Genomic DNA, 57671 nt, shown 5'->3' with positions numbered 1-57671 from the left:
GAGTCTCCATCGCCGGCCCGCCGGGCGGCCGCTGATCGCGGGAAGCCGCGTCGGGCAGCCCCTGAAGGGAAACATTAACTAGACCGGTCTATATGACCTTAATCACACCTGTGGGCCTTGACACGTAGAAAATCCCCGGATTTCCGGGCTCTACCCATCTAGCCAGACCTATTTTCCTTTTTCTGCAGCCCGCTGGTCTAGCCATCGACCCATAGCATCTAGAAACACCACTGGCCCAGGAAAGGGATGAGTCATGGGCGATATCACGCGTCAGCCGGTTCTTGAGGAAACACTTATGGATGCCCCAACTACACACGCAAAGCTTCTGGCCTGGGTTGCCGAAGTTTCAGAGCTGACGCAGCCCGACTCTGTCTATTGGGTGGACGGCTCCGAAGAGGAGTACGCCCTCCTGACCGATCAGCTGGTCGAGGCCGGGACGCTGAAGCGGCTGAACCCGGAGCTGTTCCCGAACTCTTTCGTCGGCTTCTCCGACCCGAAGGACGTCGCCCGGGTCGAAGAGCGGACCTTCATCTGCTCCGAGAAGGAGGCAGACGCAGGGTTCACCAACAACTGGATGGACCCCGCGAAGATGAAGTCGATCCTCACGGAGCGCTTCGCCGGCAGCATGCGCGGACGCACGATGTACGTGATCCCCTTTGTCATGGGGCCTCTGGACGCGGAACAGCCGCAGTACGGCGTTGAAATCACCGACTCGGCCTATGTGGTCGCCTCCATGCGCATCATGGCGCGCATCGGCACCGACGTGCTGCGCAAGATGGAGCAAGAGGACGCCTTCTTCGTCCCCGCGCTGCATTCCGTCGGCGCCCCGCTGGAACCAGGGGAAGCCGACGTCGTCTGGCCGTGCAATGAGGAGAAGTGGATCGTGCACTTCCCCGAGGAACGGTCCATCTGGTCCTACGGCTCCGGCTACGGCGGCAACGCGCTGCTCGGCAAGAAGTGCTACGCCCTGCGCATCGCCTCGGTCATTGCCCGCGACGAAGGCTGGCTGGCCGAGCACATGCTGATCCTCAAGCTCACCAGCCCGCAGGGCAAGGCGTACAACATTGCGGCCGCCTTCCCCTCGGCCTGCGGCAAGACCAACCTCGCGCTGCTGGATCCGACCATTGAGGGCTGGAAGGCCGAGACCCTCGGCGACGACATCAACTGGATGCGCATCGGCAAGGAGGGCGAACTGCGCGGTGTGAACCCCGAGTACGGCCTGTTCGGCGTCGCACCGGGCACAGGCTGGAGCACCAACCCCAACGCCATGCGCGCCATCGCCAAGGGCAACTCCATCTTCACCAATGTGGCGCTTACCGACGACGGCGGCGTCTGGTGGGAGGGCATGACCGACGAAGTGCCCGATCACCTCATCGACTGGCAGGGCAACGACTGGACGCCTGACTCCGGCCGGCCGGCGGCGCACCCGAACTCGCGCTTCTGCACGCCGATCTCACAGATCGACATGCTGGCCCAGGAGTACTACAGCCCCGACGGTGTGGAGATCCATGCGATCCTCTTCGGCGGGCGCCGCAAGACCACCATCCCGCTGGTTACCCAGGCCCGCTCGTGGACCAACGGCATCTTCATGGGCTCCACCCTGTCGTCGGAGACCACCGCCGCCGCCGCCGGCGAAGTAGGTGTGGTCCGCCGCGACCCGATGGCCATGCTTCCGTTCATCGGCTACAACGCCGGCGACTACCTCAAGCACTGGGGCACCATCGAGGGCAAGGCCAACCCGGACCGCCTGCCCAAGGTATTCCTGGTCAACTGGTTCCGCCGCAATGCCGACGGCGGCTTCGCGTGGCCGGGCTTCGGGGAGAACTCCCGCGTGCTCAAGTGGGCCATCGAACGCATCGAGGGCACCGCGGACGCCGCGGAAACCCCGATCGGCTACATCCCGACCGGCGACTCCATCGACCTGACCGGGCTGGACATGACCCAGGCTCAGGTGGAAGAAGCCGTCAAGGTGGATCCGGCGGAGTGGAAGGAAGAGCTTAAGGGCATTGAGGAATGGTACGCGCAGTTCGGCGATTCCCTGCCCGATGAGCTGGACGCCGAACTCAAGCAGCTCCAGGCCCGCTTCGCCTGAGTGACTGAACGCGGGACGCCATGACAGGTTCCCGACATGAGGCCCCCGCGCACCTGCGCGGGGGCCTCATCCGCTTAACTGCGGACACACCGCGCGTCCGGTCTAGACCGGCTGCCCCGATTTCGCGCTCCCAACCCCGAAAGCGCTTCGGACCGTGGAATCGAATGCCGCTCGTTGGTATGTTGAGCCCTCCTACGCACGCTCACGAGCAACGACCCAAGGAGGGGCGTCATGGCCGATACGCAGGGCGGGGATGTCATCGATATCCTCACGACCGATCACCGCGAAATGATTGAACTGCTCAGCCAGATCGAGCAGACCGCCGACCCGGGCCAGCGCCGGGACCTGGCCGATACCGTCATCGCGGAGGTGATGCGCCACGCCGTCGCGGAAGAGATGCTCGTCTATCCCGCGATCGAAGAGCACGTGCCGAACGGCAAGGAAGAGGTTGAGCATGACAAGAAGGAGCACGATGAGATCGTCCAGCTGATGAAGCGGATGGAGGACGTTGACTCCTCCGACCCAACCTTCATGGAGCTGGTCAGGGAACTCGAAGGGCAGTTGCGCCACCACGCCAACGACGAGGAGACGGATCAGTTCCCGAAGCTGCGCGCCCACATCCCCCCGGAGCGGCTCGTTGAGCTGGGTGAAAAGGTCCAGAACGCCAAGAAAGTCGCGCCGACCAGGCCCCATCCCAGCGCCCCGCACTCCGAGCTGTTCCACAAGACCCTGGGCCCCGGCGTCGGCATGGTGGACCGGCTGCGCGACAAGCTCTCGGGCCGCCAGACCGGTTGAGTCCGTGGTGGTGGCCCGCCGCGGATCACGCGGGGCGGCGGTTCAGCAATGCCAAAAAGACGGGTTCCATCTGCGACGGGTGCGGCAACGAGGACACGACGAGGGGATCCAGTTCGCGGTAAAAGGCCTCGCGGGCCCGGCGCAGCGCCCCACGCAGCGCGCAGTTGTTGTTCATCGGGCAGTCGCCGCTGGCGGACTCGCAATCCACCAGGTCCTCCCGCGCGTCGAGAGTCCGCAGCAGGCCGCCCACCGTCGCCAGCCGCCCGGCGGCGCTGATCCGGATGCCGCCGGAGCGGCCGCGCACCGCCTCGACCAGTCCGAGCGAGCGCAGCTTCAGCACCGCCTTGCTGACGTGGTTGTACGGGGTGCCGACGCCGTCGGCGACCGCCTGCGTGGTCATCAATTCGCCCTCCGGCGCCGCGGACAGCAGCATCAGTGCACGCAGGCACACGTCGGAGAAGGCATTGATACGCATGCCGCCAATTTTAGCCGTCCGGCGCGGCCGGAATTGCCGCCGTTCCGCGCGGCGCCGGCGGATCAGCCCCGGGGAGGCCCGGCTTCTGCGTCGGGTTCCTCGTCGGGCCATACCAGGCGTTCCTGCGGGTCCACGAACGGGTCCGGGTAGCTCCAGGCGCCGTCGTCGTCGTGATGGTAGGGCTGTATGGCCGAGACCGCGATGCCGGCCGAGTGCTCCACGGCAATCTGGATCGCGTCGGCGTCCTCTTCGGGCAGGAAGATGTCGCTGATCACGGCGATGGCGCGGAAATCGGCGCGGTCATGGCGCAGGGTGGCGTACAGGTCCTCGATCATGCCATCCACGTTGACCTCGGCTGCCTCGGCGTCCAGGTCATCGGGGGAGACCACGACGAGCCGCAGGCCGCCGTCGTGCGTGGTGACCAGGGCCGCGGGCAGGAACGCCCCGTGCTCGGTCAACTGTTCCTGCGCCACCCCGAGCCCGGTTCCGAACAGCGTGTCGATATCGGCCAGGATCTCCGCGGGGATGCCCTCGCGCCACGAGGCGCTCATGCTGTTTCCCGGACGCGGGCCAGGACGTGCCCGCGGAGGGTGTCGAGCAGGCCGGGGCTGGTCGCCTCGGCGTTCAGCCGCAGGAAGGGTTCGGTGTTGGAGGGGCGCAGGTTGAACCACCAGGTTCCGTCGTCGGCGATCACGGTGGTGCCGTCGAGCCGGTCCACGCTCACGCCGGTGCCCGCGTAGGGGGCCGGGCAGCTGGCGGCGGTCGTGTCGGTTCCGGCCGCGGCGGGGTCGGACGCGAGGGCGGGGGCGAAGTCGGCCAGCACGCGGGCGATCGCGGCGTCCTTGTCTTCGACCTGGGAGTTCAGTTCGCCCGTGGCGTGGTAGGGGTCGTATTCGGCGGCAAGCTTGGACAGCGGTGCGTCCTGCTCGCCGAGGGCGGCGAGCACGTGCATGGCGGCGAGCATGCCGGTGTCGGCGTTGTAGAAGTCGCGAAAGTAATAGTGCGCGGAGTGTTCGCCGCCGAACACGGCCTTCTCCTCGGCCATGTGCGCCTTGATGAACGAGTGTCCCACCCGGGTGCGGACCGGGCGTCCGCCGGCGGCGGTGATGGTTTCGGGCACGGCGCGGGAGGTGATCAGGTTGTGGATCACCGCCGGGCTTTCTTCGCCGGCGGCGCGGGCGCGGGCGATTTCGCGCCGGGCGACCAGCGCGGTGATTGCCGAGGGGGAGACCACCGCCCCTGTCTCATCGATCACGAAGCACCGGTCGGCGTCGCCGTCGAAGGCTAGGCCGAGGTCCGCCCCGTGCTCGGTGACGGCGGCCTGCAGGTCCACCAGGTTTTCCGGTTCCAAGGGGTTGGCCGGATGGTTGGGGAACGTGCCGTCCAGCTCGAAATACAGCGGCACGACCTGAAGCGGCAGCGCCGGCAGCAGGGTGTCGCCGAGCACGGCGGGGGTGGTCATCCCGGCCATGCCGTTGCCGGCGTCCACGACTACCTTCAGCGGCCGGATGCCGGCCAGGTCCACCAGGGAGCGCAGGTAGGAGGCGTAACCGGCCAGCACGTTGGTTTCGCTGATGGTCCCGGGTTCGGTGCCGTCGGGGATCCCCGTCTCGAGGTACTTCTGCGCCAGGTCGCGGATGTCGAACATGCCGGTGTCGGAGGAGACCGGCACCGCCCCGGGCTTGGCCATCTTCAGGCCGTTGTACTGCGCAGGGTTGTGGCTGGCGGTGAACACCACCCCGGCGGCGTCCAGGGACCCGCAGGCGTAGTAGAGCTCATCGGTGGAGATCAGCCCCAGCATTTGGATGTTGGCCCCGCGGCCGGCCGCGCCGTGGGCGAACGCGGCGGCGAATTCCGGCGAGGACGGGCGCATGTCGCCGCCCACCAGCACGGTCTGCCCGGCCAGGGACAACACGTCCACGAACGCGGCGCCGGTCGCCTCGACGGTCGCCGCCGTAATGGTTTCGCCCACGATCCCGCGGACGTCGTACGCCTTGAAGGACAGGCCAAGATCTATGCTGCTCACTTCACCAGCTTATAAGGGGCTGCTGTGGAAAAGGGCCAGGTTGTCCTCGGCGGCTGCGATACTGGGCAGCATGGCTGAGCTGATCGACGGGACAACGGACGCGGTGACGACGGGAACGGCGGGGCCCCGGCAGGACGACGGCGGGCTGCGCGGGGAGGCCACCGCGCTGCTGCGTGCCCTGGTGGGCAATGACACGGCCCAGTTCCACGAGGGCCAGTTCGAGGCTGTCGAGGCGTTGGTTTCCGGCGGGCGCCGGGCGCTGGTGGTGCAGCGCACCGGCTGGGGAAAATCGGCGGTCTACTTCGTGGCGAGCCTCCTGCTGCGCCGCCGTGGCGCCGGCCCCACCCTGATCGTCTCGCCCCTGCTCGCGCTCATGCGCGACCAGGTGGCGGCGGCCGAACGCGCGGGGGTGCGGGCCGCGGCGATCAACTCGGCGAACCAGCTGGAATGGGGCCAGGTCCAGGAGCAGTTGGCCGCCAATACCGTGGACGTGCTGCTGGTCTCGCCCGAGCGGCTGAACAATCCGCGGTTCCGCGACGAACAGCTGCCGCAGCTGGTGCAAAGCTCCGGCCTGCTCGTGGTCGACGAGGCGCACTGCATTTCCGACTGGGGCCACGACTTCCGCCCGGACTACCGGCGGATCCGGGACCTGATCGCCCGACTGCCCGAGCGGGTCCCGGTACTGGCCACCACGGCCACCGCCAATTCCCGCGTGGTCCACGACATCGAGGAGCAACTCGGCGTGCATGCCGCCCCCGGGCACGACGGCGGAGTGCTCACCATCCGGGGCCCGCTCGCCCGCGCGTCGCTGCGGCTGGGAGTGCTCCGCCTGGCCAGCCCGCGTGCCCGGCTCGGGTGGCTGCTCACGCACCTGGACGACCTGCCCGGCAGCGGAATCATCTACGCCCTCACGGTTTCCGCCGCCGAGGACACGGCTCGGCTCCTCCGCGAGGCCGGCCACGAGGTGGCCGCCTACACCGGCCGGACCGATCCCGCCGAGCGGGAACAGGCTGAGGCGGCGCTGAAGGAGAACCGGGTCAAGGCGCTGGTGGCCACCAGCGCCCTCGGCATGGGCTTCGACAAACCCGACCTGGGCTTTGTGGTGCACCTGGGTGCGCCGAGTTCCCCGGTGGCCTACTACCAGCAGGTGGGGCGCGCAGGACGCGGAACTCCGAACGCCGACGTGCTGCTCCTGCCCGGTACCGAAGACCGGGACATCTGGGAGTACTTTGCCACGGCGTCGATGCCGAACGAGGGCACGGCAACGGCCGTGCTGCGCGAGCTCTCCGTCCCGGGGACCGTGCTGTCCACCGCGGCACTGGAGACGCTGGTGAACCTGAAACGGTCCCCGCTGGAACTCTTGCTGAAGGTCCTCTCCGTGGACGGCGCGGTGCGCAAGGTCAGCGGCGGCTGGGAGGGAACCGGCCAGCCCTGGACCTACGACGCGGAGCGCTACGGACGCATTTCGCAGGCCCGGGTGGCCGAACAGAACGCCATGCTGGACTACGAGAACACCTCCGGCTGCCGGATGGAATTCCTCGCCAGGGCCCTGGACGATCCCGCCGCCGCGCCCTGCGGGCGCTGCGACAACTGCGCAGGACCCTGGTACTCGGACACCATCGCGGCCGAGGCCACCGAAAGCGCCGGCGCCGCCCTGCAACGTGCCGGCGTCGAACTGGAACCGCGCGCCATGTGGCCCAGCGGCATGAACAAGCTGGGCGTGCCGGTCAAGGGCAAGATCCCGCCGGCGGAGGCCAACGGCAGCGGCCGCGCCCTGGCCCGGCTGACGGACCTGGGCTGGGGCGGAAAGCTGCGCGAAGTCTTCGCGGACGGGGCGCCGGACCGCGAAGTGGACCCGGCCATGCTGAACGCCTGCGTCCAGGTCCTGGCGCAGTGGGGTTGGGCACAACGCCCGGTCGGCATCGTCAGCGTCCCCTCCCGCAGCAGGCCGCTGCTGGTGCAGTCACTGGCCCGCGGCCTGTCCGAGATCGGCCGGCTGCCCTACCTGGGCGAACTCACCGTCCCGCACGGCGGACCCCGCAGCGGCCCCGGCGGCAACAGCGCCTTCCGGTTGGCCGATGTGTGGGACCAGTTCCAGGTCCCCGAGGGCGGTGAAGCCTGGTTGGCGCAAAACCGCGGCCCCGTGCTTCTGGTCGACGACGTCGCCGACAGCCGCTGGACCCTGACCGTGGCCGGACGCGCGCTGCGCCTCGCCGGGGCCGAAGCGGTCCTGCCCTTCGTTTTGGCCCTCAAGGCCTGAGCCCAAGACGGCCTGGCCGGACGGCCGCCCTCCCTGATACCTAGAGGTGCTAGGGTAATACCTTGCAGATCTAGGTATCAGGAGGACCCTTTGCGCATTGACAAGGACCTGGTCGCCGCTTCCGCCACCCCGCTCGTGCTGGGGATATTGTCGGAGGGCGAACTATACGGCTACGCCATCAGCAAGCGCGTCAGCGAACTGTCCGACGGAGGGCTGGAGTGGACGGACGGCATGCTCTACCCGCTGCTGCACCGACTCGAACGGTTCGGGTATGTGTCGTCCTCGTGGGGCATCTCGGAGGCCGGACGGCGGCGCAAACACTATGCCATCACCGCCCAAGGCCGGGAGGTGCTCGCCGAGCGGCAGCAACAGTGGACGGTGGTCGCCGAGACGCTGCGGCGGGTGTGGCAGGCAGTGCCGCCGCCCGCGGCCCCGGTCGAAGGGTGGGCCTGATGGAACCGCATGCCGAGTTGGAAGCACAGATAGACCGGTGGCGCGGGTATGTCCGGCGGCGGCAGGCGATCTCACCCGCGGACCTCGATGAACTCGAGGACCACCTGCGCGGACAAATCGCCGACCGCCAGGCGTCAGGGCTGGACGACGAGGAGGCCTTCCTCGTCGCGATCAAGCGCCTGGGCAATCTGGATGCGATCTCGCATGAGTTCGCCCGCGAGCACTCCGACCGGCTGTGGAAGCAGTTGGTGCTCGTCCCGCAGGACGCCGACTCCGCAGCGCCGCCATGGCGGGAGCTCGCTGTCGTCCTCGCGCTCGCCGTCGGGGCAGGAGTGGCCGTCAAGGCGGGCACCCTGTGGCTCGACGGCGCGGTCCTGGCGCGCAACCTCGGCCTCCTCGTCTTCCCGTTCCTTGCCGCGTACTTCGCCTGGAAACGCCGGTTGACGGTGCCCAAGGCGGCTGCGCTGCTCGTCCCGTTCACCGCGCTGGCCGTGCTGCTCAATGCCTATCCGTTCGCGGCCGCCGGTTCCACCGAGGTGCTCGCCGTGCTGCACGCCCCGGTCGTCCTGTGGCTGCTGGCGGGCGTGGCGTACGTTGGCGGCAGGTGGCGGGAGCACAGCCGGCGCATGGACTTTGTCCGGTTCAGCGGTGAGCTCGCGATCTACTTCACGCTGTTGGCCCTCGGCGGGGCTGTGCTGATCGGGCTCACCTTCGGCGCGCTGCAGGCTGTCGGCGTCGACTTCGAGCCCGCGATGGAGGCCTGGATCCTGCCGTTCGCCGTCCCGGGTGCGCTGGTCGTAGCCGCCTGGCTGGTCGAGGCCAAGCAGAACGTCGTCGAGAACATCGCCCCGGTGCTCACCCGCGTCTTCACGCCCCTGACCATCGTGATGCTGCTGGCCCTGCTGGCAGTACTCACGGCGGCCGGCGGCCTGGTGGACGTCGACCGGGGGCTGCTCATCCTGATGAACGCGATCCTCGTGCTCGTCCTGGCCCTGCTGCTGTACGCGATTTCTGCCCGCGACGCGCTGGCGCCGCCGGGCCTGTTCGACGGCCTGCAATTGGTCCTCGTCGCCGCCGCGGTCGCGGTCGACGCGGTCATGCTGACGGCGATGCTGACCCGGATCGCCGAATTCGGTACCAGCGCCAACAAGGTCGCCGCGCTCGGCCTGAACCTGCTGCTGTTGGTGCATCTGGTGCGGGCGGCGTGGCTCACCGTCGGGTTCCTGCGCGGGCGGCGGCCCTTCGCGGCGCTGGAGCGCTGGCAGACAGGGTACCTGCCGGTCTATGGTGCCTGGGCCGCCGTCGTCGTCGTGGCCTTCCCGCCGGTCTTCGGCTTCGCCTGACCTGCGGAGCCGGAGGTCTGCCGCCACTTCCAATGTAGCGCGCACCGGGGGGCTTGCTGCAAGGCCCCCCTCATGCCCCAAACTGGCCCGGACGTGCGCTGAAGAGGCGCACGACAAGGTTCGGAGAGGCGGGGTCGTGATGGTGGAGGTCATCGTTGCCGGGGGCGGTCCGACGGGGATGATGCTTGCCGGAGAACTGGCGCTGGCGGGCGTGGATACGGCGATCGTGGAGCGCCGCCCGACGCCGGAGCTGGTGGGCTCGCGCGCGGGCGGCTTCCACTCGCGGACCATCGAGATTCTCGATCAGCGCGGGATTGCCGACCGGTTCCTGGCTGAGGGCCAGCCCGTCCAGGCGGCGTTCTTCGGGAACACGGCGCTGGACGTCAGCGACTTTCCCACCCGCCACCCCTACACGCTCGGCCTGTGGCAGAACCATATTGAGCGGATCCTGGCCGGCTGGATCGAGGAACTGGGCGTGCCGGTCCATCGGGGCCTCGAGGTAACCGGCTTGGTCCAGGACGCCGCCGGTGTCGACGTGCATCTGGCCGACGGCGGGCCGATGCGCGCGCGGTACCTGGTCGGCGCCGACGGCGGACGCAGCGCGGTCCGTAAGGCGGCCGGCATCGGGTTCCCCGGCTGGGATGCGACGAAAAGCAGCCTGATCGCCGAGGTGGAGGTGACCGAGGAGACGCCGTCGGGCATGCGCATCGACGAGGTGGGGGTCCACGGGCTGCACCCGATGGAGGACGGGCGAACGGTGCGGGTGGTCGTGACCGAGAAGCAACTGGGGCCGGCGACCGAACCCACGCTGGCGGACCTCGGCACGGCGCTGTCCGAGGTCTACGGCACCGACTTCGGGATCCACCATCCGACCTGGATCTCGCGCTTCACGGACGCCACGCGGCAGGCCGCGGCCTACCGCAACGGACGCGTGCTGCTGGCCGGGGACGCCGCGCACATCCATGCTCCTTCAGGCGGGCAGGGGATCGGGCTCGGCATCCAGGACGCCGTGAACCTCGGCTGGAAGCTCGCCCTGGTGGTCCGGGGCAGTGCCCCGGACAGCCTGCTGGACACCTACCACGCCGAGCGGCACCCCGCCGGAGCCCGCGCGCTCAAGCACACAATGGCGCAGTCGGTGATGCAGCGGGCCGACCCGCGCGTCGGCGCCTTGGCCGACACGGTGGCCGGACTGCTCACAATCGACGAGGCCCGGAAGCGGCTGGCTGCACTCATCTCCGGCCTGGACGTCCGCTACGACCTCGGCGAGGGGCACCCGCTGCTCGGGCGGCGCATGCCCGATCTCGACGTGGTCACCGCCAAGGGCCCGCTGCGGGTGTTCACCCTCCTGCATGAAGCCCGCGCGGTGCTGCTGAACCTCGGCGCGCCGGGCAGCATCGGGTTGGGGCAGTGGGCGGACCGGGTGCAACTGGTGGACGCCAGGTACGACGGCGGGTGGAAGCTTCCCGTGATCGGTTCGGTCAGCGCTCCTGCCGCGGTGTTGATCCGGCCCGACGGGCACGTGGCGTGGACGGGGGAAGGGACCGGGCGGGGACTGGAGGACGCGCTCGCCCGCTGGTTCGGGCCCGGGCGGCCGTGACGCTGCGGCGGGCGGAGGAGGCGGGCCCTCATCAAGCGGCCGGGCCGCCGGAACGCGGGGACCAGACGCAAAAACTCCCCCGGTTTCCCGGGGGAGTTGACGCGGAGACGGGGGGATTTGAACCCCCGGTCGAGTTTAACCCCGACCCTTCATTAGCAGTGAAGTCCATTCGGCCGCTCTGGCACGTCTCCATACGCTATTGCTAGCCACACAAGACTACCCAGAATCCGGGGCCAAGAGCAAAACAGCGAACGGCTCAGCCGGTCAGCGCGCGCCACAGGAACGCGTGCGAGAGCGCCTGCAACCGGGCCGTCTGCTTGTTGTCGCTGGCGCCGGCGTGTCCGCCCTCGAGGGCTTCGTGGAACCAGACGTTTTCGACCCCGAGTTCCTGCATCCGGGCGGCCATCTTGCGGGCCTGCACCGGGCCCACCCGGTCGTCCGAGGTAGCGGTCCAGATGAGTGTGTCAGGATACTCCGTGCCCGGCTGGAGCAGGTGGTAGGGCGAGAAGGTGCGGATGAACTCCCACTGTGCCGGGTCCTCGGGGTCCCCGTACTCCGCGATCCAGGAGTAACCGGCGGAGAGTCGGGTGTAGCGGGCCATGTCCAGCAGCGGCACCCCGCACGACACCGCGCCGAAGAGGTGCGGGTAGCCGGTCAGCATGTTTCCCACCAGCAGGCCGCCGTTCGATCCGCCGGCGCAGCCCAGCCGCTCCCGGCGGGTGACCCCGCGGTCCATCAGGTCCTCCGCCACCGCGGCGAAGTCCTCGTAGGCGCGGTGCCGGTTGGCCTGGAGCGCCGCCCGGTGCCAGCCCGGGCCGTACTCGCCGCCGCCGCGGATGTTGGCCACCACGTACACGCCGCCGCGGCCCTCCTCGCTGCGCTGTTCCAGCCAGGCCCGCCCCACCGTGCCGCTGTAGCCGGGCGTACGCGCGACTTCGAACCCGCCGTAACCCGAGAGCAGCACCGGGTTGCCGCCGTCGTACGCAAGATCCTTGGGGCCCACCTGGAAATAGGGGACCTGCGTGCCGTCCTTGGAGGTGGCGAAGTGCTGCTGGACCTCGTAGGCGGAGGCGTCAAAGTACGACGGCGATGCCTTGACTTCCAGTGCCGGCCCGCCGATGGTGCCGCGCGAGAGGGTCGACGGCGTGAGGTAACCGGTGGCCACCAGCGAGTAGTCGTCGGATTCGTCGTCGTCCACCCCGGATGCATCCACGGCGTGCAGCGGCGGGCAGTCACGGAGTTCGGAGGCGGCCCACTGCGCGGCCGGATCCAGCACCAGGATCCGGGACGAGACGTCCTGCAGCAGGTTGAGCAGCAGGTAGTTCCGGGTCCAGCTCCAGGACTGCAGCGAGGTTGCCGCGTCGGGGGCGAAGAGGACCTGCAGGGAACGGTCGCCGGCCAGGAACGCCTCCAGGTCGGCGGCGAGCAGGGACCCGGCCGGGTGGACCGTGCCGTCCAGTTCCCAGTCGTCCCGCGGCCGCAGTAGCAACCACTGGCGGTGGAGATCCACGTTCACGTCGGTGGGAACGTCGATGGGCAGCCACTCGCCGTCGCGCCGCAGGTAGGTGCGGTAGTTGAAGAAATCGATGACGTCCACCGCCACGTCCCGTTCGAAGCCGGGGGTGGAGTCGTGGCCCACCTGGGCCAGCATGTGGTTTTGGGGGACGTCGAAGTACTCGGTGGCAGCCTCCGGAGCCTGGCCGCGGCGCAGGATGCGGCTGGTCCGCGGGTAGGAGGAAGTGGTCAGCGAGCCGGGGCCGAAGTCGGTGCCCAGCAGGATGTGGTCCTCGTCCAGCCAGGAGACATAGCTCTTGGCCACCGGGATGTCGAAGCCGCCGGGCACGAAGGCGCGGTCCTCGACGTCGAACTCGCGCAGCCGCACCGCGTCGCCGCCGTCGGGGGAGAGCCGCAGCATGGCACGCCGGTAGCTGGTGCCGTCGGCCGGGCGCAGGAAGGACGAACCGGCATAGACCCAGTCGACGCCCTCGGCGGCGGCCAGCGCGTCGACGTCCAGCAGCACCTCCCAGTCCGGGGAATCGGTCAGGTAGCTCTCCCAGCTGGTGCGGCGCAGCAGGCCGCGGGGGTTGGCTTTGTCCCGCCAGAAGTTGTAGTAGTGCGGGCCGCGCTTGATGACGGCCGGGATCCGGTCCTCCGCGTCCAGGACTTCCAGAATGCCGGCCTCCAGCGCCGTGAACGAGTCGTCCACGAGCTTGGCCTCGGTGCGCCGGTTTTGTGCCTTCGCCCACTCCAGGGGCTTGTCGCCGTAGATGTCCTCGAGCCAGATGAAGTCGTCCTGGGGCAGATGCGCGGTGTCCTTGGCCATGGACCCATCCTAGGCATGCCGCCACGGGGAGCCGGTTCCCAACCCGTAGGCTAGACGGATGGACAATCCGGGCAGTTACCGTGTGGCGATCGTGGGCGCCGGCCCGCGGGGCACCTCCGTGCTGGAGCGGCTGCTGTCCAACCACCGGGCCCACGGCGGGGCGCGCCTGCGGATCCACCTGATCGATCCCTATCCTCCCGGCGCCGGGCATGTCTGGCAGCCGGGCCAGTCCCGGTTGTTCCTGATGAACACCCCCTGCCTGTTCCCCACGGTGGTGCCGGCCCCGGGGACCCCACAGGTGGGCCCCGATCCGGTGGCGGGCATGACCTTCGAGGCCTGGCGCTCCGCGGTCGCGGCCGGCAGCTTTCCCGAGGTGCCGCAGGACGACCGCGAGGAGGCCGCTGCGCTGGGGCCGGCCGATTTCCCCAGCCGGGCACTCTACGGGCGCTACCTGACCTGGACCTTCGCGCAGCTGGCAGCCCGGACCGGGGCGGATGTGTCCCTCACCGTGCATTCGGCGGAGGCCACCGGTCTCTCGGAGCACGACGGCGAATGGCAGCTTGAGCTGGCCGACGGCGCCACCGTGGCGGCGGACGCCGTGGTGCTTGCCCTGGGGCACGTTCCCGCGGCGCTGAATCCGGAGCAGCAGCAGCTGCAGGATGCAGCGGCCCGGCACGGCCTGAACTACCTGCCGCCGAATGTGCCGGCAGACGTGGACTGGGATCGGCTCCCGCCCGGCCGCACGGTTCTGGTGCGCGGCATGGGGCTGAACTTTTTCGACCTGATGGTGCAGGTCACCGAGGGCCGCGGCGGGCGGTTCCTCCCGGCGACGGACACCGAGCCGTTGCGCTACGTCCCTTCGGGGAAGGAACCGCGCCTGGTGGCCGGCTCCCGGCGGGGCACGCCGTACCGGGCGAAGGCCAGGATCGACAGTTACATCCCGGCCGGCGTGGAGCTGCGGCATTTCACCACGCACGCGGCCAGCCTGTATGCCGAAGCCGGCGTGCAGCCCGGCTTCGACCACGATCTGTGGCCGATGCTGCACCGCGACGTCTACTGGGCCTATTACTCCACGCTCGGGCGGGTGGAACCGGAGTGCCTGAGCGTGCCGCCGGAGGAGCTGCTGGCCGGGCTGGAGCGGCTGCTGGCGGAGAAGACGGAGCCGGGCAGCCGCACCCTGCTGGTGCGGGCGGGGGCCTACCTGTCGGAACGGGTCGCCGGGCACCGGTTGCTGGACGTGGAGGCACTGGCCAAGCCGTTCAACGGGCGCAAGTTTGCCTCCGCGGCGGACTACCAGCAGGCGGTTCTGGACTATCTGGATGCCGATGCCATGGGTTCCGCCCGCGGCACCGACGATCCGCTCAAGATGGCCATCGGGGCACTCAACGCCGGGCGCTCGCTGTTGAAGAAGATTGTGGCTGACGGCGGCATCACGGAGGAATCGTGGCTTGCCGAACTGCGCGGCTGGTTCGAACCGCTGGTCGAAGGGCTGGCGAGCGGACCGCCGGCCCAGCGCATCGAGCAGTTGGCCGCCTTGGCGCGGGCCGGCATTGTCCGGTTCGCCGGGCCGGAACCGGTCTACGAGGTGGACCCGGACAGCGGCCGGTTCCGGGTGACGTCGCCGTGGGTCGACGGCGCCGAATACACCGGCGCGTACCTGGTGGAGGCGATGATGCCGGCCAACCGGGTGGCCCACAACCGGTCTCCGCTGCTGCGGCGGATGCTCGAGGACGGCCTGGTCCGGCCGAGGCTGATGATCGGGCCCAACGGACAGCCGGTGACCTCCTCGGGCCTGGACGTGACGCTGCCGCCTTACCGTCCGCTGGACCGAAACGGCCATCCGGCCCGGAGCCTGTACGTGATCGGACTGCAGCTGTCCTCGGTCCAGTGGGGCACGTCGATCGCCGCCGAGGCCGGGGCGCCGGGCGACACCGGCGGCCGTACGCTGCAGGATGCCGACCGGATAGCGCGCGCCATCCTGGCGGCGGCCGACAACAGGAGCCTGGCCGGCCCTGCAGAGGCGGGCACCGACGTGGTCGCCAGCGGGGTGCCGGGGTACTGACCCCGGCCATGGGCGCGGGTAGGCCCTCCCCGGCGGGGGAGGGCCCACGCGCGTGTTTGTCTAACGGGCGCTGCCGCCTGCCCTGTCCTTGCCCATGTCCAGGCCCACGATGATCGGATCGTGGTCGCTGGCCCGGTAGGGGTCCGGCGCATAGAAGTCGGTGGCGTTGTAGTTGTACCGGCTGTACTCCAGCGCGATCGACTCCACCGAGTTGATGTTCCAGATGTCGGCGCCAATGACCTTCGCGTCCGCGGCGGGCGAGGCGAAGATGTAGTCCAGCGAACCGACCATGCCGCCGAAGCTGTAGCTGTGCTCGCCGGTCTTGGCGCCCTGGTCGACGTACCCGGCGTCGGTCAGGACCCTGATCGGGTCCTCCTTCGCGTAGGAGTTGAAATCGCCGGTCAGCAGCACCTTGTTGGTCCGGAACTGCTCCTGCAGCCGATCCGCGAAGTCCACCAGGGAATGCGCCTGCGCGGTGCGGGCGGCGTTCCAGGCGCCCTGGCCGTGGTCGGCGTTCTCGCCCGACTTCGGGCCGGAGCCCTTGGACTTGAAGTGGTTGGCAATCACGATGAAGGTATCCGAGGCGCCGTTCTTGGCCTTGAACGCCTGCGCCAGCGGCTTGCGGGCGTTGGCGAAGGCTGCGGTGTCGTTGTGGATCACCGACTCTCGCACCGTCTTTACCCCGTCCTTCTTGTAGATGAAGGCCGTGCGGATGAAGTCCTCATCCGCCAGCGCCGGCAGCTCCTCCGGCGACCGGACGTAGTCCCACCCGCCGTGCTGAGGCCCCTTGCCCGAATGCTTGCCGTGGTGGCGGGTGTCGCCCAGGTCCGCATTCAGAGCCTCGGTCAGCGCGGCCAGGGCGGCGTCGCGGTCCTTGCCGAACTGCGCGGAGTTCTCGATCTCCTCCAGCGCCACGATGTCCGCGTCCAGCGCATTAATGGCTGCCACGATCTTGTCCTGCTGGCGTTCCAGGTTCGCCGCGTCCCAGGCGCCGCGGGCGTCGCAGTTCCGGGCCGTGACCGGGTTGCCATCACGGTCCGTGAAGGCACCGCATCCCGCCACCTGATCGCCGGTGGTCGTGAAGTAGTTCAGCACGTTGAAGGAGGCCAGCTTCACACCGCCAACCTGTTCCGGAGCATCAGTGCGGGTGTTCTGGAACGACGCCGGCTGGACGCTTTCCGCGTTCTCCACCGTCAGGTGTCCCAGCGGCTGGAAACGCCAGAGATCGAACCGGTAATCCAGCACTACGTTGGTGGTGAATGTGGCCGGGGACCCCACCCGGACCGGATCCTGGGCGGAGAGGTAAGGCAGCGGGATGTCCTTGTTGGCGTCGGCGCCCAGGTAGTTGACGCTTGAGCCGTCGTCCAGCGTGACGGCCAGGGCGGCGTTCTTCTCGGTTTCGGCCCAGAACGCGTCCGAACCGTAGGTCCCGACGGCGGTCGGCTGCACCAGCGGGGAGTTTCCGGCGGCCAGGCCGATTTCACCGTACTGGTTCAGGGAGTAGTTGTCGGTGACGGTGAAGCCGCCCTGGGGAGCCAGTAGCATGCCCTCGAACTTCTCGCGCTCGTCGTCGGTGGCGGGCCAACCGATGGCGGCCGCCTTCGGGGCCGCGGCCGCCTCGGTGAGCAGCTTCAGTCCGTCGGCGGCCACCGTGAGCTCGGTCAGGCCGTGGAACTCGCTGACCTTGCCCGTGACCTCCACGAAGTCGCCGGCCTTCACCTGGCCGACCGTGGCGGGGGAGTAGACGAAGACGGCATCGGACGCCGTCCGGGCTGCCGCGTCGGTGTCGCCGCCGGTGCCTTCCGTCTGGAGGTAGTAGCCGTCAAAGCCGCCCGTGGAGTAGGCGGCGGTGACCACGCCCCGGGTGGTCACGGTCTGGCCGGCCAGCGGGGACTGCGTGCCGGTGCCTTGGATGTCGGCGATGGCCACGGACCGCGGCTGCGGTGCGGGATCGCCGCCGCCGTCGCCCCCGCCGGCGCCCTGCGGGGTGATGTCTTCGCTGAGGCTGAAGTCCGCGGAGTTGTTGTCGGTGTCCGTTCCCTCCGCGCGGTTCAGCGACCGCACGTCCTGGTTGTTGTCCGGCGCTTGGGCCGCTTCGGTTTCAAAGGTGTTCGAGGTGCCGTAGCCCAACAGGTCCACCACGTTGGCGCGGTCGACGACCGAGCCGGTGCCCAGGTCCGCCACCGCACCGGCCTGGTTCGACAGCACCAGGGTGCCTCTCGTGCCGGACGGGGCCATGCCGGTCACCAGGTCAGGCTCCGGCAGCTCTTCGCCGTTGCTGCCGTTGGAGTTGGCCTGCACCAGATAGTGTCCGCCGGCCTTGATGCTGCCGGACAGTTCTGCCACGGCACTGGGGTTTCCGGTGCCGGTGGCCGAGCGGTATTGCAGCGACCAGCCGTCGAGGCTGATGTCGGCATCCGTGGGATTGTACAACTCCACAAACTTGTTCCGGTAGGCTGCGCCGGCGCTGCCGCCGGACAAATAGGCTTCGTTGATCACTACATGGTCGGCGCCGATGTCTCTGGCGATAAGGGTGGTGGGCAGCCGGAAGGTGGTTCCGGACGCGTCCGCGGTCAATGTGAAGTAGCCGCCGTCCAGCGCGGACGGTGCGGTGAACTCAAGGGAGGCAGCGCCGTCGGCCACCGGGAAGGTGCCCAGCGTGGTCCTGGTGCCGGCGGCGTCGACGTAGGCCAGCGACACCTCGGTGGTGACCGGGGCGCCCAGCGACGTCAGGTCCAGCTTGGCCACCTGCACGCTGACCTTTTGGCCGGGACTGACGGATTCCGGCGCGCCGGTGAGCTGCACGCTGCGCCGGGCGAAGTCCGGGGAGAGCGGGCTGTTGCCCCGGAGGTAGGTGATCCACGCGTCGCGGTCCACCAGTCCCGAGTCGCGGGTGTCGGTTCCGTCGTTGAAGATGTGGAAATTGTCGCCGCCCTGGGCAAGGAAGCTGAAGGTGCCCACGCGGTAGCCGCGTTCCGGGTCCAGCGGTTCGCCGTTGACCCAGACGCCGGTGATGCGTTCCCCCTCGGGCAGGGCCGGGTCGTAGGTGTAGTTGACGTTCTTGCTCAGGCCAAGCTGCAGGTAGGCGCGGCTCGGCACGTCGCCGGCGGCGGTGCGCTGCCACTGCTGCTCCAGCATGGCCTGGACCTGCGCGCCGGTCAGGGTGGTGGTCCAGAGGTTGTTCAGGAAGGGCAGCACCGCGTTGGCCTCGGCGTAGGTGACGGTGCCGTCGGGCGCGTAGTAGAGCTCGTTGCGCAGGCCGCCGGGGTTAACCACGCCGATTTCCGCGCCGCCGCGTTCGGCGGAAGACAGCGATGCCAGCAGCGAGTCGGCGACGAGGTTGCCCAGCGTCGATTCGGAGGCGCGGTCGTCGCGGTCCGGCTCCGTGCCGGCATCCGGCCCGTCGGGCAGGAACGCGGTGGTGATGTCGGCGGTGACGGAGCCGACGGGCTGGGCGCCGATCTCCGCGGCGTGCTCGAGTGCGGCCTGGACGATCGAGGATACCTCGGCCGCCCGCGGGTACGCGGCCACCAGGTCACCGTCGGCGGTCTTGGTGCGCGGCACCACGGCCCCGGTGTGCGCCACGACCTCGTCCGTCGCGGCGTCATAGCTCAGCTGCACCTGGCCGATGTTTTCGCCGTAGGAGCCTGCCTGCACCACGGGTCGGGTCTTGCCCTCCGCGCCCGGGACCGGGGCGTCGAAGCTGTAGGCCTGGTGGGTGTGGCCGTTGAAGATGACGTCAACGTCCGGGCTGGTCTCGTTGACGATCCGGTTGAACACGGCGCTGGCGCCTGCCGCGCCGCCCAGATCGGTGTTGGTGTTCGCTCCCTCGTGGAAGGACGCGATGATGACGTCGGCTTCGTCGCCTTCGCCGTCGGTCAGCTGGGCCGCCACCCGGTTGACGGCGTCCACCGGGTCGCCGAACTCCAGGTCCGCGATCCCGCCCGGGGACACCAGCGAGGAGGTTTCCTCCGTGACCACTCCAACCACGCCGACGCTCACGCCGCTGACCGTGACCAGCTCGTACTCGGGCAGGGCCGGCTCCGTGGTGTCGGCCCGGTACACGTTGGCGCCCAGTTGCGGGTAGTCGGACGCGGCCGCCACGCGGTCGGTCAGGTCCGCGAAGCCGCCGTCGAACTCGTGGTTGCCCACCGCCGTCGTCGCCAATTCCAGGGCGTTGAGCACATCGATGGTCGGTTGGTCCTGCTGCGTGGAGGACGCGAAGACGGACGCGCCGATGTTGTCGCCGGCGGAGGTGAACAGTGTCCCCTCGGGGTTTTGCGCGCGGAGCTGCTCCACGGTGCCGGCGAACTTGACGGTGTTCGCGTCGATCCGGCCGTGGAAATCGTTGATGCTCAGCAGGTTCAGCTCGACCGGGTCGGCCGCGTGCGCAGGCAACGCGGCGAAAGGCGCCGCCACCAACCCTGCCGTCAGGACCGCCGCCAGCGCGGTCTTCGGTGATGAAGTAGCCATGTGGCCCTATCTCTCAGGTGGAAGTAATGCTCCTCGAACCGCAGGGAAGGGCTGCGGCACAGCTGGTTGCACGGTGCACAGGGCGCACCGCCCCCAGTCCAGCGGGCACGGATGAACGGGAGGTTACCCGAGGGCTAGAAGCAGTGGAAGACTTATGCGAAAGAACGTTTAAATTCGCAGAGGAACGGCTCCCGCTCTTGACAGGAAGGCCGGGGCGACGTCCGGGTAGCTAGCTTTGGGACGCTAGCCGGAGCTACCTAGCCGCAGTTACCACCGGGAAGGTACCTCCAGGGCGACGGCCGGGACGTTACCGCCGGGCATCCTTCAGCGTGCCGGTGACGGGCTTCGAGCCTTCCTCGCCGAGCAGGCACAGCAGCTCCCGGTCCTCCTCGCCGGTCCAGCTGGCCTCGGTCGGGTTGAGGTAGGTCAGCTCCAGTGCCGAATCGTCGTAGGGGATGCCGGCGAAGGCCTCGAACTCGGCCACGCAGAACTCCTCGGCCTTGGCCGCCACTTCCTTGTCGCCGGGAAAATCGCCCTCGGGCAGGTTGCTGGCGGCAAACGCCTCCAGCTCGTGGGCCTGGTCGCACGGGACGAACTCCACCTCGGTCAGGCGGTCGGTGTCCGGATTGTTCAGGCAGTCGCCCACCTTGATGGCGTAGGCGCCGGCAGCGGCGGCCTCCGTCACCGCACCGGATTCATCCCGCGGCGGTTCCTCCGTTTCACCCCCGCAGCCACTAAGCAGCGCCAGAAGGACGACGGCGGTGGCCGCCTTGAGGGGGCGGCGGACGGGTGCTGGCTGACTGGGCACGGGTGGACTCCTCAAGCTTTGGTGCGAACGACTCCTAGCCGAGGGTATACCGGGGGACCGCCGGGCCAGAATACTTGACGCCGGATGGCCGGCGTCCGGACCATGCGCCCGACGGGCCCGGGACCGCGGCCGGGTGTGGGAGCCAAATGCAGCAGGTGCCCGGGCGAAACGGCCGGACACCTGCTGGAAGCGGAAGGTATGGGATTTGAACCCATGAGACGGGGTTACCGCCTACTGGTTTTCAAGACCAGCTCCTTCGGCCGCTCGGACAACCTTCCTCACCTTGTAGTCTGACACGGAGGGGTCTACCCGGGCAAAGCGCGCAGGCACGGGGTTTTGATGCCCCGGACAAGGCGAAAGGCTGGTATGAAGGCGGTTTTCTACGACGGAGCAGGCGGACCCGAGGTCCTGAACATGCGGGAGACCGAAGCACCGCAACCAACCGAGGGCGAGGTGGTGATCGACGTCGCCGCCGCGGGAGTGAACCGCGCCGACGTCCAGCAGCGCCTGGGCGTCTACCCGCCGCCGCCCGGTGCGTCCGAGATCCCCGGCTTGGAGGTGTCGGGCCGGGTATCGGCGGTCGGCACGGGGGTCGGCGGGCTTCGGGTGGGCGACGAAGTATGTGCCCTCCTGGCTGGCGGCGGCTACGCCGAGCAGGTGGCGGTTTCGGCGGGTCAGGTGCTGCCGGTCCCGCGGGGAATCGATGTGGTGACGGCCGCGGCCCTGCCGGAGGTGGCGGCCACCGTCTTTTCCAATCTCTTCATGGCCGCGGGCGTGCAGGCCGGGGAAACGGTGCTCATCCACGGCGGCGCCGGCGGCATCGGCACGATGGCCGTCCAGCTGGTTGCCGCTTTCGGCGCGATCCCTGCCGTGACGGCTGGCAGCCGGGAAAAGCTCGACGTCGCGCGCGGGCTGGGTGCCGAGGTGCTGATCAACTACCGCGAGGAAGACTTCGTGGAACGGATCAAGGACGCCACCGGAGGCCGGGGCGCCGACGTCATCTTGGACGTGGTGGGTGCCAAATACCTGCAGCGCAACGTGGACGCGCTCGCCACCTCCGGGCGGCTGGTGGTGATCGGGCTGCTGGGCGGGGCCAAGGCCGAACTGAACCTCGGCCAGTTGATGGCCAAGCGCGGGGCGGTCATCGGCACGACCCTTCGGGCCAGGCCTGCTGAGGAGAAAGCCGCCATCGTGCGGGCGGTCGCCGAGCATGTCTGGCCGCTGGTCGTCTCCGGCGACGTCAAACCACAGGTGCACCGCACGTTCGCCCTGTCGGAGGCGGCGGCGGCCCACGAGTACTTCGATTCCGGCGAACACACCGGCAAGATCCTGCTCACTACCCCCTGAAATCGGCCTTCCCGTTCCCTCCAAGCGACGTCGCTGCTACGGTGCTTCGTAAAAGCGGACGGCGTTCCACGAGGGGAGCATCATGAGCGAGAAATTCAGCGGACCCCGGCCCGGGCAACCCGGGAGGAATGGTCCCGCATCCGACGTCCTGGTGCAGGATCCCACCCTGCCGCCGGTAGCGCTGGATCCGGCCGCGGAGGCCGAGGGCCCACAGGTGGACCCCGACCAAGATCGTGATCTGGGTGGCCATCGCCCTGCTCGGGGCCGTGAGTTGGAGTATCCTCGCGTTTTCGCGGGGCGAAACGATTAACGCGATCTGGTTCGTCTTCGCGGCCGTCTGCACGTACTTCATCGCCTACCGGTTCTACTCCAAGTTCATCGAGAACAAGCTCACCCGCCCCAACGACCTGAGGGCGACGCCGGCAGAGTACAACGCGGACGGCAAGGACTACGTCGCGACGGACCGCCGCGTGCTCTACGGCCACCACTTCGCCGCAATCGCGGGCGCCGGTCCGCTGGTCGGGCCCATCCTGGCGGCGCAGATGGGTTACCTGCCGGGCACCCTGTGGATCATCGTGGGCGTGATCCTGGCCGGGGCGGTGCAGGACTACCTCGTGCTGTTCTTCTCCATGCGCCGGGGCGGCCGTTCGCTGGGCCAGATGGCCCGAGAGGAACTCGGCGTGATCGGCGGCACCGCGGCCCTGATCGCCACGCTGACCATCATGATCATCATCGTGGCGATCCTGGCCCTGGTCGTGGTGAACGCCCTGGGCGAGTCGCCCTGGGGTGTCTTCTCGGTGGCGATGACCATCCCCATCGCCATCTTCATGGGCATCTACCTGCGTTTCCTCCGGCCGGGCAAGGTCAGCGAGGTCTCCCTCATCGGCTTCGTGCTGCTGATCGCCGCCATCATTGGCGGCGGGATGATCGCGGACACCGAGTGGGGCGCGGCGGTCTTCACGCTGGACCGGACCACCATCGCCTGGGGCATCATCATCTACGGCTTCATCGCGGCGGTACTGCCGGTGTGGCTGCTGCTGGCCCCGCGCGACTACCTCTCCACCTTCATGAAAATCGGCACCATCCTGATGCTGGCGCTGGCCATCGTGCTCGTGCGCCCGGAAATCAACGTGCCGGCGTTCAGCGAGTTCGCGGGCCGCGACGACGCCCCCGTGGTGGCCGGTTCGCTGTTTCCCTTCCTGTTCGTCACCATTGCCTGCGGCGCACTCTCGGGATTCCATGCGCTGATCTCCTCCGGGACCACGCCCAAGATGGTGCAGAAGGAGAGGCAGACCCGCTTCATCGGCTACGGCGGAATGCTGATGGAGTCCTTCGTGGCCATCATGGCGCTGGTCGCGGCCATCTCGATCGACCGCGGTATCTACTTCGCGATGAACGCCTCCGCGGCGGCCACCGGCGGCACGGTGGAAGGCGCGGTAGCCTTCGTCAACGGCCTGGGCCTGGCCGGCGTCAACCTGACGCCGGACATGCTCACCGACCTGGCCAGCAACGTCGGCGAGGAATCGGTGGTTTCGCGCACCGGCGGCGCGCCCACCCTCGCCGTCGGCCTCGCACACATCATGCAGGGACTGATCGGGGGCATCGGGATGATGGGCTTCTGGTACCACTTCGCCATCATGTTCGAGGCGCTGTTCATCCTCACCGCGGTCGACGCCGGAACCCGCGTGGCCCGCTTCATGCTGCAGGACACCGTCGGCAACGTCCTGCCGAAGTTCAAGAACATGTCCTGGCGTCCCGGCGTCTGGATCTGCACGGCCATCATGGTGGCGGGTTGGGGCTACATCCTGATCCTGGGTGTCACCGATCCGCTGGGCGGCATCAACACGTTCTTCCCGCTCTTCGGCATCGCCAACCAGCTGCTGGCGGCCATCGCGCTCGCGGTCTGCCTGGCCATCGCGGCCAAGCGCGGGGCGTTCAAGTATCTGTGGATTATCGGGCTGCCGCTGGCCTTCGCCGCCGTGATCACCATCTGGGCCTCGATCCTGAAGATTTTCAGCTCGGATGTGAAGGTGGGCTACTGGGCCAACCACATCGCCCACCGCGAAGCCTTGGCAGCCGGCGAGACGAGCCTCGGAAACGCATCCTCCGTGCAGGAGATGGAGGCGGTGGTCCGCAACACCGCGGTGCAGGGCACGCTGTCCATCGTGTTCGTGGTGCTGACCATCATCGTCATCGCCACCGCCCTCATCGCCACCTATAAGTCCTGGCGGCTGGGCGGGGAACCCTCGCACGAGGACCCCGCGGTGGTCTCCGCCATCTACGCGCCGGCCGGCTTCCTGGCCAGCCGGCCGGAGAAGGAACTGGAAAGGCAATGGAACGAACTGCCGGCCGACACCGGGCGGGCCAAGGCGGGCCACTGATGTCCGGCGTCATCTGGCCCCGCGCCCGGAGCGGCTGGCAGAGGTTCGCCTGGTTCTTCCAAGGGGTGATGGGCGAGCACGCATACCAGGACTATCTTCGGCACCACCGGCGGGCACATCCCGGCACGGAGCCGATGAGCGAGCGTGAGTTCTGGCGGGACAAGACGGACCGGCAGGAGAACAACCCGCAGGGACGCTGCTGCTGACCGGGGCCGGCTATGCTCTGCGCCCGCTGTCCGTCTCTGGCAAGATGAAAACATGAGCGAAGAGCAGACGCCGCAGCCGGCAGAACCGGTCATCCTCCCCGCGCTGCCCAGCGGCCACAGCCCGGCCGGCGGAGAGCCCCCGAGCCCGGGGCCCGGTCCCGCCGCGCGGCGGCCCGGCCGCGGCAATTCGGCGCTGGCCGACCTGGTCGATGAACCGGCGAAGGTCATGCGGATCGGCACGATGGTCCGCCAACTGCTCGAGGAAGTGCGCAGCGCCCCGCTGGACGACGCGGCCCGGGTACGCCTGGCCGAAATCCATGAGCGGTCCGTCAAGGAGCTGGAGGACGGGTTGGCACCGGAGCTGATCGAGGAACTGCACCGGATCAACCTGCCGTTCACCGACGACTCCACGCCGTCGGACGCCGAGCTGCGCATCGCCCAGGCGCAGCTGGTCGGCTGGCTGGAGGGCCTCTTCCACGGCATCCAGACCGCCATCGCGGCGCAGCAGGCCCTCAACCAACAGATGGCGGCCCGCATGCAAATGCGCCAGCTGCCGCCCGGCACCATGATCGCGCCCGGCGTCGTGATTGGCGACGACGGTGAACCGCGACGGGCCACCGGAGCCGAGGGGGAGAACGCCGGCTCGGTGCAGGGCGGCGAACGGCACGCCGGACCCGGACAGTACCTGTAGGGCCGGTGGCGCTCTTCGGTGCCGCCCGGCAGGCCCGCCGGGAGGATAAGGAACTCGGCAAGGGCATTTGGCGCCGCGCGCACGACCGCTTCCGGCGCGCCTTGGAGCGCTACCACCAGGTCCTCGAGGGTGTGGAGGACGACGGCCTCTACGGCGAGCTGCTGCCGGTAGCCGACCAGCTCGCCGGCCTCCTGCCACGGGTGCGCAGTTGCTGCACGACCGCCCAGTCGCTGCATCCCACCGACGGACTGGATATTCCCGGCGGCGTGCTGGCAGATGTCCACCGCAGCCTTTCCAGGGCAGGCAACTCCCTGGCGGCGGCCGCACAGGCCGCGGCGATGGTCAGGCTCGGCGGCAGCCAAGGCTACGAAGCCGGCGTCGAGAACGTGCGCCGGCGCGCCGCCGTTGTGCTCGCGGACCTGGCCGATGCCGAGCGCCTGCTGGCCGGCCTGAAGCGCTGACCCACAGCCTGCCTACGCGCGGCGGAATCCGGGAAACAAAAAAGCCCTCCGCCGGCTGCCTGCCGTGCGGAGAGCTTCGATGGAGCCCCCTGCCAGAATCGAACTGGCGACCTTTTCATTACGAGTGAAACGCTCTACCGACTGAGCTAAGGAGGCGGGGATTGTGACCGTTTCCGGGCCGAATCCACGAAGAACAACTATATGGGAGCCGTGCCGGGCCGGTCAAAACGACCGGCCCGCGTTGGCTCAGGAGCAGACGGTGCCCTCGGCCGGCATGGTGCCGTCGGCGAAGTAGCTGTCCACCGCATCGCGGATGCAGGTGTTGCCCCGCCCGTACGCCGTGTGGCCTTCGCCCTCGTAGGTCAGCAGCGTGGCCGACGCCAGGTCTTCGGCCATGGATTCGGCCCACTCGTAGGGGGTGGCCGGGTCGCCGGTGGTGCCGATCACCAGCATCGGCGCGGCCCCCTCGGCGTGGATCGGGGCGCGTTCACCGGTGGGCTCGTACGGCCAGTTCTTGCAGTTCACCCCGCCGTAGGCCAGGTAGCGGCCGAGGGTGGGGGAGGCCTGCTCCAGTTCCTTGGCGTCCTCGCGCATGGCGGCCAAATCGGTCTCCATCGGATAGTCCAGGCAGTTGACCGCCATGAAGGCGAACGTGCCGTTGCTGGTGTAGCGGCCGTCGGGGGCGCGTCCGGCGCTGCTGTCTGCGAACGACAGCACGGTGCTGGGATCGCCCTGGAATGCATGCGTTAGCGCCTGCGTGAGACGCGGCCAGCTGGCGTCGTCGTACAGCGGCACCAGCAGGCCGGAGACAAAGGTGCCGACCGGGACCAGCCGGCCGTCCGACGCGGTGAGCGGGCTCTCCTCGACGGAGCGAATCAGGTCGCGCAGCTGGGCCACGGCGTCGTCCACGCCGCCGCTCATCGGGCAGCCGGCATTCTCCAGGCAAAACTCCGCGTAGGCGTGGATGGTGTCCTCGAAGGCGGCCGCCTGGCCCAGCGTGATCTGCTCGTTGCTCAGCGAGGGATCCAGCGCACCGTCCAGCACCATTCGCCCGGTCCGCTCCGGGAACAGCCCCGCGTAGGTGGCACCCAGGAACGTGCCGTAGGAGAAGCCCAGGTAGTTCAGCTTTTCGTCGCCGACGACGGCCCGGATGATGTCCATGTCCTTGGCGGCGCTGACCGTGTCCACGTGGCCCAGGACCTCGCCGGTCTTCTCCGCGCACTGGGCGGCGAGCTCGGCCGCATCGTCGATCGCCCGCTGGAGGTCCTCGACCGAGTCGCGGTCGTACTCCGTCTGCCGGGACTCGTCGCGTTCGGCGTCGGTCTGGCAGGTCACCGGCGCCGAGCGTTGCACGCCCCGCGGATCGAAGCCGACCAGGTCGTACTCGCTCCGCAGCTGCTCGGAAAACATCGTCTGGAGGCCGTCGCGCAGCAGGTCGTAGCCGGAGCCGCCGGGCCCGCCCGGATTGACCAGGATTGACCCCTGCGCCGAACCGCCGGCGTCGCTGCGGATGGCGGCGATCTGGATGCTTTCGCCGCCGGGGTCCGCGTAGTCCAGCGGCACGTCGACGTCCGCGCACTCCAATCCGCTCTCGCACGGCTGCCAGTCGACGTCCTGCGTGTAGTACGGCATCAGTTCTTCGGCCACCCCGTTGGTGACCTGCGCCGGGTCCGCGGTTTCGCGCTCCTGTTCCGGGGCGATCACGGAACAGCCGGTGCCCAGCAGGAGGACGACGGCGGCCAGCACCGCTGCTGGGGAACGGCGCGTTGAAGCGGGGTGCCTGGGGCGGGTGCGGGGCATGCGGGCGGCTCCTGGATAGTGCTGCGTGCGGGTCCGGGGACTCAGAGCAGGCTGACGGCCATGGCTTCCATGGCCAGGACGGGGGCAACGTTGGTGCCCAGGCGCTGCCTGGCCTGGGCAATGGCGTCCATCCTGCCCAACGTCTGTTCGGGGGTGGATCGTTCCGCGTAGGCGGTCAGATCCTGGCGCAGGTATTCGTTGACCAGTTCGGTGCCGGTACCCAGCTGGAGGGTGAGCACGTCGCGGAAGAACGTGCTCAGGTCGATCATCACCCGGTCCAGCGAGTCGCTGACACTGCGCTTGGCGCGGCGTTTCTGGTCTTCCTCCAGCCGCTTGAGCTGGCTGCGGATTGCCGGCGGCATGGCGCCCTTCTCGGGTGCCCCGAGCGCGACCAGCAGTGACTCGCGCTCGGCCTCGTTGCGCTGTTCGGAGGCGGCCGCGGCGTCGGCATTGGAGATCTCCACGAGTTCGCCTGCGGCGGTGACGGCGTCGGCCACACCGCGCAGCCGCAGCGGCAGCCGCACAATCGTGTCGCGGCGGTGGCGGGCATCGGCGTCGGTGGCCAGGCGGCGGGCGACGCCGATGTGGCTCTGCGAAACCCGGGCGGCGAAGCCGGCCAGCTCGGGATCCGCGCCGTCCCGGCGGACCAGGAGGGCGGCGACGTCGTCGGGCGGCGGAATGCGCAGGCTGACCGGGCGGCAGCGCGAGCGGATGGTCACCAGGACGTCCGCAGGGCTGGGCGTGCACAGGATCCAGATGGTCCGCGGGGGCGGTTCCTCGATGGCCTTGAGCAGCACATTGGTGGTGCGCTCGGTCATCCGGTCCGCGTCCTCGATGATGATCACGCGCCAGCGCCCCGAGGACGGCTTGTCCTGCGCCTTGCCGACCAGTTCGCGCATCTCCTGAATGGAGAACGTCACGTTCTCGGTGGCCACCAGGGTGGCATCGGCATTGGAACCGGCCAGCACCGTGCGGCAGGCATGGCAGGCCCCGCAGCCGCGTTCGGCCGGATCCGCGTGGTCGCACAACAGCGCCGCGGCGAAGGACTTGGCGGCGTTGCTGCGGCCGGAGCCGGGCGGGCCGGTAAAGAGCCAGGCGTGCGCGGGGCGTTCGGCGGCGGCCGCCCGGCTGAGCTGTTCGATTACCGCGGCCTGGCCGGGCAAGTCGGACCAGACGCTCATGCCAGCAGCTCCCGCACCCGGGCCATGATCGCCACGGTCAGGTCGTCGCGGTCGGCGGCGGCGTCCAGCACCAGGTACTTCTCCGGGGCTGCGTCGGCCAGTTCCACAAAGGCGTCCCGGATCCGGGAGTGGAAGTCGTCGGCCTCTGACTCCAGCCGGTCCTCGGCGGCATCCCCGGCCGTGCGCCGCTCGCGGCCCTGCTGCGGGGCAACGTCCAGCAGCACGGTCAGGTCGGGCAGCAGCCCGTCCGTGGCCCACAGGTTGAGCTCCCGCACCGCCGCCAGTCCGAGCCCGCGGCCGGCACCCTGGTACGCCACCGAGGAGTCGATGAACCGATCGCAGACCACCACATCGCCGCGCTCCAGCGCCGGCCGAATGACCTGTTCCACGTGGGCGGCCCGGGAGGCGGAGAAGATCAGGGCCTCGGTGCGGGCGTCGATCTCGCCGTGGCCGTGTTCGAGCACCAGCGCGCGCAGCTTTTCCCCCACGGGGGTGCCGCCTGGTTCCCGGGTACGGAGCACCGTCCGGCCCATCGCCTGCAGACGCTGTTCGACGGCGGCGGCCTGGGTTGATTTTCCGGCCCCGTCCCCGCCTTCGAATGCGATAAAGAGGCCGCGTGCGGTGGCGGGCTGGCGGTCGGAACTCACCTGATTAGCCTAGCGGGAATCGCCGGGGCCCGCGGGACGGTCACAGTTAGCGTGTGGATGGCGGTGGTACTAATGTGCTCTCATGACCGACGCCTTCTCCCACGGCCGCCAGGATGCCGGGCAACTCGCCCCGGACACCGTTGTGGTTTCCTCCGGACGGCCGCCCCGCGACCACGACGCACCGGTCAACCCGCCGCTGGTGTTGTCCTCCACGTTCTTCGGCCGGGGCGAAGTGGTGCAGGGGGACCGCGCCTACGGCCGCTACTCCAACCCGACCTGGGATCCGTTCGAAGAAACCCTGGCCGGGTTGGAAGGCGCGTCCCTGCCCGGACTGGTCTTCGCGTCCGGGCTCGCGGCCGTTTCGGCCGCGCTGTCGCTGCTCCCTCCCGGCGGCGTGCTGGTGATGCCGCGGCACAGCTACCAGGGCAGCCTGGCCATTGCCGAGCAGCTGGCCGGGCGCGGGGAACTGCAGTTGCGCACGGTGGACATCGCGGACACCGCCGCCGTCACGGCTCAGTTGGCCGGCGCCGACATGCTCTGGCTGGAAAGCCCGACCAACCCGATGCTCGAGATCGCCGAAGTGGAGGTGCTCGCCCGGGCTGCCCACGCGGCCGGCGCCCTGGTGGTCGCGGACAACACCTTCTCCACACCCTTGGGCCAGCGTCCGCTGGCGGCGGGGGTCGACGTCGTCGTGCATTCGGTGACGAAGTACCTGGCCGGCCATTCGGACGTGGTGCTCGGCGCCCTCGTGACGTCCGACGAGGACCTACGCTCGAAGCTGCTGGTGCACCGGTCGCTGCGCGGCGCCATCGCCGGACCGTTCGAGACCTGGCTGGCACTGCGCGGCGTGCGGACCCTGGCGCTGCGGGTGGAACGCTCCCAGGCCACTGCCGGCGAGCTGGCCCGGAAACTGCAGCAACACCGGGCCGTGGAGGCCGTGCGCTACCCGGGCCTGCCCGAAGACCCGGGGCACGCCCGCGCAGCGGCGCAGATGGACGGCTTCGGCTCCATCATCGCCATTCAGGTCAAGGGCGGGGCGGCGGCCGCGGACAAGGTCATTGACGCGCTCAGGCTGTGGCTGCCGGCGACCTCGCTGGGCGGCGTGGAATCGCTGATCGAGCGGCGCCGCCGCCATGTCAACGAACCCGGGAGCGTTCCGGAGAACCTGCTGCGGCTGTCGGTGGGAATCGAGAACCCCGCCGACCTCTGGGCGGACCTGGACCAGGCACTCGCCGCGGCGGACGTGTGAGGCTGCCGAAACGCACCCCCACCGGTTAGGCTTAAGCCGTGCTACTCGCCTACGACATCCAATACTGGCTCTACACGGTCCTGGGGCTGGTCGCCCTGGTGATCGAGATATGGGCGCTGGCGGATTGCGTGGGCCGCAAGGCCGACTACTTCCAGGCCGCATTCAAGAAGACCAAGGGCTTCTGGGTTGGCGTGCTGGCAGCCTCCACGGCGGTCGGGGCCCTGGCCGCGTTGGGCGCCGGCGGCCTGGGCACGTGGATGATCTTCCAACTGGCCGCCGTTGCCGCTGCCGGCGTGTACCTGGCGGACGTCAAGCCCGCCCTGATCGAGGTCAAGGGCGGCGGGTCCGCCTACCCCTGGTAGGTTCTGCCTCACTCACCCCGCGGGCGCGACGGCGTGCCACGCCACGGTGACTTCCCCCAGCCGCCACCTCGACGGCCCGTCGAGAAGCGGCCACCCGGCGTCGTGCATCCTCTGGCACATGGCCAGCCAGCGCTGCCGGGTTCCGAACGCGGCCAGCGGAGCCGCGTCTGCCCACGCGCGGTCCAGCGCCTGCAGGTAGCGGTGCACCCGCTCGCCGGGAACATTGTGGTGGATCAGCGCCTTGGGCAGCCGCTCGGCCACCTCGGAGGGCCGGCAGAAGGCGCCGAACCGCAGCGAGATGCTCAGCGAGAGCGGCCCTTCCGGCGCCACCGCGATCCAGGTGGCGCGGCGGCCGATCTCATCGCAGGTGCCGTCGATGAACAGCCCGCCCGGCGCCAGCCGTCCCCGCACCGTGTCCCACGCCGCGCCGTACTCGGATTCCGGGTACTGCCGCAGCACGTTAAACGCGCGGACCACCGCTGGCCGCCGGCCTGCCACCGGGATTTCGAAGCCGCCCTGCCGGAAGGTCAGGCCAGGCCGCTCCAAGGCCTTGGCCACGGCGACGCGTGCCGGCTCAATCTCGATCCCGATCACCTCAATGTCGAGGCGCACCCGGGACAGGCGGTGGTGGAGTTCGACGGCGGTGGTTGGCGCCGCCCCATAGCCCAGGTCGATGACGAGCGGGTCCGCCGACCGGCGGAGGCAGCCGGCGGCCGGACCGGCCAGCCAGCGGTCCGCGCGGCGCAGCCGGTTGGGACTGGTGGTGCCGCGGGTGGCCGTGCCGATGGGTCGGCGGACGGGACGGCTGGCGGCGGCGGTCGTCTGAGGCACGAGAAAAAAGAATAGGGGCACGGCGGGCCCGCACAGGCCGCTACGGGCCGGATGTGCGCAAGGTCACTGGCGGGAATCGCGGGACTGCCCCCGGGTTTGACTCCGTAATGTCATGCCGCTGCCGCCGGTGCCGTGCGGTGCTCCGCTAGGATGGCAGCCATGACTTCCACCTCGAAACACACGCTGGTCCTGTTGCGCCACGGGCAGAGCGACTGGAACGAAAAGAACCTGTTCACCGGCTGGGTCGACGTCCCGCTGACCGACCTGGGACGCAAGGAAGCGCACCGCGGCGGCGAGCTGCTGGTCGAGCACAATCTGCTTCCCGACGTCCTGTACACCTCGCGGCTGAAGCGGGCCATTGTCACGGCCAACCTCGCGCTGGAGGCCGCCGACCGCAGCTGGATCGACGTCAAGCGCAGCTGGCGGCTGAACGAGCGCCACTACGGCGCCCTGCAGGGCAAGGACAAGGCGCAGATCCGCAATGAGTTCGGCGAGGAACAGTTCATGGTCTGGCGCCGGTCCTACGACACGCCGCCGCCCGCCCTGGACGACGCCAGCGAATGGTCGCAGGTCAACGACCCCCGCTACGCGGATCTGGGGGACGCCGTGCCGCGGACCGAATGCCTGAAGGATGTGCTGGAGCGCTTCCTGCCGTACTGGGAATCGGACATTTCCGTGGACCTCAAGGCGGGCAAGACCGTGCTCGTGGCCGCGCACGGCAACTCGCTGCGCGCCCTGGTCAAGCACCTGGACGGCATCAGCGACGAAGACATCGCGGGGCTGAACATCCCCACCGGCATCCCGCTGGTGTACGAGCTGGACGAGAACCTGAAGCCCGTCACCGCCGGCGGCACCTACCTGGATGCCGCGGCCGCGGCGGAAGCCATCCAGGCCGTGGCGAACCAGGGCAAGAAGTAGCCACACGCCAAGAAGTTGCCACACGCTTAAGCAGGAAGGCCGGCTCCCCGCGGGGAGCCGGCCTTCCTGCTTAAGGTCCTGCGTTACACGGACTGGCCGTTGGGACGCCACTCGCCGGTGACCAGGTAGGTCACCTTGCGGGACACGGAGACGCCGTGGTCGGCGAAACGCTCGAAGTAACGGCTCGCCAGCGAGACGTCCACGGTGGTCGGCCCGGAGGAGTTCCAGGCCGGATCGGCAATCGCCTTGAAGACGCCGGCATGCAGCTCATTGATGCGGGAGTTGTACGTGTCGATCTGGGCGGCGAGGTCCAGGTCGCGGGTCTCGAGCAGCTCGGTCAGCTTCTCGGAGATCGCAATGTCCTTCTCGGCGAACTCCCGGAACGTGTCGCGCAGCGAGGCGGGGATCACGAGGTCGGGATAACGCAGCCGGACCAGTTGCGCGATGTGCCGGGCGAGGTCGCCCATCCGCTCCAGCGAGGCGCTCATCCGCAGGGCGCCGACAATCATCCGCAGGTCCGAGGCGACCGGACCCTGCAGCGCCAGGATGTCGATGGAACGCTCGTCCAGGTCCGTCTGGAGGAAATCGATCCGGGCGTCGGCGGCAATGACTTCCTGGGCCAAATCGATGTCGGCGGTGTCGAGCGCCGTGGTTGCCTTCTGCATCGCCTCGGTGACCAACCGGGAAATCTCTACCAGCTGCTCTCCGACTTGATGGAGTTCGGCCTGGAAAACCTTGCGCACTGGCGTCCTTTCGCTTGTGTACGTGGAGCATAGGGGTCCTAGCATCCCACTGGCTTCATACCCTCTCAGCCCGCGGTGAACTATTACGCCACCTCAAGTGAACGTTAGTTGAACGGGGAGGCGATTGCTACCGGAACGGCCCTGGGACGTGCCCGGCTGCGCCTAAGCTAGAGGCGTGGATCCACTGATATTCGGCTTGCTGGCAGGGCTCGTGGGCTTGGTGCTGGGCAGCTTCGGTGTGCTCGCCTTCGGCCTGAGCGATCGCCAACGGCGGCGCCTGCAGGAAGTGGACGAACCGACGCTGCCGGACGGTGCCGCCGAGGTGCTGTCCGTCGTCGGCCGCGCCTATGTAGTGGTGGACGCGATCGACGGCGTGGTCCGGGCCAGCCCCGCCGCTTATGCCTTCGGTTTGGTCCGCGGGCACACCGTGGTGCATTCCGAGTTGCTCGACCTGACCGCCCGAGTGCGCCGCGACGGCGTGATCGAGGAGCGGCAACTGGAGCTACCGCGCGGTCCGCTCGGCCAGGGCACGATTGTGGTCCAGGTGCGCGTGGCACCCATCGGCGAGGAGTACATCCTGCTGCTGGCCGATGACCGGACGGAGATAACCCGCACCGAAGCGATGCGCAACGACTTCGTGGCCAACGTGTCCCACGAATTGAAGACCCCGGTCGGAGCCATCTCGCTGCTGGCCGAGGCCATCGACGACGCCGCCGACGACGAGGAAGCGGTGCGCCGCTTCGCCGGCCGCATGCACAAGGAGTCGCGCCGGCTGGGCGCCCTGGTGCAGGACATCATCGAGTTGAGCCGGCTGCAGGGCGCGGACGTGGTGCAGGACGGTACCGAGGTGGACCTGAATGCCGTGGTGGCCGAGGCCGTGGACCGCAACAAGCTGATGGCCGAAAGCCGGCACATCGAACTGTCGGTGGGCGGGAAGATTGACGGGCCGGTCTTCGGCGATGCCGAACTGCTGACCACCGCGTTCCGGAACCTGATCGACAACGCGATCCGCTACGCGCCCGAACGGAGCAAGGTGGGTGTGGGGCTGCGCATGCGCGAAGGGCTGGCCACTGTCTCGGTGACCGACCAGGGCCCGGGCATCACCCCCGATCAGCAAGACCGCATCTTCGAACGGTTCTACCGGATCGACGATGCCCGCTCGAGGCAAACCGGGGGAACCGGCCTGGGCCTGAGCATTGTCAAACACGTCATCTCCCAGCACGGCGGGGAAGTGTCGGTGTGGTCGCAGCCCGGACAGGGCTCAACCTTCACCGTGCGGCTGCCGGAAATGGAGCAGGAAGACGGCGGCACCACAGAATCCGTGGAGCCGCGCACGCAGGGCGCCGGTGTGGCGCATGAACAAGGAGTCGGTGCTTGACCCGCATTCTGGTCGTCGAAGATGAAGAATCGCTGAGCGATCCGTTGAGCTATCTGTTGGGCAAAGAGGGCTTCGAAGTCGAGGTGGTGGATAACGGATTGGACGCCATTGTTGCGTTCGACCGCTCCGGAGCGGACCTGGTCCTGCTGGACCTGATGCTGCCGGGACAGTCCGGAACCGAGGTGTGCCGGCAGCTGCGGCAACGCTCCGCCGTTCCGGTCATCATGCTCACCGCCAAGGACTCGGAAATCGACAAGGTGGTGGGGCTGGAACTCGGTGCCGACGACTATGTCACCAAGCCCTACTCCTCGCGCGAGCTGGTGGCCCGGGTCCGCGCGGTACTGCGCCGCCAGGCCGAACCGGAAGAACTGGTGCCCAATGCAGTCTCTGCCGGACCGGTGCGGATGGACGTGGAACGGCACGTGGTCAGCGTGGACGGCGAGCCGGTGTCGCTGCCGCTGAAGGAGTTCGAACTGCTGGAGATGCTGCTGCGCAACTCCGGCCGGGTCCTGACGCGCGGGCAGCTGATCGACCGCGTATGGGGCTCCGACTACGTGGGCGACACCAAAACCCTGGACGTGCACGTCAAGCGGCTGCGCAGCAAGATCGAACCCGATCCTTCCGCGCCCCGCTACCTGGTCACCGTGCGCGGGCTGGGCTACAAGTTCGAACCGTAAACCGAGGGCCTCAGCACGGCAAAAGGCCGGGCAGCTTCCCGAAAGGGAAGCGGCCCGGCCTTTTGTGAAGCGATGGCAGGGTTAGGCGCCGGCCTCTTCGGCGGGCTCGCCGGTCGGCTCTTCCGTGGCGCCGTCTGTCGGTGAGGCGGTCTCGGCAGGCGCCGCGGTTTCCGTGGGCTCGGCCGACGGAACGAAGTCCCGGTACTCCGGCAGCGTGCCGTCGAGCACCGGCACCAGCACGTCGGCGGACTCGTTGTTCACGCGGACGGTGATGTCCACCAGGGCGCCGGGAGCGGCACCCGGGCTGCCGACGATGGTCTCGTTCTCATCCTCTTCGAAGATGACCTTCCCGTCTGCCGGGATGGTGACGGTGGCGGTGCTGCCCGGGCCGGTCAGGGCCATCTGCACGGGAGAATCGGAGGTGTTGAAGGCGGTACCGAGGACACGGGCGGGGGCGTCGGCAGACTCTGCGACGACCAGCAGGTTGCGCAGTCCGATCGAGCCGACGTTGGCCACGATGCCGTCGCTGGCGGAGTAGGACTTGGTGGTGGCCTGTTCGTTGATTGCGCCGCATCCGGTCGATGCGAGCAGGGTGAGCGCGGCGGCGCCTGCTACAAGGGTGCGCTGCACACGGTTCTTCGGCGCAATCTTCACGGCAGAAACTCCTCAGTCAAAGTCAGGGTGCGGTGCTGCAGATCTAGGCAGCTTGCCTCGCCTAGCCTATCGGCAAACCGGTGAAAAGTAGGATTCGACGCCGGTAGGTACCCGCGGGCGAAGCACCAAATCCGCTATCCGTCAAGGGGGCAAAGCGCGGCATTCTAACGCTCGGACGGGCGTAGAGGCCTGCAAACTCGCGGAAGTGGCCAAACCATCCGTGATAAACTGGTGGTCGGGAAAGGGGATACTACAGATGGTATTTGAGGTCGGCGAGACAGTTGTTTACCCTCACCACGGTGCCGCAAAGATCGAAGAGATCAAAATGCGCACCATCAAAGGTGAAGAGAAGATGTATCTCAAGCTCCGGGTTGCCCAGGGCGATCTGACGATTGAAGTACCGGCGGAAAACGTGGATTTGGTCGGCGTCCGCGATGTGGTGGGCAAGGAAGGCCTCGAGCATGTGTTCGATGTGCTCCGTGCCGAGTTCACCGAGGAACCGACCAACTGGTCCCGCCGCTACAAGGCGAACCTGGAAAAGCTGGCCTCCGGCGATGTCATTAAGGTGGCGGAAGTTGTCCGCGACCTGTGGCGCCGGGACCACGACCGCGGCCTTTCCGCGGGCGAGAAGCGGATGCTGGCCAAGGCGCGCCAGATCCTGGTTTCCGAACTCGCCCTCGCGGAGAAGACCGACGAAGACAAGGCAGCCGAGGTCCTCGACGAGGTTCTCGCCTCCTGACCACGCTCCAAGCGGCCGGCGTCCAGCACTGGAAGCCGGCCGCTTTTTCGTGGCCGAACCGCCCGGCCGCGCCCCATTAGGCTAAAGGGGTGAGCACAGCAAGCACGTCCCTGGGCGTGATCATCGTGGCGGCCGGCTCGGGCACCCGCCTCGGCTACGGCCTGCCCAAGGCCCAGGTCCCGTTGGCCGGCGAACCGATCCTCTCCCACGCGCTGCGGGGAGTGCTGGCGGCCGGCATCGCGTCACGGATCTGTGTGGCCGTCCCGCCCGGCGACACCGCCCTGCGGCAGCTCTGCGGTGGCTTCGCCGCGCAGTATCCCCACACCCCGATCTCCGCGGTCGACGGCGGTGCCACCCGGGCCGCCTCGGTCGCCGCCGCGCTCCGCGGGCTGGGCGACGGCATGTCCGGGGTCCTGGTGCACGACGCGGCCCGGGCGCTGACCCCGCCCGAGGTCTTCGAACGGGTCGCCGCCGCGCTGGCGGCCGGCGCGCGCGCCGTCGTTCCGGCGGTGCCGGTGGTGGACACCATCAAGGAGGCCGCGCCGAGCACCGGCGCCGGGGCAGAAATCTCGTCCGAGAAGGTGGCGGCCACCGTGGACCGCACCCGGCTGCGCGCCGTCCAGACACCGCAAGGGTTCGACGCGGCAACCCTGGCGGTGGCGCACCGGAGCCTGGCGGGCATGGCCCCCGAGGAGGCCGCCGCCATCACCGACGAAGCCCTGTTACTGGAGCGTCACGGCATCGACGTGATGCTGGTGCCCGGCTCCGCACGGGCCTTGAAAATCACCACGCCGTTGGATCTGACCGTGGCGGAGGCCCTGCTGGCCGCCGGCCGGCCCCGACCCGTCATGAAAGGCTGACCGTGCCCGACTTCCCGTTTCCCCTCCCGCGCACCGGAATCGGTGTGGACGTCCACGCTTTCGCCCCGGACTCCGACCCGCAGCCGTTGTGGCTGGGCGGCCTGCTGTGGGAGGGGGAGCGAGGCCTGGCCGGCCACTCCGACGGAGACGCCGCCGCCCACGCCGCCGCGGATTCGCTGTTTTCCGCGGCCGGGATCGGAGACCTCGGCACGCACTTCGGCACTGACCGTGCCGAGTACGCCGGCGCCTCGGGGGTCCGGTTGCTGTCAGAAGCGGCGCGGATCGTCCGCGAGGCGGGGTTCGAGATTGGCAATATCGCGGTCCAGTTGGTCTGCAATCGCCCCAAGTTCGGGCCGCGCCGGTCCGAATCCGAGGCGGTGCTCAGTGAGGCCGCCGGTGCGCCGGTCAGCGTTTCGGCGACCACCAGCGACGGGCTGGGATTCACCGGCCGCGGCGAGGGGATCGCGGCGGTGGCCACCGCCGTCGTCGTGAAGCTGCCGTAGCAGGGTGCGTTCGCACCGGCGTGGCGGCCGCGGCTAGGCTAGAGCGGTGAGCCTGAGATTCTATGACACCGCCACCGCGCAAGTCCGCGACTTCGTCCCGCTGGCCCCCGGCAAGGCCGGGCTCTACTACTGCGGGGCCACGGTGCAGGGCGATCCGCACGTCGGCCATATCCGTTCGGCCATCGCCTTCGACCAGCTCACCCGTTGGCTGCGCTACAGCGGGTATGACGTCACGGTAGTGCGCAACGTGACGGACATCGACGACAAGATCCTGGTCAAGTCCGCCGAATCCTTCCGCCCCGGCGCGGCCGAAGACCCGATGGTGCCGGTGCCGAACGAGCCGTGGTGGGCGCTGGCCTACCGCTACGAGCAGGAATTCGCCAAGGCCTACGACATCCTGGGCGTGGAACGGCCCACCTACGAACCGCGCGCCACCGGCCACATTCCGGAGATGCACCGCCTGATCCAGCAGTTGATCGACCGCGGCCACGCCTACCCGGCGCTGGACGATTCCGGCGACGTGTACTTCGATGTGCGCTCGTGGCCGGAATACGGCTCGCTGACGCATCAGCGGATCGAGGACATGCAGGCGGCGCCCGACGCCGGCCCGCGCGGCAAGAAGGATCCGCGCGACTTCGCGCTCTGGAAGGGACACAAGGACGGCGAGCCGGAGACGGCCAGCTGGTCCAGCCCGTGGGGAGCCGGCCGCCCTGGCTGGCACCTGGAGTGCTCGGCCATGGTCACCAAGTACCTGGGCACCGAGTTCGACATCCACGGCGGCGGGCTGGACCTGCGGTTCCCGCACCACGAGAACGAGATGGCCCAGTCCCGGGCGGCCGGGCATGGGTTCGCCAACTTCTGGATGCACAACGGCATGGTCACCTTCGAGGGCGAGAAGATGTCCAAGTCCATCGGTAACATCATCACCCCCGCGGAGATGCTCCAGGACGCCAGGCCGTTGGTGGTCCGCTACTACCTGGGCCAGGCCCAGTACCGGTCCGCGCTGGACTACAACCCCGGCTCGCTGGCGGAAGCGGGCGCCGCGGTGGAGCGGATCGAGGGATTCATGCAGCGGGCGCTGAAGTTCCTCTACGGCGAGCAGTTCGGCTTGGTCGTGACCGAACGCGTCCCGGAGGCTTTCGCCGCGGCCATGGACGACGACCTCAACGTGCCGCAGGCGCTGGCAGTGGTCCATGAAACGGTGCGGTCCGGAAACACCGCGTTGGACGCCCGCGACAAGGAGGCGGCCACACGCGCGCTGCACCAGGTCATGGCGATGACCGACGTGCTGTACATCAACCCGCTGGATCCGCACTGGAGCAGCGGCGGCGCGGACCCCGCGGCCCTTCAGGCCCTGGACGTGCTGGTCAGCGCGCAACTGGAGGAGCGTCGGCTGGCCCGCGAGGCGAAGGACTGGGCCCGCGCCGATGCCATCCGCGACACCCTGGCGGCCGCCGGGATCGTGGTGGAGGATTCGGCCGAGGGCGCCAGCTGGAATCTCGGCTGACGGCAGCCCGCACCGTTGGACGGTACCCTTTAAAGCAGACGATTCCCGTCGGGCCTGCCGCTCACAGCCGGTGCGCCGCGCGTGGGAACGTATCTTCCCCAACACAAAGGTAGTTTTTCGATGGCCAACAAACCTCGCCCCGGAGCGGTGCGCAAGTCCAAAAAGGGACCCACCGCCGGAACCGGCGGACACGGGCGCAAGGCGCTCGAAGGCAAGGGGCCGACCCCGAAGGCCGAAGACCGCCCGTACCACAAGGCGTACCGCACCAAGCAGCTCTCCGAACGGTCGGCCGCCAAGCGTCCGGCCGGCCAGCGCGGCCCGGCGCCCCGCCGCGGCAAGTCCGCCGGCGAGATGGTGACCGGACGCAACTCCGTGGTGGAAGCCCTGCGCGCCGGCGTCCCCGCCAAGGCGCTGCACGTAGGGGTCCGGATCGAGATGGACGACCGCGTCAGGGAATCCCTGAAGATCGCCGCCGAACGCGGCATTCCGGTGCTCGAATCGCACAAGCCGGAACTGGACCGGATGACCGATGACGCCGTCCACCAGGGCCTGGTGTTGCAGATCCCGCCCTATGACTACCAGGACGCCCTGGAACTGGCCGAGGAAACCATGGCCAAGTTCAAGAAGGGCTACATCAACAACGCCCCGCTGTTCGTGGCCCTGGACGGCATCACCGACCCGCGCAACCTCGGCGCCATCATCCGTTCGGCCTCGGCCTTCAGCGGCCACGGCGTGATCGTGCCCGAGCGCCGCTCGGTCGGGATGACGGCCTCCGCATGGAAGACCAGCGCCGGCGCGGCGGTGCGCGTGCCGGTGGCCAAGGCGGGCAACCTGACCAATACGCTCAAGGCTTTCCAGCAGCTGGGCATCTTCGTGCTCGGCCTGGACGGCGGCGGCGACGTCTCGCTGCCGGACCTGTCGCTGGCCACCGAACCGGTGTGCCTCGTGGTGGGATCCGAGGGCAAGGGCCTGTCCCGGCTGGTCCGCGAACACTGCGACCAGATCGTCTCCATCCCGATCGACTCGGCGATGGAGTCGCTCAACGCTTCCATGGCCGTGGGCATCAGCCTGTACGAGATTTCGCGGCAGCGCGCGCGCTAGGAGCAGGTGGACCGTTGTGGCCCGTCACGCCAAGAGCCTTTCCCCTGAGCGTCCGACGCGCCAGGCCCGGCTTTCGCGTGCCTTCCCGCTCGGCGTGAGCGACGCCGCCCCGGGCCTGCCGCCGATTCCCGGCGCGGTCAACGTGGCGGTCTTCGCCCCCGACTTCGGTTCGGTGGACGTGCACTTTCAGGACGCGGCGGGCGCCTGGCGGCGCGTCGAGCTGACGGCGCTCACCGACGGCGTCCACCACGGCACGGTCGAGGGACTCGAGGCCGGCAGCCGGTACGCCTTCTGGCCCCACGGCGAGGAACTGCCGGCGTCCGGGCAGCTGCTGCTGGACCCCTACGGCCGCGCCATCGACGACGACGGCGGTGTGCTGCGCTCGGTGTACGTCACCGGCGGCTTCGACTGGGGGAACGACGCCCGGCCGCACGTGCCGTGGCGGGACACCGTGGTGTACGAGTGCCACGTGAAGGGCCAGACCATGCTGCACCCGGACATCCCGGAGGAACTGCGCGGCACCTACGCCGGGCTGGCGCACCCGGTGATGGTCGAGTACCTGCTGGAGCTGGGGATCACCACGGTGGAGCTGCTGCCGGTGCACTACCACCTGGACGAACCACACCTGCAAAACCTGGGCCTGGCCAACTACTGGGGCTACAACACGCTCGGCTTCTTCGCCCTCTGGCCGGGCTACGCCACCGCCGCGGCGCAGGCCGCCGGACCGCGGGCCGTGCAGGACGAGTTCCGCACCATGGTCAAGCAGTTGCACGCCGCCGGACTCGAGGTGGTCCTGGACGTGGTTTACAACCACACGGCCGAGGGCGGCAAGGACCAGGACACGTATTCCTTCCGGGGGCTGGCGGACCACGTGTACTACCGGCACGACGGCAACGGGAATTACCTGGACACCACCGGCTGCGGCAACACCATGGACTTCAACGAGCCGCGCGTGATCCAGCTGGCCCTCGACTCGCTCCGCTACTGGGTGGAAGAGTTCCACATCGACGGGTTCCGCTTCGACCTGGCGGTGTCCCTGGCCCGCGACGGAAACAACCATTTCAATCCCCGCCATCCGTTCCTGGTGGCCGTGGGCGCCGACTCGGTGCTGTCCGGGGCAAAGCTCATCTCGGAACCGTGGGACGTCGGCGACGGCGGCTGGCAGACGGGGCACTTCCCGCCGGGCTGGGCCGACTGGAACGACCGCTTCCGCGACACCGTCCGCGATTTCTGGCTGGCGGACCAGGCCGCGTTGGCGGGCGGCGGGCAGGCCGGGACTGTGGCGCGGCTGGCAGATTGCCTGGCCGGCTCCACCGAGCTGTTCGCCGGTTCCGGCCGCACCGCGCTGGCCTCGCTGAATTTCGTGACCGCCCACGACGGCTTCACCCTTGCCGACCTGACGGCGTACAACCGCAAGCACAACGAAAACAACGGCGAAGAAAACCGCGACGGCCACGACCATAACCGCAGCTACAACCACGGCGTCGAGGGGCACACGGGGGACGGCCGGGTCCTCGACGCCCGGGACCGGAGCGCGCGTAACCTGATGGCTACCCTGTTGCTGTCGCTCGGGGTGCCCATGATCTGCGCCGGCGACGAGATCGGCCGCAGCCAGCAGGGAAATAACAACGCATACTGCCAGGACAACGAGCTGGCCTGGACCAATTGGCAGCTGGACGAGCGCGAACACCGGATGTTCGATGCCACCCGCCGGCTTATCCAGATCCGCCGGTCCTTTCTGGCGCACCAGCCGTATAACTACCCGGCACGGGCGGACAGTTCCTACCTGCTCTGGTTCAACGCCGACGGCGAACCGATGACTCCGGACGACTGGAACAACCCGGACTGCCGCCTGGTCCAGCTGCTGATGGGATCGCCGCAGGGTGTGATCGATGGTCTGCTGGTGATCAACGGGGCGTGCCAGCCGCAGAAAATCGTGATGCCGGCCCCGCACGCGCTGCAGGACTTCGGCAAGCACCGCGGCGGGAACCACGTGTTCGAACTGCTCTACACCACCTCGCATTCCGAGGAGCAGCGGCGCGGCGCCAAGGTCCGCAGCGGCGAGAAGGACATAGTGGCCGCCAACAGCCTCTCCGTCTACCGCTCCTGACTTAACGCAGCCGACGCCGGGAAGGCCCTCAAAGCCTTCCCGGCGCCGGCATGCCGGCCGTTAGCCGGCGTGCACCCAGGGGTCAGATCTGCCGGGGCTCCTCCTGGACGTTGCCGCGGGCCTCTTGGGCCCGTGCCTTCACGTCCTCGGCGGCGGACGCTCCTTCGGACTTCACCCTGCCCGCCGAGTCCTGGGCCGAGGACTTCAGGTCTTCGGCTGCCTCGCGGGCCGGCTCCTTCATGTCCTGGGCCACCTGGCGGGCGGAGTCCTTGACTTCCTGCACCACCGGTTCGGCCTGTTCCTTGACCTTGTCGGCTGCCTGCTGCTCCACCCGGCTGGCCGGGAACAGCGAGGACAGCAGCCAGCCGGCGCCGAACGCGATCAGGCCGGCCGCCACCGGGTTGCCCTCGGTCTTGCGGGCAAGCTGGTGCGGGGCGTCGCTGGCCATCTCGCCGGCGTCGTGCATCATGGAGCGGGTGCCGCCGGTGGCGTCGTCAGCCGCGCCCATGATCTTCTCCTTGACGCGGCCCACGGAATCCTTCACTTTGTCCGTCTGCCGGTGGACGATGTTCGACGGCGACGCTTTTTCCGCCACGGCGTCCACATCCGTGCCCAGCCGGGCGCGGGTACGTTCGATGTCGGCTCGGATTTCTTCGGGTGACTGGCTCATAGCGCTTCCTCACTTGGCTTCAATGTTTCCGGAATCTGCTTCACTGACTCGGTGGTCCGGGGCATGCCTTCGACCGTCTTCAGCTGCTTGCGGCCAACCGAATACAGAATGGCCGCGATGATGGCCCAGATGACTGCCACAATCAGGCCGGACCAGGCCCACCCGACCCCGCCGGCGATGAGCGCCCACAGGGCCAGGGACAGGAACAGGAGGACGAAGTGGCCGGCCACGCCGGCTCCGCCCAGCAGGCCCGCGCCCTTGCCGGCTTTGGTGCCGGTCTCCTTGAGTTCGGCCTTGGCCAGCTCCACCTCCTGGCGCATCAGGACGGAGATGTCCTTGCTGACCTGGCTGAGCAGATCGCCCAAGGATTCGTTCTCGGCCTTGATTTCCGCTCGCGTTGGCTCGGCGCCATCCTGGCCGGGCACGCGTTGATTGCTCGGGCCCGGCATTTGCTGGTGACTCATCGAGTCCCTCCGTCCTCATAGGGGTTCCGCTCCGGGATCGCGGTGCCGCGGCCACCGACGGGCGGTTCGCCCACAGGGTAGGTGGTTTCGGGCTGTGCCGGGGCGCCGCCGAGGGCGGAACCCGTCTGCGCTCCCGGCGCCGCGAAGCCGGCGGCGCTTTGGGCCTCATAGCTGCCCGTTCCTGCCGTGTCGTAGACGGAACCGGTGGTTGCACGGTGCGTGCCCACGCTCCTGCCGGTCATGGAGCCGCTGCCTGCTCCGCTGTCGGCGGTCAGGCCCTTGGTCAGGCGCCCGGCCAAGACGCCGGCCCCCGCCGCGATCGCCAGGAAGGCTCCGGGCCGCCGGCGGGCAAAACGCTTGACCTCGTCCAGCAGGGATCCCGGGTCGCGGTTCTCGAGCCATCCTGCGACTGAGTCGGCCCGGCCCGCCACCTGGCTGACCAACTGGGTCGCCGGTCCGGACTGTTCCGAGTTGCGGGCCATGGAGTTTAGCTCCTCCCCGATGGACCGCAGCCCCGAAGCCACGCGTTGCTGCTGCGTGTTGGCCTGGCCGCGGACACCGTCGCCCAGTTCGGACATCAGGTTGCGGGCCTTGTCTTTGGCTTCGTACGCCACCTGCTTTGCCTCGTCCTTGGCCGTCTGCGCAACGTGCTGGCCGGCTTCGGCCCCTTCGCGCCCTACTTCCCGTGCCTCGGTCTTGGCGGTTTCGCTCCTGGACTGGCCGGTTGAGGGCGGGTTCGACGGCGGCGGTACGGCCGTGCCACCTGTGGGGTAAACGGGAGCGCCCTCGTCGTAACTGCCGGAATGTGGATTCGTGGTCATGGCAATTCCTTTTCCTAGTCGGGTTCTTCCTGTCAGTCCTGATCTTGGTCAGCTATGCTCACGGGATTCCTCGTGGGAATGCGCGTGCTCGCGGCGCAGATCGCGCCCCCGTGCAATGTCCTCCTCTTCCTTCTCGGCATTCTTCTCGATCTTGCGGTTATCGCGGACCGGAAGCTGGATGTTTTCTTCGGCGGCCATGCCGGCCTGCAGTTCGCGGCCGCGTTCGGTCTCGGCATCGAACTCTGCGCCGAACAGCAGGGCGAGGTTGGCAAGCCAGAACCACAGCAGCAGGACGATCACCCCGCCGATGGCTCCGTAGGTCGCGTTGTAGTTGCCGAAGTTGGCTACGTAGAAGGCGAAGCCCAAGGTCGCCAGGGCCAGCACGATCAGCGCGACCAGGGCGCCCAGGCTCATCCAGCGGAACTTCGGCTGCTTCACGTTAGGCGTCGCGTAGTACAACACGGCCACGATCACCACGGCGAAGATGACGACGACCGGCCACTTGGCGATGTTCCAGGCGGTCACTGCCGCCTCGCCGAGTCCGATCACCGAGCCGATCGCCTCCGCCACCGGGCCGGACACGACCAGCATCAGCAGCGTCAGGACGGCCAACAGCAGCACCACGAGGGTCACCAACAGCATCATCGGGCGGAGCACCCAAAACGGGCGGCCTTCTTCGACCTCGTAGATCCTGTTCATGGCCCGGCCGAAGGCGGTGACATAACCGGATGCCGACCAGATCGCGCCGACGAGGCCGACGACGAACGCCAGCCCGGCTCCCTGGGAAGTGGCGAGCTGCTGGATCGGCTGGCGGATGACATCAACGGCCTGGCCGGGTGCTACCTGCCCCAGCATGTTCATCATGGCGTTGGTGGTTTGTTCCGCCTGCCCTACCAAGCCCAGGATGGAAACCAGCGCCAGCAGGCCGGGGAACAGGGACAGCACCGCGTAGTACGTGAGCGCCGCCGCAAGATCGGTGCAGTTGTCGTCGGAGAACTCCCGAATGGTCTTGCGGAGGATGTACTTCCACGAAGACTTTTTTACTTGCTGCGGTTGCTGCGGCTTGTCCCCGTGGTCCGGCGGTGGTGCCTCCCGCTCGGTACTCGTGCCCATGTTCGCCTCCTTCGTAGTCCATTCGGACGGAACACCCTCATGCTATTAGTCAGCATGCTGATAATAAAGGGGTGAGTCACACAGAAGGACGTACGAAGCAGCACATTTCCGCTCTAATCCGGCATGAAACGGGGGGTCCCGGCCGATTTAAAGAAACTGTCGGATAGCTACGTTTCAGCCGTTCTGTTGCCGCTCGCGCCCGCCGCCCGGGCGGGCGACGGGCGCGAGCGGCAACGGGCGCTGCCCGTGGATCAGCCGGTGGCGTTGGACACCAGTCCGAGTTCGGCATGGTTTGCCAACGCCGGGTGTTTGGGCAGCACCCGCACGCTGTACCCGAACGACCCGGATCGGTCGATGGTGACCGGGCCGGTGAAGAGATAGCGGCCATCGCCCAGCTGTTCGGCGAGGGCAAGTTCGTCACTGGAGGTCTGGGCGAGGTCGTCGTTTTCGGTGACCTGGCCATGCACCACCTGGACGGTGACGCTGTCCGGCGCCAGCGAGCCGAGCCGGACATAGGCATTGACCGTCAGCGATTCGCCGATCTGCGGCTCATCCGTGATGCCGAGCGAGTCCACGTGCTCCACCGACACGTCGGCCCAGGCCGCATGCACACGGCTGGTCCACGCCGCCAGTTCCTTCGCCGCCGCAAAATCGTCGGCCCGGGCCGTCCGGCCGGATGCCCAGGCGGGACGGTACAGCTGCTCCACATAGTCATGCAGCATCCGTTCGGCGGAAACCGCCGGACCCAGATTGGCCAGCGTGTGCTTGATCATGGCGATCCACTGGTGCGGTACGGCATCGTCGGCTATCGGCTGGGACGGGCCGGCCGCCCCCGCGCCCTCGGAGACCTCGGCGGCATAGAAGCGGGGCGCCACGTGGTGCTCGATCAGGTCGTAGAGCGCGGCTGCTTCGATATCGTCCCGATCGTCCGCGCTGAACATGTCCGCGGTCCCTGCATCAGTGGACGGGTTCGCCGTCGGGATCGCCCAGCCGTTGTCGCCGTCGTACATCTCGTCCCACCAGCCGTCCAACACGGAGAGGTTCAGCCCGCCGTTGATGGCCGCCTTCATGCCGGACGTCCCGCAGGCTTCCAGCGGGCGCAGGGGGTTGTTCAGCCACACGTCGCAGCCCGGGAACAGCGTGCGGGCCATGGCGATGTCGTAGTTGGGCAGGAACACGATCCGGTGCCGGACCTCCGGGTCGTCGGTGAAGCGGACCAGATCCTGGATCATCCGCTTGCCCTGTTCGTCCGCAGGGTGGGACTTGCCGGCGATGACCAGCTGGATGGGCCGTTTCGGGTGCAGGAGCAGCGCCTTGAGCCGGGCCGGGTCGCGCAGCATCAGGGTCAGCCGCTTGTAGGTCGGCACCCGGCGGGCGAAACCGATGGTCATCACGTCCGGGTCCAGCACGGCGTCGGTCCACGCCAGCTCCGCGTCCGCGGCCCCGCGCTTCTTCCAGGCGGCCCGCAGCCGGCGGCGGACATCCTCGATCAGGGCCGTCCGCAGGCTTCGGCGCAGCGCCCAGATGTCCTCGTCGGACACGTCGTAGACCCGGTCCCACTGGCGGGCGATCACCGGCTCGTCGCCGAACGCCGACCGCGCGTACTCGGCGATCCGCGGGTCCACCCAGGTCGGCACGTGCACGCCGTTGGTCACCGAGGTGATCGGCACTTCCTCCTGGTCGAAGCCCGGCCAGAGCCCGGAGAACATGCCGCGGGAGACCACACCGTGCAGCTTGGCCACACCGTTGGCCCGCTGCGCCAGCCGCAGGCCCATCACGGCCATGTTGAACTTGGACGGATCTCCGCCGTCGTAATTCTCGTCGCCGAGTTCCAGGATCTTCGCGGTGGGCACGTCCGGGGCGAGGCCGGCGCTGAAGAAATGCTGGATCTGCGCCTTGTCGAACCGGTCGATGCCCGCGGGCACCGGCGTGTGCGTGGTGAACACGGTGTTGGCGCGGCCGGCGGCCAAGGCCTCGTCCCACGTCAGCCCGGCGGCCGCCAGCTCCTGGATGCGTTCGATGCCCAGGAAGCCCGCGTGCCCTTCGTTCGTGTGGAAGACCTCCGGCGCCGGGGCGCCCGTGAGCCGCTGGTGGATGCGCAGCGCCTTCACGCCGCCCATGCCCAGCAGCAGTTCCTGCTGCAGGCGGTGGTCGCCGCCCCCGCCGTAGAGCCGGTCGGTGATGCCGCGGGCGGCCTCGTCGTTGCCCGGGATGTTGGAGTCCAGCAGCAGCAGCGGCACCCGGCCCACGTCGGCGCGCCAGATGTAGGCGCCGAGCCTGCGGCCGTTCGGCAGCGGCAGCGTGACCTGGGCCGGCTGCCCGTCCGGCTCGCGCAGCAGCGTCAGCGGCAGGCCGTCCGGGTCCAGGACGGGGTACGTCTCCTGCTGCCAGGCGTCGCGGCTCAGCGACTGCTTAAAGTAGCCGGCGGCGTAGAGCAGGCCCACGCCCACCAGCGGCACGCCCAGGTCGGACGCGGCCTTCAGGTGGTCGCCGGCCAGGATGCCCAGGCCGCCGGAGTACTGCGGGAGCACATGGGAGATGCCGTACTCGGGGGAGAAATAGGCGATCGACGCCGGTGCGTCCGCTCCCAGCGTCTGGTACCAGCGGTCCTCGGTCAGGTACTGCTCCAGGTCGGCGTCCAGTTCCCGCACCCGCGCGACGACGTCCCGGTCGTCGGCCAGCGCCCGCAGCCGTTCGCGGGTGAACGAGCCGAGCAGGGCGACGGGATCCTGGCGCACCTCGGACCAGGCCTGAGGATCCAGTTGTTCAAAGAGTTGCTGGGTGGGCCGGTGCCAGGACCAGCGGAGGTTGCCGGCCAAGCGGGCCAACGGAGCAATGCTCTCGGGGAGGACAGTTCGGACAGTAAATCTGCGGATTGCCTTCACCCGGCCTAGGCTAGCGCAGATCCCCTGCGCCGTTGATGGCCGGCGGGTGAATGCGCGTCGAACTGGCCGTCAACCCGGTCGCAGGGCGTGGGGATCCTTCGCAATCGGGAAGGAATCTCGCTAACGTCTGTCTTGTGACGACTTCGATGCAGGAGCAGAGTACGACCCAGCCAGCCCCCCGCCTGAAGTTCGGCCGGATCCCGGTGGTCGACGTCTGGCCCGTGGTCGGCGGCGGCGAGTTTCCGGCCAAGGCGATACCGGGCGAGGACCTGGAGGTAGCCGCCACCGTCTTCCGCGAGGGGCACGACAAGATCGGCGCGACCGCGGTGCTGTTCGACCCGGACGGCCGGCCCGTCCAGCGGGCAAGGCTGACGCCCGGCGCGCCCGGCACCGACCGCTGGCACGGGACCCTCCGGCCCACCGGCACCGGCCTCTGGACCTTCCACGTGGAAGGCTGGGGAGACAATTACGCCACCTGGCGGCACAACGCCGAGGTGAAAATCGCCGCCGGCGTGGATGTGGACCTCATGCTGGCCGAGGGCCGGCTGCTGCTGGAGCAGGCCGCGGGCCAGGGCGGGCGGCCGGAAGGCAACGCGCAGGTGCTGCGCGACGCCGCCGCCGCGCTCGCCGACGGATCGCTCACCGTGCATGAACGTTTGGCCGCAGGAACCTCGGACGCCGTGCTGGACGCCGTGAACAGCCATCCGATCCGCAGCCTGGTCAGCCCCTCGAAGCGGTACCCCATCCTGGTTGAGCGTGAACGGGCCGGCCGCGGCGCCTGGTACGAATTCTTCCCGCGCTCCGAGGGCGCGCATTACGACCCGGCGAACGGGCGCTGGACCTCCGGCGACTTCACGACGGCGGCCGAGCGGCTTCCGGCCGTCGCGGCCATGGGCTTCGACGTGGTGTACCTGCCGCCCATCCATCCGATCGGGGAGGTCAACCGCAAGGGACCGAACAACACGCTGACCGCCGGGCCCGGCGACCCCGGATCGCCGTGGGCCATCGGATCCAAGGACGGCGGGCATGACGCGATCCACCCGGACCTGGGCGGATTTGAGCAGTTCGATGCCTTCGTGGCCGCCGCCGAGGCGCTCGGCATGGAGGTGGCCCTGGATCTGGCGCTGCAGGCCGCCCCGGACCACCCGTGGGCCACCGAGCATCCGGAATGGTTCACCACGCGGGCCGACGGCACGATTGCCTACGCCGAGAACCCGCCGAAGAAGTACCAGGACATCTATCCGCTGAACTTCGATAACGACCCGCGCGGCCTGTCCGAAGAGGTCCTGCGGATCGTGAAGCTGTGGATTTCGCACGGCGTGAAGATCTTCCGGGTGGACAACCCGCACACCAAGCCCCTGTGGTTCTGGGAATGGCTGATCGGCACGGTGAACCGCGAGCACCCCGAGGTGGTGTTCCTGGCCGAGGCCTTCACCCGGCCGGCCATGATGCACGCGCTGGGCCGCGCGGGCTTCCAGCAGTCCTACAGCTATTTCACCTGGCGCAACACCAAGGAAGAGATCGAGGAGTACTTCACCGAGATCAGCCACGAGACGGCGCCGTTCTTCCGGCCGAACTTCTTCGTCAACACCCCGGACATCCTCACCGAGTACCTGCAGTACGGCGGCCCCGCCGGGTTCAAGGTCCGGGCCGTGCTGGCGGCCACGGCCAGCCCGCTCTGGGGCGTCTACGCCGGCTACGAACTCTACGAGCACGTGGCCCGGCCGGGCGCCGAGGAATACATCGACAACGAAAAGTACGAATACAAGGCCCGCGACTTCGCCGCCGCGGAGGCCGAAGGGCGCTCGCTCGCCCCGTACCTGACCCGGCTCAATTCCATCCGGCGGGCCCACCCGGCGCTGGGCGACCTGGGCAACCTCACCGTGCACCGCAGCACCGACCCGGCCACGGTGGTGTACTCCAAGCACAAGGCGCACCTGCCCGAAAGCCACGGCGGCGGGCGGGACACGATCATCGTCGTCGTCAACGTGGACCCGCACAGCGCGCGCGAATCGACGGTCTCGCTGGACCTGGCGGCGCTGGGGCTGCGGGAGGAGGACCTTAACGACGACGGCACGTTCTGGGTCGATGACCTGCTCAGCGGGCAGAGCTGGCGCTGGGGCGAACACAACTACGTGCGGCTGGACGCACACGTGGAACCCGCCCACATCCTGCACGTCCGAAGGAACCGCTGATGGCCGGCCCCTTCCAGCTGCACGCTCCGGGGCTGACGCATGACCCCCACTGGTACCGCAAGGCAGTGTTCTACGAGGTGCTGTTGCGGGGCTTCGCCGACTCCAACGGGGACGGATCGGGCGACTTCTCCGGGCTGATCGACAAGCTCGACTACCTGCAGTGGCTGGGCGTCGACTGCCTGTGGATCCCGCCGTTCTTCAAGTCCCCGCTGCGGGACGGCGGGTACGACGTCGCGGACTACTTCGACGTGCTGGACGAGTTCGGCACCATCGGCGACTTCAAACGCCTGGTCGCCGAGGCCCACGCCCGCGGCGTCCGGGTGATCATCGACCTGCCGATAAACCACACGTCGGACAAGCACGACTGGTTCGAGCAGTCCCGGCGGGACCCGGAGGGGCCGTACGGAGACTTCTATGTCTGGTCCGACACGGACGAGAAATACCAGGACGCGCGGATCATCTTCGTGGACAGCGAGGATTCGAACTGGGCGTTCGACCCGATCCGCCGGCAGTTCTACTGGCACCGCTTCTTCAGCCACCAGCCGGACCTGAACTTCGAGAACCCCAAGGTGATCGAGGCTTTGTTCGACGTCGTGCGCTTCTGGCTGGACCAGGGGATTGACGGTTTCCGCGCGGACGCCATCCCGTACCTGTTCGAGGAAGACGGGACCAACTGCGAGAACCTGCCCGCAACGCACGCCTTCCTGCAGGACCTGCGCGCACTGGTGGACACGGAATACCCCGGCCGCGTGATCATCGCCGAAGCCAACCAGCTGCCACACGAGGTGGTGGAATACTTCGGCCAGCCGGACGGCGACGGCGGGTTGCGCCCCGAATGCCACATGGCCTTCCACTTCCCGATCATGCCGCGGCTGTATTACGCGCTCCGGGACCAGAAGGCCGCCCCGATCATCGCCACCATGGAGCAGACTCCGGCGATCCCGGCCGGGGCCCAGTGGGGAACGTTCCTGCGCAACCACGACGAACTGACGCTGGAAATGGTCACCCGCGAAGAACGTGAGGCGATGTTCGGCTGGTACGCGCCGGATTCCCGGATGCGGTCCAACATCGGAATCCGCCGCCGGCTGGCCCCGCTGCTGGACAACTCGCGCGCCGAGATCGAACTGATTCACGCGTTGCTGCTGTCGCTGCCGGGCAGCCCGTTCCTGTATTACGGGGACGAGATCGGCATGGGCGACAACATCTGGCTCGAAGACCGCGATGCCTCCCGCACCCCGATGCAGTGGAACCCCGACCGCAACGCCGGCTTCTCCACCGCGGACCCCGGCAAACTGTACCTGCCGGTGGTGCAGTCGCTGGTCTATCACTACAACTACGTCAACGTCGAGGCGCAGCTGGCGCACAACAGTTCGCTGCTGCACTGGGTGCGCCAGATGCTGGCCGTGCGCAAGGCCCATCCCGCCTTCGGCCTGGGCACCTACCGGAACGTGCCGGTGGACTCCGAATCTGTGCTGGCCTTTCTGCGCGAATTGCCGGAGGACAATCCGGAAGGCCTGGAGAAAGAGGTGCTGCTGTGCGTGTTCAACCTGTCGCAGCACCCCGTGGCGGCACCGCTGCGGCTGCCCGAATTTGCCGGCCGGGGGCTGCGCGACACGTTCGGAGGCGTCCCCTTCCCGGCCTTTGACGACGCCGGCCAGCTCACGCTGACGCTGGGCAGCCACGACTTTTTCTGGTTGCGGCTGCGTTCGGCCGCGTCCAACCCCGCATCTCCACAGACCGAGACACTCCCAGTCATCAGACCCGCGACTGAAGGAACAGAGGTGGCATCACATGCCTGATTTCACGCCGAGCCTGCCCGAACTGCTGCACCAGTGGCTCCCCGCCCAGCGTTGGTTCCCCGCCAAGGGCCAAGAGTCGGTCCTGCGCCGGTTGGGCGGCATCCGCTTGCAGGACCCGGCCGGGGCGGTGGGACTGGAAGTGCACATCGTGGCCGTGCACACCGCCGACGCCGTCCACGTGGTCAACGTGCCGCTGAGCTACCGCCGGGAGCCCCTGGCCGGCGGGGAGGCGGCCCTGCTCGGGCGCGTGCAGCAGGGCGCCGAGGACACTTGGGCGGCAACCCGCGAAGAGGGCGAGACCGTTGGGCCGGACAAGCCGGCGGGCGGTACCGCGGGGGCGGCCGGCGGCGCCGCGGGCGGTACTGCGGGCGGTCCCGAAGAGCGCTGGATTTACGACGGCGCCCACGACCCGGTGTTCGTGGCCGCCTGGCTGGAACTGATGCGGCGGCAGTCGGTGACGGGCGACGGGCATACCCGCGGCCACGCCGGGGCCGGATTCGATTCCTGGCCGGAGTTCACCACCGGGCTGCAGGCCTCCGTGCTGCTGGGTGAGCAGTCGAACACCTCGGTGGTGGTCCAGTCCGACCAGGGTCCGCTGATCGTGAAGTTCTTCCGCGTGCTGGAAGCCGGCACCAATCCGGACGTCGAGGTCGGTGTGCTGCTCACGGAGGCCGGGTGCCGCGAAGTCCCGGTCACGTACGGCTGGGTGACCGGCGGCTGGCTGACTCCCGGACAGGACAACGACGGCGGCGACCGCCTCTGGGACACCGGACACCTGAGCGTGCTGCGGGAATTCATTCCGGACAGCCAGGATGCGTGGCGCACCGCGTCGGGCTCCGCCCTGGACGGCACGGACTTCAGCTCCCAGGCCCGCGAGCTCGGCGCCGTCACCGGACGGATCCACCGCAGCCTGCGCGACGCGGCCGGCGCCTCCCCGGCGGACGCCAAGGCCGTCGAGGCGTTCAAGGCCGCGCTGGCGGAACGGATCCGCTGGGGCTGGGCCCAGGCCGGGGCGTCCGTGGGGCCCCTGGACGACGCGGTGCAGGAACTGCTGGACCGGCTGGACCAGGTGACCGAGCTTCCTCAGCTGCAGCGGATCCACGGCGACTACCACTTGGGCCAGGTGCTGTTCTCGGCACAGCGGGGCTGGGTAGTGCTTGATTTCGAGGGCGAACCGCTGCGGCCCATGGGCGACCGCGGCACCGACGACGTGCCGCTGCGCGATGTGGTGGGCATGCTCCGCTCGTTTGATTACGCCGCCGGCGTTGCCCGGCTCGCGGAGCCCGACGATGCGGTCGGCGCCGCCGCCGACAACTGGGCGGCGCAGGCCAGCTCCGCCTTCCTGGACGGTTACCGGGAGGGGACGGGCGAACCGGTGGACACGTCCTCCACGCTCTTCCGCGCGTTGCTTTTGGACAAGGCCCTCTATGAAGTGGTGTACGAACAGCGCAACCGCCCGCGCTGGGTACAGGTGCCGGTCCGCGGCGTACGCGAGGCCCTGGCACCACTGGCGGGCACCGGCACCGGGCCCGGAAGCGGCCGGACGTCTGCCGCAGTCGGCGCAGCGGCGCCGGTAGCTCCCGCCTTCGCGGGTGCGTCCGCGGCCGGAACTTCCGTCCCCGCAACTTCCCGCGCGGCCAACACTTCCGGCGCGGCCAACACTTCCGGGGCGGCCAACACTTCCGGCGCGGCCGGCACCCCCGGACCGGCATCGCCGTCGGGCAGCCGCTCCGGCACCCCGGTGCGTGTCGAGCCGGAGGTGCTCTCCGCCGTCGCGCACGGGTCCTACCACCAGCCGCACGCAGTGCTCGGTGCCCACCTGGACGACCATGGACACGTCACCGTCCGCACCCGGCGTCCGCTGGCCGACTCCGTCACGGTGATCACGCCGTCACTGCGCGTGCCGATGGAACACGAGCACGAGGGCATCTGGGTGGCGGTCTTCCCGGCCGATGATCCGGGACGCGTCCCGGATTACCGCCTCGAGGTGGCGTACGGCGGCGGTGCTCCCGCCATCAGCGACGATCCGTACCACTACCTGCCCAGCCTGGGCGAAATCGACCTGCACCTGATCGGCGAGGGCCGGCACGAGACCCTGTGGACCGCGCTCGGTTCCCACGTGCGCCGCTACAACTCCGCGCTGGGCGACACATCCGGGGCCAGCTTCGCCGTCTGGGCGCCGAATGCCCGGGCTGTCCGGGTGAAGGGCGACTTCAACCACTGGGACGGCGCCCGGCACGCGATGCGTTCCATGGGCGGATCCGGCGTGTGGGAACTGTTCATCCCCGGCGTCGAGGCCGGTGCCGTCTACAAGTACGAGCTGCTGGGCCAAGACGGCCAGTGGCGGGAGAAGGCCGACCCGATGGCCCGCTGGACCGAGGTCCCGCCGTTGACCGGGTCCCGCGTGGTCGAATCGCACTACCGCTTCGGCGACCAGGAATGGATGGAGCGGCGTGCCGCCCGCGACCCGCACAACGGGCCGATGAGCGTGTACGAGGTGCACCTGGGGTCGTGGCGGCTGGGGCTGGACTACCGGCAGCTGGCCGACCAGCTCGCCGAATACGTCAGCTGGCAGGGCTTCACGCACGTGGAGTTCATGCCGGTGGCCGAGCACCCGTTCGGCGGATCGTGGGGCTATCAGGTCACCTCTTATTACGCGCCGACCTCGCGCTTCGGGCACCCCGACGACTTCAAGTACCTCGTGGACAGGCTGCACCAGGCCGGCATCGGAGTCCTTTTGGACTGGGTTCCGGCGCACTTCCCCAAGGACGAGTGGGCGCTGGCCCGGTTCGACGGCCAGCCGTTGTATGAACACGGCGACCCCCGGCTGGGCGAACACCCGGACTGGGGCACGCTGATCTTTGACTTCGGCCGCCGCGAGGTGCGGAACTTCCTGGTCGCCAACGCGCTGTACTGGCTGGAGGAGTTCCACATCGACGGACTCCGGGTGGACGCGGTGGCCTCCATGCTGTACCTCGACTACTCGCGCAATGACGGGGAGTGGGTCCCCAACATCCATGGCGGCCGCGAAAACCTGGAGGCCATTTCCTTCCTGCAGGAGGTCAACGCCACCGCGTACAAGCGGGTGCCGGGCATCGTCATGATCGCGGAAGAGTCCACCGCGTTCGACGGCGTGACCCGCCCGACCAGCGCGGGGGGCCTCGGCTTCGGCCTGAAGTGGAACATGGGCTGGATGCACGACACGCTCGAATACATCGCCGAGGACCCGGTCAACCGGATGTACCACCACGGCAAGGCCACCTTCTCGATGGTCTATGCCTACACGGAGAACTTCCTGCTGCCGATCAGCCATGACGAGGTGGTCCACGGCAAGGGGTCGATGCTGCGCAAGATGCCCGGCGACCGCTGGCAGCAGCTGGCCAATCTGCGCGCCTACCTGGCCTTCCAGTGGGCGCATCCCGGCAAGCAGCTGATCTTCATGGGCACCGAATTCGGCCAGGAGTCGGAATGGTCGGAGCAGCACGGGCTGGACTGGTGGCTCTCCGAAAACGTTCCGCACAAGGGCCTGCAGCACCTGGTCCGCAACCTCAACGGGATCTACCGTTCCACGCCGGCCCTGTACGAGCGCGACAATGAGCCGGCCGGCTTCCAGTGGATCGATGAGAACGACGGCGCGCACAACACGCTGTCCTTCATCCGCTGGGACCAGCACGGAAATCCGCTGGTCTGCGTGGCCAACTTCTCGGGTGCCCCGCACGAAGGGTTCCGGCTGGGGATGCCGTGGGCGGGCGAATGGGACGAGGCCCTGAATACCGATTCCGCCGAATACGGCGGCTCCGGAGTCGTCAACGCAGGCGCGGTCACCGCCGTGGAAGGCGGCTGGAAGGGCAGCCCCGCTTCTGCGACGCTCCGGGTGCCGCCGCTGGGCGTGGTGTACCTGAAGCCGGCTGCCGGGGGCCCGCCCCGGGTGGAGGAAAGATGAACGGCAGCGGAATTTACATCCGCGCCGACCGGTGCTAGAGTTTAAAGCCGCGCAGGGCGGTAAGGCCGCCTCGCCGAACCGGCCGTAGGCAGTAGCCAACGGGCGGAGCGGGACCGGGCGGTTTGACAAGAACAGCCGGCGCGGGTAAGTTAGAAAAGTTGCTCCGGAGCGATGGAGGGCCTGAGACGGTCGTCCTGGTGCCGGGTGCTCCTGTTGTTTGAGAACTCAATAGTGTGCCAAGTTTGTTGATACCAATTATTTATTGGTTGAAAGTGCCGTGGCGTGCCGCCCCTGTGGTGTGTCGCGGTTTTATCAGCCTGGTTTGAATTTAGTGCAGTGTCTTCGGTCGTTTTCCCGGCCGTTGGTGCTGTGTCTGTTTGAAACATTAACGGAGAGTTTGATCCTGGCTCAGGACGAACGCTGGCGGCGTGCTTAACACATGCAAGTCGAACGATGATCCGGTGCTTGCACCGGGGATTAGTGGCGAACGGGTGAGTAACACGTGAGTAACCTGCCCTTGACTCTGGGATAAGCCTGGGAAACCGGGTCTAATACCGGATATGACCTGTCACCGCATGGTGGCGGGTGGAAAGATTTTTCGGTCATGGATGGACTCGCGGCCTATCAGCTTGTTGGTGGGGTAATGGCCTACCAAGGCGACGACGGGTAGCCGGCCTGAGAGGGTGACCGGCCACACTGGGACTGAGACACGGCCCAGACTCCTACGG

The 57671-nt window shown here is 68.6% G+C and carries 42 protein-coding genes, 3 tRNA genes, 1 rRNA gene and 1 pseudogene; 27 read left to right on the top strand and 20 right to left on the bottom strand.

Features of this window, described 5'->3' with window-relative positions:
- Positions 1–253 precede the first annotated feature (253 nt).
- The gene (locus AC5RW2_RS16265) at positions 254–2092 is read left to right on the top strand and encodes a phosphoenolpyruvate carboxykinase (GTP) (RefSeq protein ID WP_494002289.1); all 1839 of its coding nucleotides are present in this window, start codon (positions 254–256) and stop codon (positions 2090–2092) included.
- Positions 2093–2323: 231 nt separating this feature from the next.
- Complete coding sequence (locus tag AC5RW2_RS16260; RefSeq protein WP_494002290.1) at positions 2324–2887, top strand: hemerythrin domain-containing protein; 564 nt, start codon at positions 2324–2326, stop codon at positions 2885–2887.
- A gap of 25 nt (positions 2888–2912) precedes the next feature.
- On the opposite strand, the gene AC5RW2_RS16255 is transcribed toward AC5RW2_RS16260, so the two are convergent.
- The 3 genes from AC5RW2_RS16255 to AC5RW2_RS16245 form a co-directional block, all read right to left on the bottom strand.
- Entirely contained in the window at positions 2913–3362 is a 450-nt protein-coding gene (locus AC5RW2_RS16255) for an RrF2 family transcriptional regulator (RefSeq protein ID WP_494002291.1), read from the bottom strand.
- Positions 3363–3424: 62 nt separating this feature from the next.
- A complete protein-coding gene (locus AC5RW2_RS16250) occupies positions 3425–3913 on the bottom strand; it encodes a hypothetical protein (protein ID WP_494002292.1) in 489 nt (162 codons plus the stop codon).
- The gene (locus AC5RW2_RS16245) at positions 3910–5388 is read right to left on the bottom strand and encodes a phosphohexomutase domain-containing protein (RefSeq protein ID WP_494074217.1); all 1479 of its coding nucleotides are present in this window, start codon (positions 5386–5388) and stop codon (positions 3910–3912) included. The genes AC5RW2_RS16250 and AC5RW2_RS16245 overlap by 4 nt, the downstream gene beginning before the upstream one ends.
- A 70-nt stretch (positions 5389–5458) precedes the next feature.
- On the opposite strand from AC5RW2_RS16245, the gene AC5RW2_RS16240 reads away from it, so the two are divergent.
- From AC5RW2_RS16240 to AC5RW2_RS16225, 4 genes are all read left to right on the top strand, one after another.
- Positions 5459–7648, top strand: a complete 2190-nt coding sequence (locus AC5RW2_RS16240) for a RecQ family ATP-dependent DNA helicase (RefSeq protein ID WP_494074216.1) — start codon at positions 5459–5461, stop codon at positions 7646–7648.
- Positions 7649–7738: 90 nt separating this feature from the next.
- Positions 7739–8101, top strand: coding sequence for a PadR family transcriptional regulator (locus tag AC5RW2_RS16235; protein ID WP_494002295.1), 363 nt, complete (start codon positions 7739–7741; stop codon positions 8099–8101).
- Positions 8101–9444, top strand: a complete 1344-nt coding sequence (locus tag AC5RW2_RS16230; protein ID WP_494074215.1) for a permease prefix domain 1-containing protein — start codon at positions 8101–8103, stop codon at positions 9442–9444. Before AC5RW2_RS16235 ends, AC5RW2_RS16230 begins: the two co-directional genes overlap by 1 nt.
- A 139-nt stretch (positions 9445–9583) precedes the next feature.
- A complete protein-coding gene (locus AC5RW2_RS16225; RefSeq protein WP_494074323.1) occupies positions 9584–11041 on the top strand; it encodes an FAD-dependent monooxygenase in 1458 nt (485 codons plus the stop codon).
- A gap of 102 nt (positions 11042–11143) precedes the next feature.
- Here the strand turns inward: AC5RW2_RS16225 and AC5RW2_RS16220 are convergent.
- Positions 11144–11232: transfer RNA gene (locus AC5RW2_RS16220), tRNA-Ser, on the bottom strand.
- A 65-nt stretch (positions 11233–11297) separates the two neighbouring features.
- Positions 11298–13364 carry a prolyl oligopeptidase family serine peptidase gene (locus tag AC5RW2_RS16215; protein WP_494074214.1) on the bottom strand — a complete coding sequence of 689 codons (2067 nt, stop codon included), beginning with the start codon at positions 13362–13364 and terminating at the stop codon, positions 11298–11300.
- Between the two features lie 58 nt (positions 13365–13422).
- Here AC5RW2_RS16215 and AC5RW2_RS16210 point away from each other — a divergent pair, with 58 nt between their 5' ends.
- Positions 13423–15426 carry an FAD/NAD(P)-binding protein gene (locus AC5RW2_RS16210; RefSeq protein ID WP_494074213.1) on the top strand — a complete coding sequence of 668 codons (2004 nt, stop codon included), beginning with the start codon at positions 13423–13425 and terminating at the stop codon, positions 15424–15426.
- 60 nt (positions 15427–15486) lie between these two features.
- Here the strand turns inward: AC5RW2_RS16210 and AC5RW2_RS16205 are convergent, their stop codons facing one another.
- From AC5RW2_RS16205 to AC5RW2_RS16195, 3 genes are all read right to left on the bottom strand, one after another.
- Positions 15487–19899, bottom strand: coding sequence for an ExeM/NucH family extracellular endonuclease (locus tag AC5RW2_RS16205; RefSeq protein ID WP_494074212.1), 4413 nt, complete (start codon positions 19897–19899; stop codon positions 15487–15489).
- 307 nt (positions 19900–20206) lie between these two features.
- Positions 20207–20707 (bottom strand): septum formation family protein, encoded by a 501-nt coding sequence (locus tag AC5RW2_RS16200; protein WP_494002301.1) that lies wholly within the window; start codon positions 20705–20707, stop codon positions 20207–20209.
- Positions 20708–20897: 190 nt separating this feature from the next.
- Positions 20898–20985, bottom strand: a tRNA-Ser gene (locus AC5RW2_RS16195).
- Between the two features lie 88 nt (positions 20986–21073).
- Between AC5RW2_RS16195 and AC5RW2_RS16190 the strand changes: the two genes are divergently transcribed.
- The 5 genes and pseudogenes from AC5RW2_RS16190 to AC5RW2_RS16170 all read left to right on the top strand — a co-directional run bounded on the left by AC5RW2_RS16190 (position 21074) and on the right by AC5RW2_RS16170 (position 25793).
- Positions 21074–22054 (top strand): NAD(P)H-quinone oxidoreductase, encoded by a 981-nt coding sequence (locus AC5RW2_RS16190; protein ID WP_494024634.1) that lies wholly within the window; start codon positions 21074–21076, stop codon positions 22052–22054.
- Positions 22055–22136: 82 nt separating this feature from the next.
- Positions 22137–24435 (top strand): annotated as a pseudogene (locus AC5RW2_RS16185) (carbon starvation CstA family protein).
- On the top strand, positions 24435–24641 hold the full coding sequence (locus tag AC5RW2_RS16180) for a YbdD/YjiX family protein (RefSeq protein ID WP_494014752.1): 207 nt from the start codon (positions 24435–24437) through the stop codon (positions 24639–24641). Before AC5RW2_RS16185 ends, AC5RW2_RS16180 begins: the two are co-directional and overlap by 1 nt.
- A gap of 52 nt (positions 24642–24693) precedes the next feature.
- Complete coding sequence (locus AC5RW2_RS16175) at positions 24694–25332, top strand: bacterial proteasome activator family protein (protein WP_494024324.1); 639 nt, start codon at positions 24694–24696, stop codon at positions 25330–25332.
- Positions 25333–25337: 5 nt separating this feature from the next.
- Positions 25338–25793 carry a hypothetical protein gene (locus AC5RW2_RS16170; RefSeq protein ID WP_494002306.1) on the top strand — a complete coding sequence of 152 codons (456 nt, stop codon included), beginning with the start codon at positions 25338–25340 and terminating at the stop codon, positions 25791–25793.
- An 80-nt stretch (positions 25794–25873) separates the two neighbouring features.
- On the opposite strand, the gene AC5RW2_RS16165 is transcribed toward AC5RW2_RS16170, so the two are convergent.
- The 4 genes from AC5RW2_RS16165 to tmk form a co-directional block, all read right to left on the bottom strand.
- Positions 25874–25949, bottom strand: a tRNA-Thr gene (locus tag AC5RW2_RS16165).
- Positions 25950–26039: 90 nt separating this feature from the next.
- Positions 26040–27593, bottom strand: coding sequence for an alpha/beta hydrolase (locus AC5RW2_RS16160; RefSeq protein ID WP_494024632.1), 1554 nt, complete (start codon positions 27591–27593; stop codon positions 26040–26042).
- 41 nt (positions 27594–27634) lie between these two features.
- The gene (locus AC5RW2_RS16155) at positions 27635–28774 is read right to left on the bottom strand and encodes a DNA polymerase III subunit delta' (RefSeq protein ID WP_494024631.1); all 1140 of its coding nucleotides are present in this window, start codon (positions 28772–28774) and stop codon (positions 27635–27637) included.
- Positions 28771–29421: a dTMP kinase gene (tmk, locus tag AC5RW2_RS16150; protein ID WP_494024630.1), complete on the bottom strand. Its 651-nt coding sequence runs from the start codon at positions 29419–29421 to the stop codon at positions 28771–28773. Before tmk ends, AC5RW2_RS16155 begins: the two co-directional genes overlap by 4 nt.
- A gap of 82 nt (positions 29422–29503) precedes the next feature.
- Here tmk and AC5RW2_RS16145 point away from each other — a divergent pair, with 82 nt between their 5' ends.
- Both AC5RW2_RS16145 and AC5RW2_RS16140 read left to right on the top strand, forming a co-directional pair.
- Positions 29504–30670 (top strand): trans-sulfuration enzyme family protein, encoded by a 1167-nt coding sequence (locus AC5RW2_RS16145; RefSeq protein ID WP_494074211.1) that lies wholly within the window; start codon positions 29504–29506, stop codon positions 30668–30670.
- Positions 30671–30708: 38 nt separating this feature from the next.
- Positions 30709–31032, top strand: a complete 324-nt coding sequence (locus tag AC5RW2_RS16140) for a DUF2516 family protein (RefSeq protein WP_493976898.1) — start codon at positions 30709–30711, stop codon at positions 31030–31032.
- Between the two features lie 12 nt (positions 31033–31044).
- Here AC5RW2_RS16140 and AC5RW2_RS16135 read toward each other — a convergent pair whose 3' ends face one another.
- Complete coding sequence (locus AC5RW2_RS16135) at positions 31045–31863, bottom strand: class I SAM-dependent methyltransferase (RefSeq protein ID WP_494024628.1); 819 nt, start codon at positions 31861–31863, stop codon at positions 31045–31047.
- A 159-nt stretch (positions 31864–32022) separates the two neighbouring features.
- Between AC5RW2_RS16135 and AC5RW2_RS16130 the strand changes: the two genes are divergently transcribed.
- Complete coding sequence (locus AC5RW2_RS16130; protein WP_494024627.1) at positions 32023–32781, top strand: phosphoglyceromutase; 759 nt, start codon at positions 32023–32025, stop codon at positions 32779–32781.
- An 83-nt stretch (positions 32782–32864) separates the two neighbouring features.
- On the opposite strand, the gene phoU is transcribed toward AC5RW2_RS16130, so the two are convergent.
- Positions 32865–33524: a phosphate signaling complex protein PhoU gene (phoU, locus tag AC5RW2_RS16125; protein WP_494002321.1), complete on the bottom strand. Its 660-nt coding sequence runs from the start codon at positions 33522–33524 to the stop codon at positions 32865–32867.
- A 175-nt stretch (positions 33525–33699) separates the two neighbouring features.
- On the opposite strand from phoU, the gene AC5RW2_RS16120 reads away from it, so the two are divergent.
- Positions 33700–34902, top strand: coding sequence for a sensor histidine kinase (locus AC5RW2_RS16120; RefSeq protein WP_494074210.1), 1203 nt, complete (start codon positions 33700–33702; stop codon positions 34900–34902).
- Positions 34899–35579, top strand: a complete 681-nt coding sequence (locus AC5RW2_RS16115) for a winged helix-turn-helix domain-containing protein (protein WP_494002323.1) — start codon at positions 34899–34901, stop codon at positions 35577–35579. The genes AC5RW2_RS16120 and AC5RW2_RS16115 overlap by 4 nt, the downstream gene beginning before the upstream one ends.
- An 81-nt stretch (positions 35580–35660) precedes the next feature.
- Here AC5RW2_RS16115 and AC5RW2_RS16110 read toward each other — a convergent pair whose 3' ends face one another.
- Positions 35661–36233, bottom strand: a complete 573-nt coding sequence (locus tag AC5RW2_RS16110) for a hypothetical protein (RefSeq protein ID WP_494024625.1) — start codon at positions 36231–36233, stop codon at positions 35661–35663.
- Positions 36234–36489: 256 nt separating this feature from the next.
- On the opposite strand from AC5RW2_RS16110, the gene AC5RW2_RS16105 reads away from it, so the two are divergent.
- The 6 genes from AC5RW2_RS16105 to glgX all read left to right on the top strand — a co-directional run bounded on the left by AC5RW2_RS16105 (position 36490) and on the right by glgX (position 43053).
- Positions 36490–36972: a CarD family transcriptional regulator gene (locus AC5RW2_RS16105; RefSeq protein ID WP_127513280.1), complete on the top strand. Its 483-nt coding sequence runs from the start codon at positions 36490–36492 to the stop codon at positions 36970–36972.
- A gap of 89 nt (positions 36973–37061) precedes the next feature.
- The gene (ispD, locus tag AC5RW2_RS16100; protein WP_494024624.1) at positions 37062–37832 is read left to right on the top strand and encodes a 2-C-methyl-D-erythritol 4-phosphate cytidylyltransferase; all 771 of its coding nucleotides are present in this window, start codon (positions 37062–37064) and stop codon (positions 37830–37832) included.
- A 2-nt stretch (positions 37833–37834) separates the two neighbouring features.
- Positions 37835–38335 carry a 2-C-methyl-D-erythritol 2,4-cyclodiphosphate synthase gene (gene ispF / locus AC5RW2_RS16095; protein WP_494074209.1) on the top strand — a complete coding sequence of 167 codons (501 nt, stop codon included), beginning with the start codon at positions 37835–37837 and terminating at the stop codon, positions 38333–38335.
- A 46-nt stretch (positions 38336–38381) separates the two neighbouring features.
- Positions 38382–39842, top strand: a complete 1461-nt coding sequence (gene cysS / locus AC5RW2_RS16090) for a cysteine--tRNA ligase (protein ID WP_494024623.1) — start codon at positions 38382–38384, stop codon at positions 39840–39842.
- A gap of 120 nt (positions 39843–39962) precedes the next feature.
- Positions 39963–40943, top strand: coding sequence for a 23S rRNA (guanosine(2251)-2'-O)-methyltransferase RlmB (gene rlmB / locus AC5RW2_RS16085; protein WP_494002328.1), 981 nt, complete (start codon positions 39963–39965; stop codon positions 40941–40943).
- Between the two features lie 16 nt (positions 40944–40959).
- On the top strand, positions 40960–43053 hold the full coding sequence (glgX, locus tag AC5RW2_RS16080; RefSeq protein ID WP_494024622.1) for a glycogen debranching protein GlgX: 2094 nt from the start codon (positions 40960–40962) through the stop codon (positions 43051–43053).
- Between the two features lie 82 nt (positions 43054–43135).
- Here glgX and AC5RW2_RS16075 read toward each other — a convergent pair whose 3' ends face one another.
- The 5 genes from AC5RW2_RS16075 to glgP form a co-directional block, all read right to left on the bottom strand.
- Positions 43136–43723 carry a DUF3618 domain-containing protein gene (locus AC5RW2_RS16075; protein ID WP_494002330.1) on the bottom strand — a complete coding sequence of 196 codons (588 nt, stop codon included), beginning with the start codon at positions 43721–43723 and terminating at the stop codon, positions 43136–43138.
- Positions 43720–44172, bottom strand: a complete 453-nt coding sequence (locus AC5RW2_RS16070) for a phage holin family protein (protein WP_494002359.1) — start codon at positions 44170–44172, stop codon at positions 43720–43722. Before AC5RW2_RS16070 ends, AC5RW2_RS16075 begins: the two co-directional genes overlap by 4 nt.
- An 11-nt stretch (positions 44173–44183) precedes the next feature.
- Positions 44184–45008 (bottom strand): hypothetical protein, encoded by an 825-nt coding sequence (locus AC5RW2_RS16065; protein WP_494002331.1) that lies wholly within the window; start codon positions 45006–45008, stop codon positions 44184–44186.
- 48 nt (positions 45009–45056) lie between these two features.
- Complete coding sequence (locus AC5RW2_RS16060; protein ID WP_494002332.1) at positions 45057–46121, bottom strand: YihY/virulence factor BrkB family protein; 1065 nt, start codon at positions 46119–46121, stop codon at positions 45057–45059.
- A gap of 251 nt (positions 46122–46372) precedes the next feature.
- A complete protein-coding gene (gene glgP, locus AC5RW2_RS16055) occupies positions 46373–49006 on the bottom strand; it encodes an alpha-glucan family phosphorylase (RefSeq protein ID WP_494074208.1) in 2634 nt (877 codons plus the stop codon).
- A 146-nt stretch (positions 49007–49152) separates the two neighbouring features.
- On the opposite strand from glgP, the gene AC5RW2_RS16050 reads away from it, so the two are divergent.
- The 4 genes from AC5RW2_RS16050 to AC5RW2_RS16035 all read left to right on the top strand — a co-directional run.
- Positions 49153–51201, top strand: coding sequence for an alpha-1,4-glucan--maltose-1-phosphate maltosyltransferase (locus AC5RW2_RS16050; protein WP_494025733.1), 2049 nt, complete (start codon positions 49153–49155; stop codon positions 51199–51201).
- Positions 51201–53000, top strand: a complete 1800-nt coding sequence (gene treS, locus AC5RW2_RS16045) for a maltose alpha-D-glucosyltransferase (protein WP_494002334.1) — start codon at positions 51201–51203, stop codon at positions 52998–53000. The genes AC5RW2_RS16050 and treS overlap by 1 nt, the downstream gene beginning before the upstream one ends.
- Positions 52993–56943, top strand: a complete 3951-nt coding sequence (glgB, locus tag AC5RW2_RS16040; RefSeq protein ID WP_494074207.1) for a 1,4-alpha-glucan branching protein GlgB — start codon at positions 52993–52995, stop codon at positions 56941–56943. Before treS ends, glgB begins: the two co-directional genes overlap by 8 nt.
- 385 nt (positions 56944–57328) lie before the next feature.
- A 16S ribosomal RNA gene (locus tag AC5RW2_RS16035) occupies positions 57329–57671 on the top strand; the annotation flags it as partial.

Source organism: Arthrobacter sp. B0316-1-20 (assembly GCF_059091865.1).
Note: the sequence above shows the minus strand (reverse complement) of the source record. Positions and strands in the feature narration are given on the sequence as shown.

Coding starts and splice junctions, on each gene's coding strand:
- AC5RW2_RS16155 (WP_494024631.1), bottom strand. CDS start 28,774: ATGAGCGTCTGGTCCGACTTGCCCGGCCAGGCCGCGGTAATCGAACAG.
- AC5RW2_RS16060 (WP_494002332.1), bottom strand. CDS start 46,121: ATGGGCACGAGTACCGAGCGGGAGGCACCACCGCCGGACCACGGGGAC.
- AC5RW2_RS16065 (WP_494002331.1), bottom strand. CDS start 45,008: ATGACCACGAATCCACATTCCGGCAGTTACGACGAGGGCGCTCCCGTT.
- AC5RW2_RS16215 (WP_494074214.1), bottom strand. CDS start 13,364: ATGGCCAAGGACACCGCGCATCTGCCCCAGGACGACTTCATCTGGCTC.
- AC5RW2_RS16250 (WP_494002292.1), bottom strand. CDS start 3,913: ATGAGCGCCTCGTGGCGCGAGGGCATCCCCGCGGAGATCCTGGCCGAT.
- glgB (WP_494074207.1), top strand. CDS start 52,993: ATGCCTGATTTCACGCCGAGCCTGCCCGAACTGCTGCACCAGTGGCTC.
- AC5RW2_RS16210 (WP_494074213.1), top strand. CDS start 13,423: ATGGACAATCCGGGCAGTTACCGTGTGGCGATCGTGGGCGCCGGCCCG.
- AC5RW2_RS16160 (WP_494024632.1), bottom strand. CDS start 27,593: ATGCCCCGCACCCGCCCCAGGCACCCCGCTTCAACGCGCCGTTCCCCA.
- AC5RW2_RS16240 (WP_494074216.1), top strand. CDS start 5,459: ATGGCTGAGCTGATCGACGGGACAACGGACGCGGTGACGACGGGAACG.
- AC5RW2_RS16180 (WP_494014752.1), top strand. CDS start 24,435: ATGTCCGGCGTCATCTGGCCCCGCGCCCGGAGCGGCTGGCAGAGGTTC.
- AC5RW2_RS16175 (WP_494024324.1), top strand. CDS start 24,694: ATGAGCGAAGAGCAGACGCCGCAGCCGGCAGAACCGGTCATCCTCCCC.
- AC5RW2_RS16205 (WP_494074212.1), bottom strand. CDS start 19,899: ATGGCTACTTCATCACCGAAGACCGCGCTGGCGGCGGTCCTGACGGCA.
- AC5RW2_RS16265 (WP_494002289.1), top strand. CDS start 254: ATGGGCGATATCACGCGTCAGCCGGTTCTTGAGGAAACACTTATGGAT.
- AC5RW2_RS16190 (WP_494024634.1), top strand. CDS start 21,074: ATGAAGGCGGTTTTCTACGACGGAGCAGGCGGACCCGAGGTCCTGAAC.
- AC5RW2_RS16130 (WP_494024627.1), top strand. CDS start 32,023: ATGACTTCCACCTCGAAACACACGCTGGTCCTGTTGCGCCACGGGCAG.
- AC5RW2_RS16070 (WP_494002359.1), bottom strand. CDS start 44,172: ATGCCGGGCCCGAGCAATCAACGCGTGCCCGGCCAGGATGGCGCCGAG.
- AC5RW2_RS16145 (WP_494074211.1), top strand. CDS start 29,504: ATGACCGACGCCTTCTCCCACGGCCGCCAGGATGCCGGGCAACTCGCC.
- AC5RW2_RS16255 (WP_494002291.1), bottom strand. CDS start 3,362: ATGCGTATCAATGCCTTCTCCGACGTGTGCCTGCGTGCACTGATGCTG.
- AC5RW2_RS16105 (WP_127513280.1), top strand. CDS start 36,490: ATGGTATTTGAGGTCGGCGAGACAGTTGTTTACCCTCACCACGGTGCC.
- AC5RW2_RS16260 (WP_494002290.1), top strand. CDS start 2,324: ATGGCCGATACGCAGGGCGGGGATGTCATCGATATCCTCACGACCGAT.
- AC5RW2_RS16050 (WP_494025733.1), top strand. CDS start 49,153: ATGCAGGAGCAGAGTACGACCCAGCCAGCCCCCCGCCTGAAGTTCGGC.
- rlmB (WP_494002328.1), top strand. CDS start 39,963: ATGGCCAACAAACCTCGCCCCGGAGCGGTGCGCAAGTCCAAAAAGGGA.
- AC5RW2_RS16075 (WP_494002330.1), bottom strand. CDS start 43,723: ATGAGCCAGTCACCCGAAGAAATCCGAGCCGACATCGAACGTACCCGC.
- AC5RW2_RS16230 (WP_494074215.1), top strand. CDS start 8,101: ATGGAACCGCATGCCGAGTTGGAAGCACAGATAGACCGGTGGCGCGGG.
- AC5RW2_RS16225 (WP_494074323.1), top strand. CDS start 9,584: ATGGTGGAGGTCATCGTTGCCGGGGGCGGTCCGACGGGGATGATGCTT.
- treS (WP_494002334.1), top strand. CDS start 51,201: ATGGCCGGCCCCTTCCAGCTGCACGCTCCGGGGCTGACGCATGACCCC.